General features: G+C 63.8%; 52 protein-coding genes and 1 pseudogene (1 of these 53 cut by a window edge). 17 read left to right on the top strand and 36 right to left on the bottom strand.

Annotated features, from left to right (window positions below; all coding sequences use genetic code 11):
- The 20 genes from tssM to BTN82_RS28610 form a co-directional block, all read right to left on the bottom strand.
- Positions 1-3,138: the 5' portion of a type VI secretion system membrane subunit TssM gene (gene tssM / locus BTN82_RS28710; RefSeq protein WP_075122383.1), read on the bottom strand. The gene continues 390 nt to the left of window position 1, outside the view; the window shows 3,138 of its 3,528 coding nt (coding positions 1-3,138); it begins with the start codon at positions 3,136-3,138; its stop codon lies beyond the left edge, outside the window.
- A 14-nt stretch (positions 3,139-3,152) separates the two neighbouring features.
- On the bottom strand, positions 3,153-4,022 hold the full coding sequence (gene icmH, locus BTN82_RS28705; protein ID WP_075122382.1) for a type IVB secretion system protein IcmH/DotU: 870 nt from the start codon (positions 4,020-4,022) through the stop codon (positions 3,153-3,155).
- 5 nt (positions 4,023-4,027) lie between these two features.
- Positions 4,028-5,359, bottom strand: a complete 1,332-nt coding sequence (tssK, locus tag BTN82_RS28700) for a type VI secretion system baseplate subunit TssK (RefSeq protein WP_075122381.1) — start codon at positions 5,357-5,359, stop codon at positions 4,028-4,030.
- Positions 5,360-5,361: 2 nt separating this feature from the next.
- Complete coding sequence (gene tssJ / locus BTN82_RS28695; protein WP_075122380.1) at positions 5,362-5,862, bottom strand: type VI secretion system lipoprotein TssJ; 501 nt, start codon at positions 5,860-5,862, stop codon at positions 5,362-5,364.
- A gap of 5 nt (positions 5,863-5,867) precedes the next feature.
- The gene (gene tagH, locus BTN82_RS28690) at positions 5,868-7,061 is read right to left on the bottom strand and encodes a type VI secretion system-associated FHA domain protein TagH (protein ID WP_075122379.1); all 1,194 of its coding nucleotides are present in this window, start codon (positions 7,059-7,061) and stop codon (positions 5,868-5,870) included.
- Between the two features lie 17 nt (positions 7,062-7,078).
- Entirely contained in the window at positions 7,079-7,219 is a 141-nt protein-coding gene (locus tag BTN82_RS28685) for a type VI secretion protein (RefSeq protein WP_075122378.1), read from the bottom strand.
- A 95-nt stretch (positions 7,220-7,314) separates the two neighbouring features.
- Positions 7,315-8,832, bottom strand: a complete 1,518-nt coding sequence (locus BTN82_RS28680; RefSeq protein ID WP_075122377.1) for a sigma-54 interaction domain-containing protein — start codon at positions 8,830-8,832, stop codon at positions 7,315-7,317.
- Positions 8,833-8,842: 10 nt separating this feature from the next.
- Positions 8,843-11,503 (bottom strand): type VI secretion system ATPase TssH, encoded by a 2,661-nt coding sequence (gene tssH / locus BTN82_RS28675; protein WP_186828466.1) that lies wholly within the window; start codon positions 11,501-11,503, stop codon positions 8,843-8,845.
- Between the two features lie 6 nt (positions 11,504-11,509).
- Positions 11,510-12,517 carry a type VI secretion system baseplate subunit TssG gene (gene tssG / locus BTN82_RS28670; RefSeq protein ID WP_075122376.1) on the bottom strand — a complete coding sequence of 336 codons (1,008 nt, stop codon included), beginning with the start codon at positions 12,515-12,517 and terminating at the stop codon, positions 11,510-11,512.
- The gene (tssF, locus tag BTN82_RS28665; protein ID WP_075122375.1) at positions 12,481-14,268 is read right to left on the bottom strand and encodes a type VI secretion system baseplate subunit TssF; all 1,788 of its coding nucleotides are present in this window, start codon (positions 14,266-14,268) and stop codon (positions 12,481-12,483) included. Before tssF ends, tssG begins: the two co-directional genes overlap by 37 nt.
- A 416-nt stretch (positions 14,269-14,684) precedes the next feature.
- The gene (locus tag BTN82_RS28655; RefSeq protein WP_075122373.1) at positions 14,685-15,524 is read right to left on the bottom strand and encodes a hypothetical protein; all 840 of its coding nucleotides are present in this window, start codon (positions 15,522-15,524) and stop codon (positions 14,685-14,687) included.
- 3 nt (positions 15,525-15,527) lie between these two features.
- The gene (locus BTN82_RS28650) at positions 15,528-16,034 is read right to left on the bottom strand and encodes a PAAR domain-containing protein (RefSeq protein WP_075122372.1); all 507 of its coding nucleotides are present in this window, start codon (positions 16,032-16,034) and stop codon (positions 15,528-15,530) included.
- A complete protein-coding gene (locus tag BTN82_RS28645; protein ID WP_075122371.1) occupies positions 16,024-16,392 on the bottom strand; it encodes a hypothetical protein in 369 nt (122 codons plus the stop codon). Before BTN82_RS28645 ends, BTN82_RS28650 begins: the two co-directional genes overlap by 11 nt.
- 2 nt (positions 16,393-16,394) lie before the next feature.
- The gene (gene tssE, locus BTN82_RS28640; protein ID WP_016703136.1) at positions 16,395-16,802 is read right to left on the bottom strand and encodes a type VI secretion system baseplate subunit TssE; all 408 of its coding nucleotides are present in this window, start codon (positions 16,800-16,802) and stop codon (positions 16,395-16,397) included.
- Between the two features lie 14 nt (positions 16,803-16,816).
- Positions 16,817-18,292, bottom strand: a complete 1,476-nt coding sequence (tssC, locus tag BTN82_RS28635; RefSeq protein ID WP_007930285.1) for a type VI secretion system contractile sheath large subunit — start codon at positions 18,290-18,292, stop codon at positions 16,817-16,819.
- Between the two features lie 28 nt (positions 18,293-18,320).
- Positions 18,321-18,824 carry a type VI secretion system contractile sheath small subunit gene (gene tssB, locus BTN82_RS28630; RefSeq protein ID WP_075122370.1) on the bottom strand — a complete coding sequence of 168 codons (504 nt, stop codon included), beginning with the start codon at positions 18,822-18,824 and terminating at the stop codon, positions 18,321-18,323.
- Positions 18,825-18,857: 33 nt separating this feature from the next.
- A complete protein-coding gene (gene tssA / locus BTN82_RS28625; RefSeq protein ID WP_075122369.1) occupies positions 18,858-20,414 on the bottom strand; it encodes a type VI secretion system protein TssA in 1,557 nt (518 codons plus the stop codon).
- A gap of 642 nt (positions 20,415-21,056) precedes the next feature.
- On the bottom strand, positions 21,057-21,332 hold the full coding sequence (locus tag BTN82_RS28620) for an HU family DNA-binding protein (RefSeq protein WP_003213368.1): 276 nt from the start codon (positions 21,330-21,332) through the stop codon (positions 21,057-21,059).
- A gap of 188 nt (positions 21,333-21,520) precedes the next feature.
- A complete protein-coding gene (locus BTN82_RS28615) occupies positions 21,521-22,669 on the bottom strand; it encodes an NAD(P)/FAD-dependent oxidoreductase (RefSeq protein WP_075122368.1) in 1,149 nt (382 codons plus the stop codon).
- Positions 22,670-22,705: 36 nt separating this feature from the next.
- Positions 22,706-22,873 (bottom strand): rubredoxin, encoded by a 168-nt coding sequence (locus tag BTN82_RS28610; RefSeq protein ID WP_007930291.1) that lies wholly within the window; start codon positions 22,871-22,873, stop codon positions 22,706-22,708.
- Between the two features lie 217 nt (positions 22,874-23,090).
- On the opposite strand from BTN82_RS28610, the gene BTN82_RS28605 reads away from it, so the two are divergent.
- Both BTN82_RS28605 and ubiA read left to right on the top strand, forming a co-directional pair.
- A complete protein-coding gene (locus BTN82_RS28605; protein WP_075122367.1) occupies positions 23,091-23,654 on the top strand; it encodes a chorismate--pyruvate lyase family protein in 564 nt (187 codons plus the stop codon).
- On the top strand, positions 23,654-24,544 hold the full coding sequence (gene ubiA, locus BTN82_RS28600) for a 4-hydroxybenzoate octaprenyltransferase (RefSeq protein WP_075122366.1): 891 nt from the start codon (positions 23,654-23,656) through the stop codon (positions 24,542-24,544). Before BTN82_RS28605 ends, ubiA begins: the two co-directional genes overlap by 1 nt.
- Before the next feature lie 60 nt (positions 24,545-24,604).
- On the opposite strand, the gene BTN82_RS28595 is transcribed toward ubiA, so the two are convergent.
- Complete coding sequence (locus tag BTN82_RS28595) at positions 24,605-24,988, bottom strand: hypothetical protein (RefSeq protein ID WP_075122365.1); 384 nt, start codon at positions 24,986-24,988, stop codon at positions 24,605-24,607.
- Between the two features lie 151 nt (positions 24,989-25,139).
- On the opposite strand from BTN82_RS28595, the gene phoB reads away from it, so the two are divergent.
- From phoB to BTN82_RS28580, 3 genes are all read left to right on the top strand, one after another.
- A complete protein-coding gene (gene phoB, locus BTN82_RS28590) occupies positions 25,140-25,829 on the top strand; it encodes a phosphate regulon transcriptional regulator PhoB (RefSeq protein WP_007896474.1) in 690 nt (229 codons plus the stop codon).
- Between the two features lie 79 nt (positions 25,830-25,908).
- A complete protein-coding gene (gene phoR / locus BTN82_RS28585) occupies positions 25,909-27,201 on the top strand; it encodes a phosphate regulon sensor histidine kinase PhoR (RefSeq protein ID WP_261793035.1) in 1,293 nt (430 codons plus the stop codon).
- A 117-nt stretch (positions 27,202-27,318) separates the two neighbouring features.
- Positions 27,319-28,659 carry a hemolysin family protein gene (locus BTN82_RS28580; RefSeq protein WP_075122363.1) on the top strand — a complete coding sequence of 447 codons (1,341 nt, stop codon included), beginning with the start codon at positions 27,319-27,321 and terminating at the stop codon, positions 28,657-28,659.
- Positions 28,660-28,839: 180 nt separating this feature from the next.
- Here the strand turns inward: BTN82_RS28580 and BTN82_RS28575 are convergent, their stop codons facing one another.
- From BTN82_RS28575 to BTN82_RS28530, 10 genes and pseudogenes are all read right to left on the bottom strand, one after another.
- Complete coding sequence (locus BTN82_RS28575; RefSeq protein WP_075122362.1) at positions 28,840-29,736, bottom strand: peptidoglycan DD-metalloendopeptidase family protein; 897 nt, start codon at positions 29,734-29,736, stop codon at positions 28,840-28,842.
- A 62-nt stretch (positions 29,737-29,798) separates the two neighbouring features.
- Positions 29,799-30,113 (bottom strand): helix-turn-helix domain-containing protein, encoded by a 315-nt coding sequence (locus BTN82_RS28570; protein ID WP_075122361.1) that lies wholly within the window; start codon positions 30,111-30,113, stop codon positions 29,799-29,801.
- Positions 30,114-30,120: 7 nt separating this feature from the next.
- A pseudogene (locus tag BTN82_RS28565) lies at positions 30,121-30,441 on the bottom strand (type II toxin-antitoxin system RelE/ParE family toxin); the annotation flags it as partial.
- Between the two features lie 1,003 nt (positions 30,442-31,444).
- Positions 31,445-32,407: a response regulator gene (locus BTN82_RS28560; protein WP_075122360.1), complete on the bottom strand. Its 963-nt coding sequence runs from the start codon at positions 32,405-32,407 to the stop codon at positions 31,445-31,447.
- A gap of 167 nt (positions 32,408-32,574) precedes the next feature.
- Entirely contained in the window at positions 32,575-33,336 is a 762-nt protein-coding gene (phoU, locus tag BTN82_RS28555) for a phosphate signaling complex protein PhoU (protein WP_007928528.1), read from the bottom strand.
- Between the two features lie 72 nt (positions 33,337-33,408).
- A complete protein-coding gene (pstB, locus tag BTN82_RS28550; protein WP_075122359.1) occupies positions 33,409-34,242 on the bottom strand; it encodes a phosphate ABC transporter ATP-binding protein PstB in 834 nt (277 codons plus the stop codon).
- Positions 34,243-34,414: 172 nt separating this feature from the next.
- Complete coding sequence (gene pstA / locus BTN82_RS28545) at positions 34,415-36,085, bottom strand: phosphate ABC transporter permease PstA (RefSeq protein WP_075122358.1); 1,671 nt, start codon at positions 36,083-36,085, stop codon at positions 34,415-34,417.
- A 15-nt stretch (positions 36,086-36,100) separates the two neighbouring features.
- A complete protein-coding gene (locus BTN82_RS28540) occupies positions 36,101-38,134 on the bottom strand; it encodes an ABC transporter permease subunit (RefSeq protein WP_186828471.1) in 2,034 nt (677 codons plus the stop codon).
- 473 nt (positions 38,135-38,607) lie between these two features.
- Positions 38,608-39,606, bottom strand: coding sequence for a phosphate ABC transporter substrate-binding protein PstS family protein (locus BTN82_RS28535; RefSeq protein WP_075122356.1), 999 nt, complete (start codon positions 39,604-39,606; stop codon positions 38,608-38,610).
- 274 nt (positions 39,607-39,880) lie between these two features.
- Positions 39,881-41,179: an MFS transporter gene (locus BTN82_RS28530; protein ID WP_075122355.1), complete on the bottom strand. Its 1,299-nt coding sequence runs from the start codon at positions 41,177-41,179 to the stop codon at positions 39,881-39,883.
- Positions 41,180-41,568: 389 nt separating this feature from the next.
- Between BTN82_RS28530 and BTN82_RS28525 the strand changes: the two genes are divergently transcribed.
- Both BTN82_RS28525 and BTN82_RS28520 read left to right on the top strand, forming a co-directional pair.
- Positions 41,569-41,973 carry an acyl-CoA thioesterase gene (locus BTN82_RS28525; protein WP_003229628.1) on the top strand — a complete coding sequence of 135 codons (405 nt, stop codon included), beginning with the start codon at positions 41,569-41,571 and terminating at the stop codon, positions 41,971-41,973.
- A gap of 72 nt (positions 41,974-42,045) precedes the next feature.
- The gene (locus BTN82_RS28520; RefSeq protein ID WP_075122354.1) at positions 42,046-42,945 is read left to right on the top strand and encodes a D-hexose-6-phosphate mutarotase; all 900 of its coding nucleotides are present in this window, start codon (positions 42,046-42,048) and stop codon (positions 42,943-42,945) included.
- 106 nt (positions 42,946-43,051) lie between these two features.
- Here BTN82_RS28520 and BTN82_RS28515 read toward each other — a convergent pair whose 3' ends face one another.
- The 5 genes from BTN82_RS28515 to BTN82_RS28495 form a co-directional block, all read right to left on the bottom strand.
- On the bottom strand, positions 43,052-43,588 hold the full coding sequence (locus BTN82_RS28515) for a DUF3299 domain-containing protein (protein WP_075122353.1): 537 nt from the start codon (positions 43,586-43,588) through the stop codon (positions 43,052-43,054).
- A gap of 86 nt (positions 43,589-43,674) precedes the next feature.
- Entirely contained in the window at positions 43,675-43,920 is a 246-nt protein-coding gene (locus tag BTN82_RS28510) for a GlsB/YeaQ/YmgE family stress response membrane protein (RefSeq protein ID WP_007995826.1), read from the bottom strand.
- Between the two features lie 108 nt (positions 43,921-44,028).
- Positions 44,029-45,111 carry a 5-(carboxyamino)imidazole ribonucleotide synthase gene (locus BTN82_RS28505; RefSeq protein ID WP_075122352.1) on the bottom strand — a complete coding sequence of 361 codons (1,083 nt, stop codon included), beginning with the start codon at positions 45,109-45,111 and terminating at the stop codon, positions 44,029-44,031.
- Between the two features lie 11 nt (positions 45,112-45,122).
- Positions 45,123-45,614 (bottom strand): 5-(carboxyamino)imidazole ribonucleotide mutase, encoded by a 492-nt coding sequence (gene purE, locus BTN82_RS28500; protein WP_075122351.1) that lies wholly within the window; start codon positions 45,612-45,614, stop codon positions 45,123-45,125.
- Positions 45,615-45,925: 311 nt separating this feature from the next.
- The gene (locus tag BTN82_RS28495) at positions 45,926-46,843 is read right to left on the bottom strand and encodes a LysR substrate-binding domain-containing protein (RefSeq protein ID WP_075122350.1); all 918 of its coding nucleotides are present in this window, start codon (positions 46,841-46,843) and stop codon (positions 45,926-45,928) included.
- Positions 46,844-47,023: 180 nt separating this feature from the next.
- Here BTN82_RS28495 and aspA point away from each other — a divergent pair, with 180 nt between their 5' ends.
- The 10 genes from aspA to BTN82_RS28445 all read left to right on the top strand — a co-directional run.
- Entirely contained in the window at positions 47,024-48,448 is a 1,425-nt protein-coding gene (gene aspA, locus BTN82_RS28490) for an aspartate ammonia-lyase (protein WP_075122349.1), read from the top strand.
- A gap of 467 nt (positions 48,449-48,915) precedes the next feature.
- The gene (locus tag BTN82_RS28485; protein ID WP_075122513.1) at positions 48,916-49,752 is read left to right on the top strand and encodes an ABC transporter ATP-binding protein; all 837 of its coding nucleotides are present in this window, start codon (positions 48,916-48,918) and stop codon (positions 49,750-49,752) included.
- Positions 49,753-49,792: 40 nt separating this feature from the next.
- Positions 49,793-50,785 (top strand): ABC transporter substrate-binding protein, encoded by a 993-nt coding sequence (locus BTN82_RS28480; RefSeq protein WP_075122348.1) that lies wholly within the window; start codon positions 49,793-49,795, stop codon positions 50,783-50,785.
- A 28-nt stretch (positions 50,786-50,813) separates the two neighbouring features.
- A complete protein-coding gene (locus BTN82_RS28475) occupies positions 50,814-51,590 on the top strand; it encodes an ABC transporter permease (RefSeq protein ID WP_075122347.1) in 777 nt (258 codons plus the stop codon).
- Positions 51,587-52,354, top strand: a complete 768-nt coding sequence (locus tag BTN82_RS28470) for an SDR family oxidoreductase (protein ID WP_410002847.1) — start codon at positions 51,587-51,589, stop codon at positions 52,352-52,354. The genes BTN82_RS28475 and BTN82_RS28470 overlap by 4 nt, the downstream gene beginning before the upstream one ends.
- Positions 52,355-52,367: 13 nt before the next feature.
- Entirely contained in the window at positions 52,368-52,907 is a 540-nt protein-coding gene (locus BTN82_RS28465) for a cupin domain-containing protein (RefSeq protein WP_075122346.1), read from the top strand.
- Positions 52,908-52,911: 4 nt separating this feature from the next.
- Positions 52,912-53,790, top strand: coding sequence for an alpha/beta fold hydrolase (locus BTN82_RS28460; protein ID WP_075122345.1), 879 nt, complete (start codon positions 52,912-52,914; stop codon positions 53,788-53,790).
- A complete protein-coding gene (locus BTN82_RS28455) occupies positions 53,787-54,620 on the top strand; it encodes an IclR family transcriptional regulator (protein WP_075122344.1) in 834 nt (277 codons plus the stop codon). The genes BTN82_RS28460 and BTN82_RS28455 overlap by 4 nt, the downstream gene beginning before the upstream one ends.
- Before the next feature lies 1 nt (position 54,621).
- Positions 54,622-55,419 (top strand): SDR family oxidoreductase, encoded by a 798-nt coding sequence (locus BTN82_RS28450; RefSeq protein ID WP_075122343.1) that lies wholly within the window; start codon positions 54,622-54,624, stop codon positions 55,417-55,419.
- Positions 55,412-56,512 (top strand): thiamine pyrophosphate-binding protein (locus tag BTN82_RS28445; protein ID WP_148169623.1); only part of this gene is annotated, 1,101 nt, incomplete at its 3' end. The genes BTN82_RS28450 and BTN82_RS28445, both read left to right, overlap by 8 nt.

Raw genomic sequence — 56,512 nt, 5'->3', positions numbered from 1 at the left:
GGGTTCCGCCGGGTTCTCCGAGAAGAAGCTCTGGCGGATCACCTGGGCCGCGGCCATCTGGTCGAGGTAGACCTTGGACATCGGCAGGCTGTGGCCGTCGATGCTGCGCAGGCGGTAGTTGCCCGGATCGCCGCTGACGAAAGGCCGCATGTAGGTGTCGAAGAAGCGATCGGCAATCCCCTGCGCCTTGAAGAACTCGCGGAAATCGCTGATGGCGACGTCGCTGGTGCTGTGGGCGCTGAACGGATAACGCTTGCTGATGGCCTTGCCGTAGAAGCTGTACAGCTCGCTCTGGTAGCGCTGGTTGAGGTACTGGTAGGAATCGTTGAGCACCAGGCGCCAGGTGTCCTCGGCCAGCACGTTGAACCACACGCTGACCGGACGCGGCAGGCGCACCGAGGCGTTGCGCAGGTTGCTCAGCGCATCGCGCTGGCCGCTCATGCGGGTCTTGGCCATCTCGAACGCGGCCTGCTCAGGCGCGCTGGCACGGGCCAGGCCGGCCAATTGCAGTTGCAGTTCGTTGAGCGCTTGCAGCGCCGGCGTCAGGTCGGCGGCCGGACCGTTGTTGTCGTCCAGCAGGCGGTGCAGCGGCTCGAAGCGCCGTTGCAGCGACTTCTTCGCGGTGTCCGGCAGGTTCTTGGCCAGGGCTTCCTGGGCCTTGCCGGCGGCAGCCGCCGCGACCTTGCCCAGCGCCCCGCCCTTCTCGGCGGCCTTGTCCGCCGCGGCGGTGACGTCTTCGGCGCTTTCGGCGATGGCCTGGAAGCGGGTGTTCTCGCGCACTTCCACCAGCAGTTGCAGGACCGGCGAGTTGGCCGAGGTCAGGCCGGCGACTTGATCGGCGCCTTCGCCGGCATCGTTGAACGGTTGCAGGCCGACCTGGCCCACCGCTTCGCTCCAGTAGTTGGCGTAGTCGCGGAAGTACAGTTGCTCCAGCTCCACCATCAGGCGACGCAGGTCCATGCCGCTGATGCCGCTGCCTTCGCCCAGCACCCAGTTGTCACGCAGGATATCGGTGACCAGCGCGGTGCCCTGGACCGAGAAATACTGCTGGTAGCCCTGCTGGGTATAGAACCCCGGGATGGCGTAGTCGGTGCCGACGAACAGGCTGCCCTGCGGCCCCAGGTGCTGGCTCAGGCGGTATTCCGGCAGGCTGCGGGCCTGTTCGCGCAACACGCGATAGACCACGTTGGCCAGCGACTCGCTGCGCAGTACCTGGCGCGCCTGGGCCACCAGCGTGTCGTTGAGCGGGTAGCTGAACGGCAGCTTGAGCAGGCGCTCGAAGTGCCCGTTCAGGCCGTTCTGCACCGCGGTGTTGCCGGCGTAGCGGGTCGACCAGTCGGTGGCCACCCAGTCCTTGAGCCAGGACGGATCGCGGCGGTCCTGCATGTTCAGCATCAGGTAGGCCCGCAGGCTGTTGAGCAGGCGCTCGCGGTCGCGCATGTTGGTGCGGATCTGCCCTTCCAGCATCTGCGCCACCCGCGGCAGCAGCTGCGCTTGCAGCTCGCGCTCGTAGGCGCCGAGCACCACCGGGTTGCTTTCCTCGCCCTGGTACAGGCCGAGCCGCTCGTGCAGCGAGACGTCGCCCTTGGCCGGGAACACCTTGGTCGCGGCGAAGCTGGTGTCGAGGGCCTTGAGCGCCGCCATCGCGTCGTCGCGGGCGGTCAGGGCCGTGCGCTGCTGGCCCCAGTTCTGCGCCAGCGAACGCAGGTTTTCCAGGCGCTCGTAGTTGGCGGAAAAACCGCCGGCCCAGAGCAGGCCGAACACCGCCAGGGCCACCAGCGCGCCGACGTACAACGCACGCTGGCCCCAATGGATGCGGTTGCGCTCGCGCTTGTCCAGGCCGGCGAGGTCGGCCTCGGGGAAAATCACCCGGCTGAGCAGGTGGTGAATGAAGCGCGAGCGACCGCTGCGCAGGGTCGGCAGCACGCCGGCCGCCATGCCCAGGCTGGCGCCGATGCTGGCGGTGTCGCGGTCGAGCTTTTCGGTCAGGTGCGGCGCGCTGGTCAGGTAGAAGCCGCGCAGCTGGCTGGCCCGCTGGTAGCGGTTGCCGGTGAACGCCATGTCGACGAACAGGCACAGGCGCTCGCCGATCTGCCCCAGCTGGTGCGGGAAGTCGAGGATGCGCCCGCGGCGCTGGGTGTCGCGCTCCTGGTGCATGCGCATGATCACCTGGCTGTTGAGGCGGCGCAGCAGCTCTTCGAACTCCTGGCGCAGTACGGCGACGTCGGTGCCGTTCTGTTCCTTGCGGAAGCTGGTGCCAAGCACCTGGTCGCTTTCCTCGCGGCTCAGCTGATCGAAGAATTCGTCGAAGCCCAGCAGTTGGTCGGCCTTGCTCAGCACCAGGTACACCGGCACATCGACGTGCAGTTTCTGGTGCACGTCCTGCAAGCGCGCGCGCACCTGGCGCGCCAGGGTGTCGAGGTCCTGCTCGTTGCCGCTCAGCAGCAGCTCCACCGGAATGGTCACCAGCACGCCATTGAGCGGACGCCCGCGACGGCGCTTGCGCAGCAGGCCGAGCAAGGTGTTCCAGGCGCTGCCGTCGACTTCCGCGTCAGGCTGGGTCAGGTAGCGCCCGGCGGTGTCGATCAGCACGCCGTGGTCGGCGAAGTACCAGTCGCAATGCCGAGTGCCGATGGTGTCGCGGGTCAGCTTGCGGTCGATCTTGTTGATCGGGAATTCCAGGCCCGAGAAGTCCAGCAGGCTGGTCTTGCCGCTGTTCTGCGGCCCCAGCAGCAGGTACCACGGCAGGTCGTTGCGCCAGCGCTCGCTGCGCCCGCGATACAGGCTCGAGGTCTTGAGGGTGCGCATGGCTTCCTTGAAGCGGCTGCGCAGCTCTTTCTGTTCCTCGTCGATCAGCTCTTCGCGGCGCAGCCGTTCCTGGCCGTCTTCGCTGTCTTCCATTTCTTTCTTGCGGATCCCGGCGCGCCAGCTGACGAAGACCATGGTCAGGCCCCAGATCAGGAACAGCACGCTGATGGTCAGCAGGCGCGAGGTCGCGCTTTCCCAGAACTTGTAGTCGTTGACCGCCAGCAGCGGCCCGACGAACCACACCAGCAACGCCACGAACAGCACCAGCAACAGCGTCCAGACCCACGTCTTGCGCAGAAAGGCGCCGACTTTCTTGAAGAAGTTTTTCATCACACGTCCCTGTATTACGGCTGGGGCTGGACCACGGCCGGGTCAAGCTGCTGATAAGGTTGCAGAACGGTCTCGCGCTGCTCGCCCAGAACCCAGGCGAACCCCGAATACATCACCACCAGGCAGACCAGGGTGAACAGCGCGACCATCCACCACGGCACGATGCGCACCAGGCTGCGGCGCTTGTCGTGCAGGCCTTCCCAATGCGGCGACAGCTCGCGCGGCACGTCGCCGCGCAGCTGGCGGATCTGCCGGTACAGCGCATCGCGAATGCCTTCGAGTTCGAGCATGCCGCGGGCCATGACCCGGTACTTGCCCTCGAAGCCCAGCGACAGGCACAGGTACATCAGTTCCAGCATCGGCAGGTGCTTGACCGGGTTCTTCGACAACCGGTCCAGCAGCTGGAAGAACTTCTCGCCGCCGAAGGTCTCGTTGTGGAAGCTGCTGAGCAGGCTCATCTGCGACCACTCGCTTTCGTTGCCCCAGGGGGTGGTGACCACCGCCTCGTCGACCACGGTGCACAGCACGTAGCGGGCAGCCATCACCTGGCTGCTTTCCGCGCCGTTGTGCAGGGCGCGCACCTCGAACAGTTTCAGGCTGGCGGTCAGCCGCTCGTTGAGCGCATACAGGTCTTCGCGGGTGTCGCTGTGCTTGAGGCGCACCACTTCCGACAGCAGGTCCGAAGCCGCCGCCACCAGCGCGTTGAGGCTGATGTTGAAGGCTTCGGCCGGGCGCAGGCGCGCGGCGTAGATCATCCGTTCTTCCAGTTGCTCGAAACGCGGCGGCGCGGCGAAATCGGTCAGCGGACTCTGCGCCGGGCCATGGCCCTGACGATCGAGCAGGACGGTCTTGTCGTCCTGGTTGTGTTCCATGTCCTTGATCATGTCGGTCAGTTCCTGATGGCCCAGAATTTCAGTTCAAGCTCGGCGAATTCGCCGGACACGTGGAAGGCGAAGCCGCCGGAACGCTCCAGTTGCGCCAGGTCTTCGGAACTGAGTTCGAGGATGAAATAGGTTTTGTTGGAGTGGAACGCGATCTGCCGCGGCGCCACCGGCAAGGGTTTGACCTTGATTCCCGGTAGATGCAGGTTGACCAGTTGGCGAATGCGCTCCACCGGGCCGACCTTGAGGTGCGCCGGCAAGCGATGGCGCAGTTCTTCGGAGTCGCAGTTGGCGCTGGCGGCCAGGACGAACGAGGCCGAGCCCAGCAGCTTGTGGTCGTGCAACGGCGACACGATGATCCCGTACTGGCGTGCTTGCAGCACCAGCTCGATGGCGTGCTGCTCGAGCACCATCGACAGCACCTGGCGGATCGCGTCCATCAACTTGCGAAAGCTCGCGCCCTGGTCGCTGTGCTGGTAGCGGCTGTCCAGGCGCGGGCGCTTGCTGTCGCTGGCGAAGGTCGCCAGATCGCCGAGCATGGTCAGCAGCGTGCGGTACAGCTCTTCCGGGTGCACCTGCTCCAGGCCCAGGTAGTGGCGCAGCAGCAGCTCGGTGCGGTTGATCAGTTGCAGCATCATGAAGTCGCCGACTTCCGCCCCGCCGACCTTGCCGTTGGAACGGATGCGGTCGGCGATGGTGTCGCCGCGGTGGCTGAGCATGCTGATCACTTCTTTCAGGCACGACAGCAGGTAGCTCGAGGCGTGGGCATGGATGAAGGTCGGCACGAAGTCCGGGTCGAGGCTGATGACCCCGTCGGGGGTGGTGTCGAGGACTTCACAGAGCTTGAGCTTCACATAGGCCTGGTCGCTCTGTTGCTCGCCGAGCAGCAGGCGGAAGTCCGGCCGGGCGCAGCTGACCTGGCTGCTGGAATCGTCGCCGGCGTTGGAGTCGGCCACTTCCGCCTCGTAGGCGGTGTAGCGCGCCAGCACGTCGGACTGCTCCGGGCGGCGCGACTCGATATGGTTGCCGGTGACCAGCGGCAGGGCCAGGTAGACCGGGGTATTGCCGGTGTTCGGCGGTACGTCCAGGGCCAGCGGCTCGGTGTTGCCGCCCAGTTCGAACAGGCTGCCGTCGGGCAGGATGCCGGAGGCCTGGCTGATCACCAGCTTGCCCATGTTGAGGAACTGCAGGTCGATCTCCAGCCCCAGGAACCCCCAGCAATAGCTGCCCAGCAACTGGGTGCGGGTTTTCATCTGGTAGTCGTAGTAACGATCGTTGTGCTGGAAGTGCTGCGGGCGCAGCAGCATGCCTTCCTGCCAAATGACTTTATGCACGTTCATGATTACTTGTCCGCCTTGGCGAGCGTTGCGTTGCTGGAGCGGATACCGGCCTGGTCGAGGGTCAGGTCGGCGTCGGTCAGCTCCACCGGCGTGAGCTGCACCACATAGCGCCATTGGGCTTCAGAGATGTCGCGGTAGGCCGCCAGCACGCCGACGTAGCGGCTGCCTTCTTCGACGCTGAGCTTGAGCTCCACGGTTTCACCCGGGCGCAGCTCCAGTTCTTCGCTGGCCACCATGTCTGGCGCCAGGGACTCCTTGGCGCGCTCGTAGAGGCTGAAGAAATCGGCGTTCTCGAACGCCACCGGGTGCTTGAGTTCGATCAGGCGGACCACGATCGGCGACGGCCGGCCGTTGAGGTCCGGGTTGAGCTGGTCGCTGGCGGTCAACTTGAGGTTGAGCTTGGTCATGGTCGAATACGGCGACAGCGACGAGCAGCCGGCCAGCAACGCCAGGGCAGTCAGCGCGGCCAGCATCTTGAGGAACAGGGTCGAGCAGCGAGACATGCGGATCATCCTTGATGTTCGGTGTGAAGGGTGGAGATCAGGCGGATCTGTTCTTCGTAGGCCTGGGCGAAGTCGCGGGCCAGCAGGCGCTCGCTCCAGTCGTCGTCCTGGCGCAGGGCCTGGTGGTAGCGGTTGAAGGCTCTCCAGCGGCTGCCGGAGGTGGCCAGCAGCGGCTTGTTGTCGCGCTCGAAACGCAGGGTCAGCTGCTGCGGCGAGAAGTGTTCGAGGGTGCCGCGCACGGCCGCACGGCTGGCGGTCAGCAGCGCCACCTGGTGCGCCTGCAAGTCGCGGAAGGCGCGGGAGATGGCCTGGTCGGCCGGCAGTTGGCCAGGCTTGTTGCCCTGCAACAGGATGCCCAGCGCTTCGCTGGCGTCCACGGCGAACTTGAGCGGGTTCTTGCTGCCGCCCTGGGCGGTGGTCAGGGCCAGGCGCAGTTCGTTTTTCAGCTCGCTGCGGGTGCGCAGGCTCTGCTGCAAACCGCCAATGCTCTGCTTGAGCAGGCGCGCGGCATCGAGCGCCAAGGCTTCGCGCTGCTCGTGGTCGAGGCCCTTGAGGTCGACCCCCAGCGCCGCGCCGAAGCGCTCCCAGAAACCTTCGCTCTGGCGTTCCACCGGGGCCGGCTCGACGGCGACCGGCGCCTCGGGCTGCGCCACCAGTTCCGGCACCAGCAGGCTTTCCATGTCGATGCGCGCATAGTCGGCGCGCTGGCGCGGTTCCTGGCGCGGCGTGTTGAGCGCGGTCAGCTCGTCGATTTCCGAATACACCCGCTCCTGCTGCTCCAGCGCGTTGAGCGGGTCGAGGTCGAGGAACGCGTCATCGGGAATGATGCTGCCGGCCGCTTGCGGACGCCCGACTTCGGTGTCGAAGGTCGCCGGGTCGCGCACCAGCCGCGCACGGATTTCGAAATCCCCCAGCACGTAGACGCTGCCGTGCTCGATCCGCTGCGGCTCGCCCTTGCGCAGACGGGCGCCGCTATCGCTGGCCTGGATCCCGTTGCTGCTGGTGTCGGTGAGGAAAAACACCCCGTCGCGGAAGCTGACGATCGCGTGGTGATTGGACAGGTGGCGCTTGCGATCGGGAATGATCCAGTCGCAATCCTCGCCCCGCCCGATCACCCCGCCGGCCTGCTTGAAGGTTTTGCTGCTCAACTCCGTGGGCACGAACTGCTTGGTGTTCAGCATTTCGAAAACCAGTTCCATGATGATGCTCCTTGCGGTCACTTGCCGCGATTGACCGCCTGCGGATCACCCAAGGGGCGATAGGTGTTGTCGTTGAATTTGTAATTGCCGCTACAGCCGCCGAGGCCGCTGAGAACGAGCAGGGCCAACAGGGCGGCTTGCCAGTGACGAACAGACATCAGAGGGTCTCCATGGATAGACAATGCACAAAGCGCCGACCCTGGCGGGCGACGCTGCGAGAAACGCGAAAGGCGCTGGGGAAAGTCATGTCGCGCTAACCCTCGAAGTCGCCAAGATTGATATTCAGCCGCCCGAGGCGGTACAGCAGCGTGCGCCGCGGCAAGCCCAGCTCGCGGGCCGCCAGGGTCTGGTTGCCGTCGTTCTTGCGCAGGCAATCGAGCAGCAGATGGCGCTCGACTTTCTCCAGGCGCTCGCGCAGGTTCAGCCCCGGTTCTTCCGGCAGCGCCTCGCTGCTCAGGGAGAAATGCTCGGCCAGCAGCTCACCGCCTTCGCAGAGCAACACCGCGCGCTCCACCAGGCCCTTGAGCTCGCGCACGTTGCCCGGAAAGGTGTAGCCCGAGAGGTGATTGAGGGCGGTGTCCGACCAGCTCACCGGGTCGCGTTGCAGGAAGCTGCACGCCTTGTCGGCGAAGTGTCGGGCCAGGTCGAGGATGTCGCCCTCGCGCTGGCGCAACGCCGGCAACTCGATCGGGAACTGCGCCAGGCGGTAGTACAGGTCTTCGCGGAACTTGCCTTCGCTGACCAGCACCGCCAGGTCGCGGTGGGTCGCGGCGATGATCCGCACGTCGATCTTGTGGGTGTCGTTGGAACCCAGCGGACGGATCTCGCCTTCCTGCAAGACGCGCAGCAGCTTGGCTTGCAGCGACAGCGGCATGTCGCCGATCTCGTCGAGCAACAGGGTGCCGCCGTTGGCCGCGTCGAACAGCCCCGGGCGGTCGCGGTCGGCGCCGGTGAAGGCGCCCTTGCGGTAGCCGAACAGTTCGCTCTCCAGCAGGTTCTCCGGGAACGCCGCGCAGTTCTGCACGATGAACGCCTGGGACCGTCGCGGGCCGTAGTCGTGGATGGCCCGCGCCACCACTTCCTTGCCGGTGCCGGTTTCGCCGCGCAGCAGCACGGTATAGGGACTGTGCAGCACCTTGCTGATCAACTGGTAGGTCTGGCGCATGGCCGCGCTGTTGCCGATCAGCCCGTAACCGCTGGCGCTGACCGGGGTGGCGGCCACAGGCGCCGCGTCGCCCACCGGCCGACGCAGACGGTGCAGCAGATGCAACTGGCCGAGCACGAACGAACCCAGCTGCCCCATGGAATCGGCGAACCCCTGGAGGTCGACATGTTCGCGGCTGGCGCACAGCAGCAAGCCTTCGACGGCTTTCTGCGTGTTCACCAGCGGCACGCACAACAGCGACTGCCAGGGGCTGTCCCGGGTCGGCAGGAAGCTGGTTTCGTGCAGGCTGCCGCTCAGGCCCACCAGGCTCACCACGCGGTTCTGGCACAGGGCGAATTGCAGCAGCTGTTCGCCGTTGTAGTCCGCCGGCAGGCTCGCCGCTTCCCGCGGTTGCAGCAGGCCGCCCAGGCATTCGGCGCTCAGGCCCAGGCGGGTGTGGGTGGCGTCCAACAAGTACAGCTGGCTCAGCTCACAGCCGCTGAGCTCGGCCACGCCGCGCACGAAGTCGCCCAGCAGCGCGGCGCCGTCGGCGGCGCGAGACAGGCTGGCGAACTGCGCCAGCAGCGCCTCGGCATAGATCAGCGGTTGCGGTACACGAGTGAACATCACACCCACCTCAGGCGAACTCGCAGGTCACGCCGCCGCTGCTGTCGAGCGTCGCGTGCACGCGTTTGAGGTTCTCGCCGCTGGCCATGGCTTCCAGCAGGCGGTCGGCCACCAGCGGCAGCACGTGCAGGTCGAGCAAGTGGTCGATCAGGCGCGCGCCGCTTTCGCTCTGGGTGCAACGTTCGGCCAGGTGGTCCACCAGGTTCTGGCAGTGGCTGAAATCCAGCTGGCGGCGGTTCAGGCGCTCGCCCAGACGGCCCAGCTTGATCTCGATCAGCTCGCGCAGCACCGGGCCGCCCACCGGGTAGTACGGCACCACGCGCATGCGCGCCAGCAGCGCCGGCTTGAAGTGCTTGCTCAGCACCGGGCGGATGGTTTCTTCCAGGGTCTCGGCGCTCGGCCGCTCGCCGTTCTCGCACAGCGCGGCGATGCGCTCGCTGGCCAGGTTCGAGGTCATCAGGATCAACGTGTTGCGAAAGTCGATTTCACGCCCTTCGCCGTCGTTGGCCACGCCCTTGTCGAAGATCTGATAGAACAGGTTGAGCACGTCCGGGTCGGCCTTCTCGACCTCGTCGAGCAGCACCACCGAATAGGGTTTCTGCCGCACCGCCTCGGTGAGCATGCCGCCTTCGCCGTAGCCGACATAGCCGGGCGGCGCGCCGATCAGGCGCGACACGGTGTGCTTCTCCTGGAACTCGGACATGTTGATGGTGGTGATGAAACGATCGCCGCCGTACAGCAGGTCGGCCAGGGCCAGGGCGGTCTCGGTCTTGCCGACGCCGCTCGGGCCCACCAGCAGGAACACCCCCACCGGCGCGTCCGGTTTGTTCAGGCCGGCGGCGGTGGCGCGCATCGAACGATCCAACGCGTGCACCGCCTGTTCCTGGCCGCGAATGCGCGTGCGCAGGTCAGTGGCGAAGCTCGCCACCTTGGCGTTGTGTTCGCGGGCCAGTTGCGCCAGCGGCACGCCGGTCCAGGCGCTGATCACTTCGGCCACCAGCCGCGGGCAGACTTCGAAGCTGACCAGGCGCTCCTTGCCTTGCGCGGCGCTCAGGGCGCTGTGGGTCTGGTTCAATTCGGCTTCCAGCGCCTCGACGCTCGGGCCTTGCGCAACCTCGGCGGCGAAGGTCTCGATCACGGTGCCTTCGGCGTCTTCCTCGACACTGATGCTCGGCTCGACCGCCGCGGCATCGCGGGCCTTGGCCAGTTGCTGGCGCAGCTCCAGCAGGCGCTCGGCCAACTGCTTCTGCTCGGTCCACTGGGTTTCCAGGGCGGCCATTTCGCTTTGGGCTTCGTCCAGGCGCGCTTCCAGGGCATCCAGCGCCTCATGGTCGATCGGCAAGCCGGCTTCGGCATCGCGGCGCAGGGCCTGGCGCTGGCGGCCGCCTTCGGCCAGTTCGCCACGCAGGCGCTCCAGGCTTTCCGGCGCCGCGGCGAGGCTGATGCGCACCCGGGCGCAGGCGGTGTCGAGCACGTCCACCGCCTTGTCCGGCAGTTGGCGACCAGCCAGGTAACGGGCCGACAGCTCGGCGGCGGCCACCACCGCGTCGTCGCGCAGGTAGATGCCGTGGCTCTTCTCGTAGACCTGGGCCAGGCCACGGAGGATGGTCACCGCTTCGCCAACGGTCGGTTCGTGCAGTTGCACCGGCTGGAAGCGCCGGGCCAGGGCCGGGTCTTTCTCGAAGTACTTCTTGTACTCGGCCCAGGTGGTGGCGGCGATGGTACGCAGCTCGCCGCGGGCCAGGGCCGGCTTGAGCAGGTTGGCCGCGTCGGAGCCGCCCGCGTTGCCGCCGGCGCCGATCAGGGTGTGGGCTTCGTCGATAAACAGAATGATCGGCTTGGGCGAAGCCTTGACCTCGTCGATCACGCCTTTGAGGCGACGCTCGAACTCGCCCTTGACGCTGGCGCCAGCCTGCAACAGGCCCATGTCCAGCGACAGCAGCTCGACGCCCTTGAGCACCTGCGGCACCTCGCCGGCGGCGATGCGCGAGGCCAGGCCTTCGACCACCGCGGTTTTACCGACGCCGGCTTCGCCGACCACGATCGGGTTGTTCTTGCGGCGCCGGGCGAGGATGTCGACCATCTGGCGGATCGCGCCGTCGCGGCACAGCACCGGGTCGAGCTTGCCGTCGCGGGCCTGCTGGGTCAGGTTGTGGGTGAAGCGCTGTAGCAGCGACTCGCCCGGCGCCGCCGGTTTGCCGCTGGCCGGCTCTTCCTTTTGCGATAGGGCGAAATCCTTCAAGCGCTCGATGTTCAGCTTGGCCAGCAACGGCTGGTAGCGGCTGCCGGCGTAGCGCATCGGGTTGCGCAGCAGCGCGAGGATCAGCGCCGCCTGCTCGACCTGGCTCTGGCCCAGTTCGAGGTTGGCCACCAACAAGGCGTCCTGCAGCCACTGCACCAGTTCCGGGGCGAACACCGGGTTGCGCGAAGCGCTGTGCTCGACCCGCGACTGCAACGCCGCGCTCAACTCGCCGGCATCCACTTCGGCGTCCTGCAGGGCGCGAGCGAGCAAGCCCTGGGGGCGCTCCAGCAGGCCCAGCAGCAGGTCTTCCACGAGGATCTTGCTACCGCCCCGGGCCACGCAGCGTTCGGCGGAGCTTTCCAGGTCGCGGCGGGTCTCGGCGTCCAGCGCCTGGATCAATTGCTGCAGGTCTACGTTGATCATGATCATCTGTCCTTAATGAATTTTGCTGCCCAGGGTCACCACGCCGTCCGCGCGTTCGCGGCCGAGCCAACTGGTCCACCCGAGGCGACAGGCGTTCTGCTCACCGATGCGCAGTTCGCGGATTTCTTCCTGGCGCAGGACCAGGCGAATGTCGTAGTCCAGCGGGTCACGCAGGGTGAACCGCACCAGCGCGCACAGCGGCTGGTAGCCGAAACCGATCGGCAGGAATTCGTGGAAACGCTGCCAGTCGAGCTGGCGGATATGGATGCGGAACTTGCCGCTGCGGTCGCGCACCCGCTCGCCCAGCACCAGGTCTTCGCCGAGCTGGCTGTTGGCGCGGCCCAGGCGGTTGCGCTGCTCTTCGAGAATCTCCACCCGACGCTCGATGCACTGCTCGATCACCAGGTCCGCGTGCTTGAAGTAGTAACGCAGCACGGCCTCGATCAGCGCCGCCGAGTGAGCCCGCAGGCTGAGCAGGCCGAGGTACGGCAGCAGGCGCTTCCAGTTCAGTTCCTTGGCCTGGCGGATTTCTTCGCCGCCCAGGCCGATCAGGGCGAACAGCTGGGCGGAAAACGGGTCCAGGGCGCCGCTCTCGAAGCTCGCGCGGTAGCGGTACTTGCGCCAGATCGGCAGCATCAGCCGTTGCAGGCGATGGTGGAACAGGTCGAGGAAGTTGCGCGTCGGGTTGCCGTCTTCGCTGTCGCCCAGGGCTTGCTCGCCGTAGAACGCCGGCAGCGGCGAACCGGAGCCGAACAGCCCGATCAGGTTGAAGCGCAGGCGCGCGCGCATCTGCCCGCGCTCCTCGAAAAACTCCACGCGATCGACGTCGCTGCCGGGGAACCCCAGGCTCGGATTGGCCTGGAATTCCAGCTGGTCGTAGAGATCCTCTTCGCTCAGGCCCGGATGGGAATCGCGCAGCCGGTCCACCACCAGCAGCACGGCCTGGAACAGCGAGTACTCGCGAATGCCCTGGGTCAGCCCGCTTAAAGCAGGGGCTGCAGACCCATACGTGGTGTCCATTGGTACACCTCTCCCTGTGTACTTTTTACCCGCAGCTCGTGGTACGAGTTGAGACTGGCGTAAAGAGCGAAAAACTCGTTGAGAACCGAGGCGAAGACGAACATGTCGCCTTCGCCGATATAGCCTTCCGGATCGATCGTCAGCTCGGTGCGCAAACCGCGCAGCGGCAGGCCCCGGTGCAGGCGGTCGACATGCTCGTGGCGGATCGACTTGAGCCCGCCCAGCAGGCGCTTGCTGACTTTTTCCAGGTGCTGGTCGTAGTAGCGCGGCAGGTCGTAGGTTTCGAGAATCACCTTGAGCGCATCGACGTTGGCCAGCGACAGGTAGTTGAGCGACATGTTGCTGATCAGCTTCCACAGGAAGTCGCGATTCAGCGGCGGCGCGTAACTGGACGTGGCCGGGGTGATGTTGCGGAAACTGAGGAATTCCGGGGTTTCCTCGCACGCCTGGTTGATCTGGCCGAGCTTGAGCCGGCGCGGCAGGTTCTGGTTGGTGCAGGTCAGCTCGATGGACAGGGTTTCATGGGCCTCGGTGTGGCGGATGCCAAAGCTCAGGTAGGTGTCCAGGCCGTCGTGCAGCAACGAGGAACGCTGGCGGATGCTGTAGTGCGGGCGGCTTTGCGGCACGTCGAAACTCGGGTCGTGCTCGAACGACTCGAACGGCACGTAGTCCTGGTAGCCCAGGCCGCCCGGCTTCCAGCCGGTCACGGTTTCCACCGAGAACACGCCGCAGTTTTCCAGGTCGTACTCGGCCGGCAACAGCAGGTACTCGTCCTGCTTGCCGTCGAGGCGGATCGGCAAGGCGTCGTGCTTGAACAGGTTGGCGATCGGCGTGCAATACAGCTTCACGTTGTCCAGGGTCGGCCGCAGGCGCTGGATGCCGCTCTTGCGAATGTCGAAGCGCACTTCCAGGCCGTGCAGCTGCTTGAGGGTGTCCTCCGGCAGCGCCTTGAGCAGGTCCAGGCCATTCAGGTCGACGAACAGGAACTTGTCCTGGAAGGCGAAATACTCTTGCAGGTAGCGATAGCCGCGGAAGGTGTTCAGCGGGTACGGGATCAACGCCTCTTCTTCGGCAAACCCCACCGGCTGCACGCGGTTGCCCGGCATCTTGAACGACATGGGGTCGCCGCTGACGCCGGGGAACGGCCTGCCGTCCATGCCCAGCGGCACCAGCTCGATGCCTTCGAGGTTGCGCAGCAGGCTCAGGTAGAGCATCTGGCTGATGTAGCGCTCGCCCGCCAGGTGCAGGCGCAGGCGGCTCAGGTTCAGCTCGCCGAGGTGGCCGTCGCAACTCATCTCCAGGCGCAGGCTGAGCAGCGCGCCGTCGCCCTTCACCGAGTAGTTCAGCGCCGTCAGGTCCAGCGGCAGGACTTCGGTCGGGTAGCAAGTGCGGAAGCGGCAACGCACGTCGTCGATGGGCTCGCTCTCCACCGGCGTATCGCGCTCCACGCGCAGCGCCGGCCCGGATTGCTTCAGCGGGTCGAACTGCAAGATGCTGAACGCCGGCAACGGCCGCATGTAGTTCGGCCACAACAGGTGCATCAGCGAGTGGCTCAGCTCCGGCAGCTCGTCGTCGAGCTTCTGCCGCAGGCGGCCAGTGAGGAAGGCGAAACCTTCGAGCAGGCGCTCCACATCCGGGTCCCGCCCGGCCTGCCCCAGGAACGGCGCCAGGGCCGGACTACGCTCGGCGAAACGGCGACCCAACTGGCGCAGCGCGGTGAGTTCGCTTTGGTAGTAGTGGTTAAAGGACATTTCTGGCTGCCTGGTATTAAATTCGTTTGAGTTCGCTGTTTTATGGACTTCAGAAAACCGCTACTGGGCCCTGGCCGTATTCGGACTTAGCACTAACTTAGAAAATCTCATAAACAACCCAATCACCGAAGCGGCTCAAACTCACCGCAATGACCGCAAATAAAACAAACGAATCGAGCCCGACCCGGAAGTCTCGAAACCTAACCAAACGAACTATGCTTTTTACAAGATAATAAAAACCGACAACTATCATCGGAAGATAAAGAAAAAGACAAACTACGAAAAAGAACGTATACGCCGACTGAGGAAACGACAATCCCATAAGGTCGATACTGAATCCCCACGGGGCTTTGGGCTCGGTAAAGCTCAAAGACAGCATGACAAGAGAAATGAAGATAACGAAATATCGCATCATTTTAACGAAGCCCTTCGTCATACAGCCGCCTTGCAAGCTCCCGATGTCTTAATTGACCGTCCGCATCATCGCCTGAGTAGTAAAAATGTCCTTGGTTAGTGCCTGACATCTGCCCCGCAAGTTCGGGCGCAACGCTGACTAACTCGGCATCCGTCATCCCGGCATAAATCGGGTCGCCCTTATCCGTCAGGTCAATAATTGTTGTTTTGATTATTTTCGGATGCTCGGTTACCGCATCCTTCAGATCCTGGTTGATCGGCGCACCGATGAGAACCAAGTGATCCACAATAATATCCTTGCGCGCATGATACATAGCGCTACGCGCTGCAATCACCGCTCCCCATGAGTACCCAACAATATTGAACTGTCCGGAAGTCGGTATCTTTTTTGATATGCCAATGGCAGCGAGGGAGAAATCCGCAGGTTGGCTTTCTACAACTGGCATAGTGCTTTTGACAGCGACCAAACCATACAAATCGGTTCTTTCTTTTACAACGCCCAACTGATCATATTCAAACTCTGCTGGCCGACTACTGTCCTGGTTATAAAAAATAACTGCCGATGCGTCAGCGAGCATATCAATCATTGGATGAACATGCTCATCTGCCCCTGTGATCAGGGATGAGTAGTTTCCGTAGACGGCGTTAGCAATACCGACCTCGGTAAATGCATTGATCATATCGGCGTTATAACCACCGATCATCCCAGCGCCACCCAAAAATACGGTCAGCCCCGGCTCAACTACAACCGGCTTGGGGACAAGCTCTTTAGTCGGGGAACTTTGCACTGTAGCAACTTTTTTGAAAGTGCCACTTGAAGTGCTGATGCTATCAGTAGCCATTCGTCAACTTCCCGCTGCTACGTAGACTTCGACTTTCTCTGCTCGCACATGTCGAGCAAGCCGATGAGTAAGCCCGGCATCATTGGTAGTTCCTTCTTCCTGCGTGCCATCTTCGCGGACAAGCAGATACCGGCGATTAGCAATCGGGGCCCCCGACTCATCTGTCAGCGCAAACTGCTCATCAAACCCAGGAATAATCAGCGGCACTGGAGGAACAAACGGCGCCGGCGAATGCGAGTTGCCAATAACCACCGTCGCCGAGCCACCGGTAACGATATTTCCATGCGTCCCAACTGAATCAACCGTGGCCGCCGGCTTGCCATTGATCAGCACAGTAGTCGCCAAGCCGCCAGACATCGCCCCGCCACAGGCCGAGGCATCGCCCTGGCTGGCGGCGGGCAGGCCGTCGAAGAACACGTCACCGGAACCGGCGACGATCGGGTTGGTGCCGTGACCCGGCAATGGGCAAGCGGTCGGGTCTGAAACCCGAGCGGCAGGTTTACCGGACATGCTCACCTCCCATGGGCAGGATGGGCGGCGTGAGCGTTGGCGATGCTGCCAGCTTTGCCGCAGGGACCGGTTGTGCCGGGTCATGCAGCAATACCGCTTGTGTAGTGGCAATAATCGAGAGGCGTGCGCCTTTCACCTCAACGGCTTTGTCATTGGCCTCGATAGTTACGCTGTGGCCACTTTTGAAGGTCAGCCGGTGAACCTGCCGGCCTTCTTCCTGAACGATCTCATGAGTGTCCAGATCCAGCAGGTTGGTCAGCCCTATGGTTGCATCGGGCTTACCAAATGCAACATGGTCGACCGCTTCAACGGTGCGGCTGGCTACCTCGCCCAAACGCGTGAAATTGTCTTCGCTCATCTTCATGTCACCTTGACCTGACCGCTGCCATCCAGGCGCGCGGAAAAACTGACCTGGCGCTTGAACCCGTCCACCTCAAGCAGGCCTTCGATATTGAAAGCCAGCTTGAGCTGGTCGTGATCGCGCGGCAGGGAAACGACACGCACATTGCTCAGGCGCGGTTCGTAGGCTTCGATGAAGCTTTCGATGGCCAGGCGAGCCTGGCTCAAGGCGTCGTGCAAGCTCAGGCGCATGTCGTTGAGATCGGGCAGCCCGTAATCGGACAGCGTCTGCACGCTGCCCGCACGGGTGCTGAGCATCTTGCCCAGATGGGCAGCCACCGACGCCATGGCGGAAACCTCGCGGCTCCAGCCGACACGCTTGTCGGCCTCGCCACTCAGGCGCTCGAAAAGGCTGCCGTATCCGGTCATGACCTTGCTCCTGGTTACTCTTTGTCCAGCTTGCCTACCAGCGACAGGGTGAAATCAGCACCCATGTATTTGAAGTGCGGGCGCACGTTCAGGCTGACGCGATACCAGCCCGGCTCGCCTTCCACATCGCTGACGATGATCTGCGCGGCGCGCAGCGGACGACGGCCACGGACTTCGGCGCTCGGGTTTTCCTGGTCGGCGACGTACTGGCGGATCCACTTGTTGAGTTCCAGCTCGAGGTCGGTACGCTCTTTCCACGAACCGAGTTGCTCGCGCTGCAGCACCTTCAGGTAGTGAGCCAGGCGGTTGACGATCATCATGTACGGCAGCTGGGTGCCGAGCTTGTAGTTCAGCTCCGCGGCCTTGCCTTCGGCGCTGATGCCGAAGAACTTCGGCTTCTGCACCGAGCTCGCGGAGAAGAACGCCGCGTTGTCGCTGCCTTTGCGCATGGTCAGGGAGATGAAACCTTCCTCGGCCAGTTCGTATTCACGACGGTCGCTGACCAGTACTTCGGTCGGGATCTTGGTTTCGATTTCGCCCATGCTTTCGAAGTGGTGCAGCGGCAGGTCTTCCACCGCTCCGCCGCTCTGCGGGCCGATGATGTTCGGGCACCAGCGGAACTTGGCAAAACTGTCGGTCAGCTTGGTGCCGAACGCGTAGGCCGTGTTGCCCCACAGGTAGTGCTCGTGGCTGTTGGCCACGGTTTCCTTGTAGACGAAGGATTTGACCGGGTTCTCTTCCGGATCGTACGGGTTGCGCAGCAGGAAGCGCGGTACGGTCAGGCCGATGTAGCGCGAGTCTTCCGACTGGCGGAAGCTTTGCCATTTGGCGAATTGCGGGCCTTCGAAGTGATCTTTCAGGTCCTTCAGGTCCGGCAGGCCAGTGAAGCTTTCCAGGCCGAAGAACTTCGGACCGGCCGCGGCAATGAACGGCGCGTGGGACATGCAGGCCACGCTGGACACGTATTGCATCAGTTTCACGTCCGGCGAGCTTGGCGACATGAAATAGTTGGCGATGATCGCGCCCACCGGCTGGCCACCGAACTGGCCGTATTCGGCGGTGTAGATGTGCTTGTACAGGCCGGCCTGCATCACTTCCGGCGAATCTTCGAAGTCGTCCAGCAGGTCCTGCTTGGAGACGTTGAGGATTTCGATCTTGATGTTTTCGCGGAAGTTGGTGCGATCGACCAGCAGTTGCAGGCCGCGCCAGGCCGATTCCAGAGACTGGAAATCTTCGTGGTGGAGGATCTCGTCCATCTGGCGGCTGAGCTTGGCATCGATCTCGGCGATCATGCGGTCGACCATGGCCTTCTTGACCGGCTCACCGTCGTTCTGCGGCTTGAGCAGCTCTTCGATGAAGGCCGACACGCCGCGCTTGGCGATGTCGTAGGCTTCGTCGTCCGGGGTCAGGCGGGTTTCGGCGATGATGCTGTCGAGAATGCTGTATTCGCCGTTCTCGTTGCTTTTCTGTTGGGCTGCACTGGTGCTCATGGTGTTGGCTTCCTTGACTGATGGGGGCTCAGGCTTCCGGGGCTGCGGCGTTCAGGCCCAGCTCGCCGAGTACGCGACCGCGGGATTCGTCGTCGGCGAGTACGCCTTCAATGGCTTTGCGGAATGCCGGGGCGTTGCCCAGCGGGCCCTTGAGGGCCACCAGCGCGTCGCGCAGTTCCATCAGTTTTTTCAGCTCAGGCACTTGCTCGACCAGGCTGGCCGGGTTGAAGTCCTTCATCGAGTTGACGCGCAGCTTGACCGCCAGCTCTTCGGTGTCGCCCTCTTCCTGAAGACGGTTAGGCACGCTCAGCGTCAGGCTCAGCTCCTGCTTGGCCAGCACTTCGTCGAAGGTCATTTTGTCGATGCTGATCGGCTTGCGGTCTTCCACTTTGCGCTCGTCCACGCGCTGGGTGTAATCACCGATTGCCAGTAGCTTCAACGGCAGTTCAATCTCTTCCTGAGCACCGCCGGTGGCGGGTTTGAAGGTGACGTTGATGCGTTCCTTGGGGGCTACCGAGCCTTCTTTGGCCATGGCTTTTCTCCTTGCGGTTGTTGGCCCTGGGGCCTATTCGAGTACCACTTCGAGGTCGAGGTGGCACAGCCTGCGATAAATCTCTTCCTTGCGTTCTCGCACGGCGTGGTTCTGCGGCAACAACTCACAGCTGCTATGCAGGAGGTGCAGCACTTCCAACGCCAGATCCGGCTCCCAGGCATGCAAGCCTGAGTTCTGTAATTCTTGATCGAGGGTTTCCAGCTGGGTCTTGGCCAGCTCGTACTTCTTGGCCATGAAGCACAGCCGCGCCAGGCTGAACTGCCAGAAAAACCGCACGCGCCCGCCATGGGCGCTCTGCAGGCCTTGCTTGAGGACCTGCACGGCCGCCTTGAGGCCGTCCTTGCGCAAGATCGGCAACACCTCTTCGAGGGCTTCTTCCCAGGCCGGCTGGCTGGCGCTGGCCTCGACCTTGCGCGGCGCGCTGGCGCTTTGCAGGTGCGGCATGACGTTGGCGCTGATCCAGCTGCGGGTGGCCGGGTCGGCGAACGGCGCGCCGTCGTGGAAGCGCAACTCGACCACGCCCGGCAGGCGTTGCAGCAACAGCGCGAAGTGAAACTCCACCTCGCGCATCGCCTGGTCGGCGTTCAGCCCCTGCAGGCACTCCCACACCATGCGCTGGCCGTCGAACCAGAACGGTGCCCTGGCCAGGCTGGCCTCGAGCTCCACCAAGAGGTCGGCGTATTGCCCGTTGGCGTAACGTTCCTGATAGGTCTTGAGCTTGTCTGGCGGCAGCCCGCGCAGCGCGGTGACCTGCTCGGCATTGCGCTCGGGAACGGCATCGATCGGCAGCCACAGCATGGTGCGGTTCAAGCGCAGGGCGCGCACATCGGTGGCCTTCTGCTTGAGCCACCAGGCGCCCAGCGGGCGGGCGCTTTCCTGCAACGCGCGCAGGGCCTTCTGCGCTTCCTTCTCGTTATCGATAGGCGCGCCAGGGGTGAACAACTGGGTCGCGGCCTGCTTGACCTGCGCCACCACCGTGCCGACGGCACCGGGTTCCGGCTGGTTGTCGGCGGCGCGCTGGACCATGGTCGACAAGCGCCGGCAGATCGGCAGCAGCAAGGGCGCATCGTCGCCCAAGTGCTCGGTGAGCACGGCGTCGAGCCCTTCCAGGTGCTCCACCAGGCGGCGGAACAGCGGCAGTTGCTCCTTGATCGCGACGTTTTCGCTCAGCACTTGTTCGAGACGCGGCACCAGCCAGCCGATGGCGGCGGCCCGGGTACGCAATTTGGCGGGGTGCAGTTGCGCCCAGTGTTGCTCGCACAGGTGCTGCAAAAGACCAAAGCCGGCCAGCAGGCCGGAGAAGGATTCGCGCTGGTACAAGGCCCAGGTGAGCCAGGCCGCTACCCGTAGATCCTTGGATTGGGTACGCAGCAGCGCTTCGCTGTTTTCGAGGATTTTCAGCCAGTCGATCTGACCGCTTTCGTGCATGGATTGGGCTTTGCCCAGCTCGCTTTCCAGCGCCTCGTATTCGCTGGAGAAGCGAACGTCCTCGCCCGCAAAACTCTCTTTGGAAATAGAGACTTTAGCGAGGTCGAGGTAATGGGCAGAAAGTTTGCTTGAGTAGGACATCCATGGCCTTTTTTGAGATTACGGTCTATACGCACGCGAGACTTGCCACGTGCCGGGGACAGTATCAAAGAGCATTTGTTGCTACTCATCCAATTGAGTCTTGCTCTTTCAAGAGCGCGCATCGTAATCAGTATGATGGCCACTAGCAAGCATCGACTCAGACAACAAGACGAACTGTCATCCGTTATTCGTAAGAGATCGCCCTATATATGACAGGGGTTCCCCCTAGATAACCAGTTGAATCCCTAGTTCAACCAGAAACGCCGAAAGCCCTGAGCCAGAGCCTTGCGCGATATAAACCAGAGGTAGCCCCAATGAATAATGGGCAATGTCCCCACAGAGTCGAAAACTGCCGGATACGGCAATAATGATAATTCTGAACTTTTATAAAAATCTCGATCAGAGAAAGCCACATGAAACTTCAGAAAGTGCCACTAATATGATGGCACCACTGATAGTAGTTTGCCACTAACGCAAGTTGTGTGTTTTTTGAACAGCCACGTCGCAGTTCTACGACACGTGTCTTATGCATTCCCGATTTTTATATGCCTAATAGGCATCCATAAAAAATGGGCATCCGAATTATTCGGCCTGCCCATTTTTCAATACGTTTCTCCCCGTTATCCAGGGAGTTCGCAACTGTTATGGATTGACGCTGTCTTTCAGCGATTTGCCTGGCTTGAAGGCTACGGTGTTGCTGGCCTTGATCTTCACCGGCTCGCCGGTTTGCGGATTCTTGCCGGTACGGGCTCCACGGTGGCGCTGCAGGAAGGTTCCGAACCCTACCAGGGTGACACTGTCTTTGCGGTGCAGGGCGCCGGTGATTTCTTCGAGAACGGCGTTGAGAACGCGGTTGGCCTGTTCTTTGGTCAGGTCCGCTTTTTCAGCGATTGCAGCGGCGAGTTCTGGTTTACGCATAGTGAAGCCTCTTTGACGGTTTTTTGTTGTTATGTCCGTGCTGTTCTTCCGGAACAGCGCCCAAGGCGCCGCAGGCTCTACTCTGCGGCAGACGGGTGTGAGGATGGCACGCGGTTTGGAGAGGCGCCAGTCTCCGCGCGACCTTTGTAGTGGCAAACACGCGATTATTCCGACAGAACGACCAGTATTTAAGCCAACAAGCCGGGAAGCTCCTTATTCAGGGCCAATTTCTCCATGACCGCGGTACCGGTCAGGGCGTAACCCAGCAGCCGGCCGCTGGCATCGCGACACAGGGCCTTGATGTCCGCGCCCTGCCCCTCCACCGTCCACGAGCCCTCCAGGCCCCGTGGTGGCGGCGAAACCACCAGTGGGCAGACTGGGGTTTTCACGGTGATCGGCATCGCGCCGTAGCTGACCTCCGTCGGCGTGCCGGCCAGGGTCTGTGCCAGCGCTCGCGCACAGCTCATCAGGGGCATGACGTACAGCAGATTCAGCCCGTCGACTTCGGCGCAGTCGCCCAGGGCGTAGATATTGGCGTGGGACGTCTTGAGATGGCGGTCCACCACCACGCCGCGATTGACCAGCAGCCCCGCGGCCGCGGCCAGGTCGATGCGCGGACGCAGGCCGATCGCCGACACCACCAGATCGCAGGGAATGGTCTGGCCGTCGGACAGATGGGCCTCAAGGCCCTCGGCCGTGCGCTGCAGGCGATTGAGCACCGGCCCCAGGTGGAAACGCGCCCCCAGGCTTTCCAGCCCGGCCTGCACCGCGGCGGCGGCCGCAGGGTGCAGCAGTGTCGGCATGACTTGCTCGCACGGGGCCACCAGGTCCACCTCATAGCCGCCGAGGATCAGGTCGTTGGCGAACTCGCAGCCGATCAGGCCGGCGCCCAGCAGCAGCACCCGACGCTTGCCGGCAGCGGCTGCACGAAAGCGTGCGTAGTCTTCCAGGTCGTTGATCGGGAAAATCAGCTCGCCGGCATCGCCCTGCACCGGCACACGCACGGTTTCCGCGCCCCAGGCCAGGATCAGGTCACGATAATTCAGCGCTTCTTCGCCGATCCACAGCCGTTTGTGGCCCGGGTCGATGCCGCTGATGCGGGTATGGGTACGCACCTCGGCCTTCAGTTGCTCGGCCATGGCCCCCGGCTCGGCCATGCTCAGGCCGTCGGCTTCCTTGTTCTTGCCAAAGCCGGTGGACAGCATCGGCTTGGAGTAGGAACGCCCGTCATCCGCGGTGATCAGCAGCAGGGGCGTTTCGCTATCAAGCTTGCGAAACTCCCGGGCCAGGTTGTAGCCGGCCAGGCCGGTTCCCACGATTACGACAGGCGCACTCATTCATCACTCCTTCACTTTGGGGATCACCGAGGGTGATCAGCCGATTTCGATCATCTCGAAATCCATTTTGCCGACGCCGCAATCCGGGCAGAGCCAGTCTTCAGGCACATCTTCCCAGCGGGTACCCGGCAGGATTCCGTCGTCCGGCCAGCCGTCGGCTTCGTTGTAGATCAGTCCGCAGACCACACATTGCCACTTTTTCATTTACGCATTTCCTCGGATTCTCAGGCTGTTGCCGGCGGGATGGTCGATGAATCGACTCTGCTCGACGCCAGAAAGGCGTGTCCGGCCCAGCGCGTTTTGTACTGATGAGCACCGGCGGATGCAAGCACGTTCGCCGCGGACAGCCGCGGCGTTGCCGCAAAATCGCCTGGCGCCATGGTAAGCTCGCGGCCTCATTTGCTGCCAATAACGACCCACCGTGCCGCACTCAATGCCTCCATTTTCTACCCCGGACTGGCTCTCGCAAAGCCGGCTGATGCCCCTCCCCGCCCCGCAAATCCTCGACTGGCTGTTCGATGAAGGCTCGTTGACCCGGCGCTTGACCCACCTCAGCGACGACAGCTTCAGCATTACCCCGTTGCTCGAAGGCTGGCAGACCTTGCGCGACGACGAATGTGCCGCGCTGGACCTGCCCCCGGCGAGCCAGGGCTGGGTCCGCGAGACCTACCTGCGCGGTCGCGGCCAGGCCTGGGTGTTCGCCCGCAGCGTGGCGGCCCGCAGCGCCCTGGAACACGGCGGGTTGAACCTGGACGAGTTGGGCAGCCGCTCCCTGGGCGAACTGCTGTTCTGCGACCAGGCCTTTGCGCGACGCCCCATCGAGGTCTGCCACTACCCTCGTCACTGGCTACCCGCCGCGGTGCAGGCCGACGACCTCTGGGCCCGACGCTCGCGCTTCGATCGCGGGACGCTGAGCGTGCTGGTCGCCGAAATCTTCCTGCCGACCCTATGGAGCGCCGCCAGCGTCCCGCCGGAGAATCGCTGATGTATCAGAGCCTGCTCAAATCCCTGAACCGCCTGCACCCGCGCGCCTGGGACTTTATCCAGCTGACCCGCATAGACAAGCCGATCGGCATCTACCTGCTGCTCTGGCCGACCCTCTGGGCCTTGTGGATCGCCGGCAAAGGCTCGCCGTCGCTGGCCAATATCGCGATCTTCGTCCTCGGCGTGATCCTCACCCGGGCCGGCGGCTGCGTGATCAACGACTGGGCCGACCGCAAGGTCGACGGCCATGTGAAGCGCACCGAGCATCGTCCGCTGGCCAGCGGCAAGATCACGTCCCGGGAAGCGCTGGTGTTCTTTGTGGCGCTGATGTTCATCAGCTTCCTGCTGGTGCTGTGCACCAACGCGGCCACCATCTGGCTGTCGCTGGGCGGCCTGGCGCTGGCGGCCACCTATCCGTTCATGAAGCGCTACACCTACTACCCGCAAGTGGTGCTGGGGGCCGCGTTCTCCTGGGGCATTCCGATGGCCTTCACCGCCGAAACCGGCGAGTTGCCGGCCGTCGCCTGGCTGCTGTTCATCGCCAACGTGCTGTGGACCGTGGGCTACGACACCTATTACGCGATGACCGACCGCGACGACGACCTGAAGATCGGGGTGAAATCCACCGCGATCCTGTTTGGCGACGCCGACCGGATCATCATTCTGAGCTTGCAGGGGTTGGCGCTGGGCTGCCTGCTGCTGGCGGGCGCGCGCTTCGAGCTGGGCCTGTGGTTCCACCTCAGCCTGGTGGTGGCGGCCGGGTGTTTTGCCTGGGAGTTCCACTACACCCGCGATCGCGACCGGCTGAAGTGCTTCAAGGCCTTCTTGCATAACCACTGGGCGGGGCTGGCGATCTTTATCGGGATTGTCCTGGATTACGCGTTGCGCTGAGGAGCGCTATCGCGAACAAGCTCGCCCCGACAGGGGAGCGAGCTTATTCGCGATCAACGGTCAGTCGGGCTTGGCGACCTTCCAGGCGCCTTCCATCTTGCCGTCGCCGGTCATGTCGCCGGCTTTCTTGTCCATCACGAAGGTGTACAGCGGCTTGCCGTCATAGGCCCATTGCATGGAGCCGTCGTCGCGGGTGACGACCGTCCACTCGCCCATGGATTTGTCGCCGCTGGCGGCCTTCAGCGGCGGCCAGTTGGCGGCACACTTGTCGTTACACATCGACTTGCCGCCGGCATCCTTGGCAAAGGTGTACAAGGTCATGCCCTGGTGATCGACGAACATGCCGTCTTTGGTCATCGCCGGTTCCGCGGCGAACGCCAGCCCCGGCAAAGCCAGCGCGGCGCTCAGCAACAGGGCTTTCCAGGATTGCGTCAGTTGAGTCATGGAAACCTTCTTTGGTGGTTGTCAGGATTCGGACCCAAAGCTTAGTCCACGAATGCGGCACTCGCCGCAGCACCTAAAATACTGTCACACGACTGCAATAATTCCGTTATCTAATGCGGCGCAAGACAGTTAAATGACAAGAGGATTAAGCATGGTTGGCAGGAGCATTCTGATCGTTGACGACGAAGCGCCTATTCGCGAAATGATCGCCGTTGCGTTGGAAATGGCCGGCTACGACTGCCTGGAGGCGGAGAACTCCCAGCAGGCCCATGCCATCATCGTCGACCGCAAGCCGGACCTGATCCTGCTCGACTGGATGCTGCCCGGCACCTCCGGCATCGAGCTGGCCCGCCGCCTGAAACGCGACGAACTGACCGGCGACATCCCGATCATCATGCTCACCGCCAAGGGCGAAGAGGACAACAAGATCCAGGGCCTGGAAGTCGGCGCCGACGACTACATCACCAAGCCGTTCTCCCCTCGCGAACTGGTCGCGCGCCTGAAAGCCGTGCTGCGCCGCGCCGGCCCGACCGACGGCGAAGCGCCGATCGAAGTCGGCGGCCTGCTGCTGGACCCGATCAGCCACCGCGTGACCATCGACGGCAAACCGGCCGAGATGGGCCCGACCGAATACCGCCTGCTGCAATTCTTCATGACCCACCAGGAGCGCGCCTACACCCGCGGCCAGTTGCTGGATCAGGTCTGGGGCGGCAACGTCTATGTCGAAGAGCGTACCGTCGACGTGCACATCCGCCGCCTGCGCAAAGCCTTGGGCGATGCCTACGAGAATCTGGTACAAACCGTGCGCGGCACCGGCTACCGTTTTTCCACCAAGGCCTGAAGCCGGCCCTCATTCGCCAGACGCTTACAAGGACGCGTGTTAAGTGAACCAGAACTGGCATGGCACCCTGATTCGCCACATGCTGCTATTGGTCACCGGCTGCCTGCTGGTGGGCTTGATCAGCGGTTACTACGGCTGGAGCCTGGCCATCGGCCTGGGCATGTACCTGGCCTGGACCCTCAAGCAACTGCTGCGCCTGCACGAATGGCTGCGCCTGCACCAACCCGATGAAGCGCCGCCCGACGGCTACGGCCTGTGGGGCGAGGTGTTCGACAGCATCTATCACCTGCAACGCCGCGACCAGCGGGTGCGCGGGCGCTTGCAAGCGGTGATCGACCGGGTCCAGGAATCCACCGCGGCGTTGAAAGACGCGGTGATCATGCTCGACAGCGACGGCAACCTGGAATGGTGGAACCGCGCCGCGGAAACCCTGCTCGGCCTGAAGACCCCACAGGACAGTGGCCAGCCGGTGAGCAACCTGGTGCGCCACCCGCGCTTCAAGGAATATTTCGAGCAGGACAATTACAACGAGCCGTTGGAAATTCCCTCGCCGACCAACGACCGCGTACGCATCCAGCTGTACATCACCCGCTACGGCAACAACGAACACCTGATGCTGGTGCGCGACGTGACCCGCATCCACCAGCTGGAACAGATGCGCAAGGACTTCATCGCCAACGTCTCCCACGAACTGCGCACGCCGCTGACGGTGATCTGCGGCTACCTGGAAACCCTGCTCGACAACGTCGAGGAAGTGAACCCGCGCTGGAGCCGCGCCCTGCAACAAATGCAGCAACAGGGCGGACGCATGCAGACCCTGCTCAACGACCTGCTGCTGTTGGCCAAGCTGGAAGCCACCGATTACCCGTCGGACAACCAGCCGGTGCCGATCGACGTGCTTCTGAAGTCGATCAAGAGCGATGCCCAGGCCCTGTCCGGGGAACGCAACCAGCGCATCACCCTGGAAGCCGATGGGCAAATCCAGCTCAAGGGCAGCGAGGCGGAACTGCGCAGCGCCTTTTCCAACCTGGTGTTCAACGCCGTCAAATACACCCCGGCCGAGGGCAATATCCGCATCCGCTGGTGGGGCGACGAGCAAGGGGCGCACCTGAGCGTGCAGGACTCGGGGATCGGCATCGACAACAAACACCTGCCGCGCCTGACCGAACGCTTCTACCGGGTGGACTCCAGCCGCAACTCCAACACCGGTGGCACCGGCCTGGGCCTGGCCATCGTCAAGCATGTGCTGCTGCGCCATCGGGCGCGCCTGGAGATCAGCAGCGTGCCGGGCCATGGCAGTACCTTCACCTGCCATTTCGCCCCGGCCCAGGTGAAGAAATTCCGCGCCGACACCCTGACCGACCAGCGGTGACAGCCACGCGCCACTAGGCAATCGCCCTGCCAGCCGCTACATTGGCTGGCTTGCGCCGGCCATTCTGGCCGCGTACTTCTCTCTTTTTCGCATACACGGAACCCGCAAAACTCCATCATGGACCCTTCCCCTGGTATTACCCTCGCGTCTCTTTTCGCCGACTTCGGCATGATTCTTTTTGCACTGATCCTGGTTCTGCTCAACGGCTTCTTCGTTGCCGCCGAGTTCGCCATGGTCAAACTGCGCTCGACCCGGGTCGAGGCCATCGCCCATAAGAACGGCTGGCGCGGGCAGATCCTGCGCACCGTGCACAGCCAGCTGGATGCCTACCTTTCCGCGTGCCAGCTGGGTATCACCCTGGCCTCCCTGGGCCTGGGCTGGGTCGGCGAGCCGGCCTTCGCGCACCTGCTGGCGCCGCTGCTCAGCGCCGTGGGCGTGGACTCCCCGGAAGTGGTCAAGGGCGTGTCGTTCTTTACCGCCTTCTTCATCATTTCCTACCTGCACATCGTGGTCGGCGAGCTGGCACCCAAATCCTGGGCGATTCGCAAGCCCGAGCTGCTGTCGCTGTGGACGGCAGTGCCGCTGTACCTGTTCTACTGGCTGATGTACCCGGCGATCTACCTGCTCAACGCCAGCGCCAACACCATTTTGCGCATCGCCGGCCAGGGCGAGCCCGGCCCACACCACGAACATCACTACAGCCGCGAAGAACTGAAGCTGATCCTGCACTCCAGCCGTGGCCAGGACCCCAGCGACCAGGGCATGCGCGTACTGGCTTCGGCCGTGGAAATGGGCGAGCTGGAAGTCGTCGACTGGGCCAACTCCCGGGAAGACCTGATCAGCGTGGAGTTCAACGCGCCGCTCAAGGAGATCCTCGCCCTGTTCCGCCGCCACAAGTTCAGCCGCTACCCGGTCTACGACAGTGAACGCAACGAGTTCGTCGGCCTGCTGCACATCAAGGATCTGTTGCTGGAACTGGCGGCGCTGGACCACATTCCCGAGTCGTTCAACCTGGCCGAGCTGACCCGTCCGCTGGAGCGCGTTTCCCGGCATATGCCGCTGTCGCAGTTGCTGGAACAGTTCCGTAAAGGCGGCTCGCACTTCGCCCTGGTGGAGGAAGCCGACGGCAAGATCATCGGTTACCTGACCATGGAAGATGTGCTGGAAGTACTGGTCGGCGATATCCAGGACGAACACCGCAAGGCCGAGCGCGGCATCCTCGCCTACCAGCCCGGCAAACTGCTGGTGCGCGGCGATACCCCGCTGTTCAAGGTCGAGCGCCTGCTGGGCATCGACCTGGACCATATCGAGGCCGAAACCCTCGCCGGCCTGGTCTACGAGACCCTCAAGCGGGTGCCGGAAGAAGAAGAGGTCATGGAAGTCGAAGGCCTGCGGATCATCATCAAGAAGATGAAAGGCCCGAAAATCGTCCTGGCCAAGGTGTTGATGCTCGACTGAGCAAGGCCCGACACCGCATCGCGAGCAAGCTCGCTCCTACAGGGATCGCATCGGACGTGTAGGAGCGAGCGTGCTCGCGATCATTTCAACGCCCTCCCTGTAGCCGCCGCAGGCTGCGCAAGGCCGAAGGCCTCGGCGGTCTCAGGCCCCATGCCTGTCATAGCCAACTGGCGCCCACGGCTACTTCTTGCCCAGCGCGAAATTCGGCAGGCTGCCGATGGGCTGGTTGAACTGATAGGGAATCGACACCAGCCCCAGGCCGGTATTGCGCTGCACCACGAAGTGCAGGTGCGGGCCGCTGCTGTTGCCGGTATTGCCCGACAGCGCCAGCGGGCTGCCCACCGCCACCCGCTGGCCTTCGCGCACCGTCACCGATCCGCGCTTGAGGTGCAGGTACACGCCCATGGTGCCGTCGTCGTGGAGCACGCGCACGAAGTTGCCGGAAGGGTCGGTGCCGCGTCCGGTCTGGCTGTTTTCGGTCTTCACCACCACCCCGCCGCGCGCGGCGATGATCGGCGTGCCCTCGGGCATGGCGATGTCCATGGCGTAACGGCTCTTGGGACCGAAATGGCTGTACTGGCCGTTGGCGCCCTGGGTCAGGCGGAACGGCCCGCCACGCCAGGGCAACGGGTAACGATAGGCCTGGGCGGCCCCTGAAGGGTCGCCCAGGGAATAACGGAACTGTGGGGTATAGACCAGCGGCCTGCCGGCCTGCGTGGGCGTGAGCAGCGCCAGGCGCTGCCGGCTGCGTGCCGGCAAGACCCGACGCACCGGCTGCCGGGGCGCGCCGCTGACATTCTTCAAGCCGCTGAAGCCCAGCTCGACCTCCACCGGCGCGTACAGGTCGTTGCGCACGAAGACGCTCTCCACGCCGCGATTTTTCTGGATATCCAGGCGCACCTGGCGTTCCAGGTGCTCGACCATACGATCGCGAAACACGAACACCTGGGAGCCCGGCGACGGTCGGTCGCTATAGGACACTACTCCGTTGGCATCGGTGGACTTGTAGATGGTCATGGCCAGCGTCGAGGTGGCAACCACCCACAGGCCGCAGCAGAACAGCAGGCGTGTGAGCATGGGCAAGATTCTTGGAATAGTCCTTACGTGAGGCTAGCAGCCCGACATGGACTTTGTATGAATCAGCCCGGCACCAGAGGTTCCGTTTCCGACGGGCTGAAACTGATATCGACGCCCAGTTGCGCGGCGTCGGAAAGATTCACCAGCGCATCCAGGGAAAACTTGTTGATCTTGCCGCTGAGCACGTCGTTGAGACGCGGCTGGGTGATGTTGAGCCGCTTGGCGGCCGCCTTCTGCGAAATGCCCCAGGCCTTGACGGTCTTGCCCAGCTCCAGCATGAGCTTGGAGCGCAGGCGCATATTGGCGGCCTCCTGGGGCGAGCCCTCGAGCGCGTCCCAGACGCTGGCGAAACGCTCGGTGTGCATGTGATCGGTCATGGTGTGAACCTATCTCCTGAAGTCTGGCGCGAGCCAGCTCGATGTCTTGCGTTTCGGTTCTGCGGGTGGTCTTGCGCATGGCGTGCAGCACATAAATGGCCGCGGGCCGGCTGGCCACGTAAAACACCCGAAACGCCCCTGATTCCTCGCTGATCCTGATCTCGAACACGCCCGGCCCCACGGTTTTCATCGACCGGCAGTCATAGGGCTGCTCGCCCTGCTGCAAAAGATCCAGCTGAAAACCCGCAGCCCGTCGCGCATCCAGCGGAAAAGCCCGGAGGTCCCTGAGTGCACTCCCGACAAACACCACATCCTTGTGCCTAGGCATCGAACCTCTCCCGTTGCGAACTCAGGAGAGGTTAAACAACCCGAACGCCACAGCGCGCGATCGGGTTGTTTCAAGGCATGGCCGGGTACGAGAAAGCACAGCGACGCCAGCCACAATCTATATCCAAACAGATATAAATCAACCCGAAAACCGATGAATCAGACGCACGGCATCAAACCCCGACGCCCTCCCCCCAATGCCTTGCACTGCGCGGCCTGCAACACATCGCAGCCATCATCCAGCAACAGATACAACGCCTGGGCAACATGCCCCAAATCAGCCTCGTCAGCGTGCAAAAGCCCGCCACAGGAAAGTGTTTGCAGCAGGTTTCGCCCGGCATTCAAACGTAGGTGTAGGGATGTCACCCTGTAGCCGCTGCCGAAGGCTGCGCAAGGACCGAAGGTCCTCCGGCGATCTCAAGACCCTGCGTCCGCTGCGCGGCCGTTCGCAGCCTCACAGGCTCGGCAGCGGCTACAAATGCGCCGACCGGTAGGTCGCGCCAACGCCAGCTTTTGATCTTGATCTACCTGCCCCTTCGGCAGGCCGAGTGGAGGTGTTCATCAGGGGGATGGCGCGCAGCGCCCCTCGACGCAGTCGAGGACATCGCCGGCGGCGATGCCCCCTGAGGGACGCCGGAGGGAGGGAACCCGAGCGCAGCGAGGGCCGTACGCGGGGGCAAGCGTTTTTGCTTACTTTTTACTGGGCCGGCATTCCGGGCGTTTGTAAAAAGTGACCCGCCGTAAGGGCGAAACCCTAAGCAGCCGTTACCGCAGCAATGGATATGTACACCATCAAAAATATGCAGCGCCAGAACGGACGCCATCGCGAGCAAGCTTCGCTCCTACAGACGGTTGTCAAAAGTGACCCGCCGTAAGGGCGGAACCCTAAGTGGCCGTGACCGCAGCAATGGATATGTACACCATCAAAAATATGCAGCGCCAGAACCGACGCCATCGCGAGCAAGCTCGCTCCTACAGGGGGTAGAAGCGAGTCTGAGAAAGGCTCAAGCGCCAGGAACGAAGTGCTTTTGCGCGGTGCCGCGGGCGATCAGGCGGGAGATGTAGTCGAGCTTCTGCGCATCCTGGTCGACGAAACGGAAGGTCAGTTGCAACCACTCGCTATCCGGCTTCGGCTCGTAAGCCACTACCGCATGCAGGTAACCGTTCAGGCGCGCCACCTCGGCATTGTCGCCCTGCTCCAGATCCAGCACGGCGCTGTCCAGCACCTGCGGCAAGGTGTCGGTACGCTTCACTACCAGCAGCGCTTCCTTGATGCTCAGCGCCTTGATCACACACTGCTGGGTACCGTTGGGCAGCCGCAACTGGCCTTGACCACGCCCACCGGACGGTGCAGCCGCTGCCGGCGCCGGTGCCTTGACTGGCGGACTGTTGAGCAAACCGCGGGAAGGCGCAGGGGCCGCAGCGGGAGCCGCGACAACCGGCGGTTTGGCGAACGGGTTGACCGCCGCAGCAGCCGGCGCCGTGCCGACGACCTCCGCCTTGCCGCCGGTCAGGGCGCTCAGGGAATCGTTGCCGAAGGCCGAGTTCATCTTGGCCGGGGCGCTGTTCATCAGGGTGTCGAGCTTGCCGACCTTGTTCAGCGCCTGCTTGACCTTGGTCAGCAACTGCTCGTTGGTGAAAGGCTTGCTGACGTAGCCGGAAACGCCCGCCTGGATCGCCTGTACCACGTTCTCCTTGTCGCCCCGACTGGTGACCATGATGAACGGCATGGCTTTCATGGTTTCCTGGCCGCGGCACCAGGTCAGCAGCTCCAGGCCGGACATTTCCGGCATTTCCCAGTCGCACAGGACCAGGTCGAAGGATTCGCGGGCCAGCAGGGCCTGGGCTTTACGGCCGTTGATGGCGTCCTCGATCTTGATGCCAGGGAAGTAGTTGCGCAGACATTTCTTCACCAGGTCACGAATGAACGAAGCGTCATCCACCACCAACACACTTACCTTACTCATCGACCACCCCTTTAAAAATCCCGGCTAGCATAACGCTTTACTGATGGCACTTTGCCAAAACTCTTCAGTCACGCCGGGACTTTGCGTTCGCGGGCGCTGCTTTTCAAGTTCGATTCCCTAAACAAAAACGCCCGGCCGAAAGGGCCGGGCGCTTCTCTCGGGCAACCTTACTTATCGTCAGCTTCACCTGGAACATTAGCGCTTTCGGCGCTTGTGCCTTCAACTTCTTCCTTCATCCGCTTCAGGCCCAGATGGCGTACATCGGTGCCGCGCACCAGGTAAATCACCAGCTCGGAAATGTTGCGCGCGTGGTCGCCGATCCGCTCCAGGGAGCGCAATACCCAGATAATGCTGAGAACGCGCGAGATCGAGCGCGGATCTTCCATCATGTAGGTGGCCAGCTCGCGCAGCGCGGTCTTGTACTCGCGGTCGATGATCTTGTCGTACTGCGCCACCGACAACGCCAGGTCGGCGTCGAAACGGGCGAAGGCGTCCAGAGCGTCGCGCACCATGTTGCGCACCTGGTCGCCGATATGCCGCACTTCCACGTAACCGCGCGGGGCTTCGCCTTCTTCGCACAACTGGATGGCGCGGCGAGCGATCTTGGTCGATTCGTCGCCGATGCGCTCAAGGTCGATCACCGATTTGGAGATGCTGATGATCAGGCGCAGGTCGGAAGCCGCCGGCTGGCGACGGGCGAGGATGCGCAGGCATTCCTCGTCGATATTGCGTTCCATCTGGTTGATCTGGTCGTCGATCTCGCGCACTTGCTGGGCGAGCCCCGAATCGGCCTCGATCAGCGCGGTGACGGCGTCGTTGACTTGTTTCTCGACCAGCCCGCCCATCGCCAGGAGGTGGCTGCGCACCTCCTCGAGTTCGGCGTTGAACTGCTGGGAGATGTGATGCGTGAGGCCTTCTTTACTAATCATGTTGGCGTCCTTGGAGCGTCCGGTAAGGTGCGGCGGGCCGCAGCGTCAGTTCAGTGAGCAAACAACGGCTTCCTAGCCGTAGCGACCGGTGATGTAGTCTTCGGTCTGCTTCTTCGCCGGATTGGTGAACAGGGTGTCGGTGTCGCCGAATTCCACCAGTTTGCCCATGTACATGAACGCCGTGTAGTCGGAAACGCGCGCGGCCTGCTGCATGTTGTGGGTCACGATAACGATGGTGAACTTGGATTTCAGTTCGTAGATCAGCTCTTCGACTTTCAGGGTGGAGATCGGGTCGAGTGCCGAGCACGGCTCGTCGAGCAGCAACACTTCAGGCTCCACGGCGATGGTGCGAGCGATCACCAGACGTTGTTGCTGGCCGCCGGACAGGCCGAGCGCCGAGTCGTGCAGGCGGTCCTTGACCTCTTCCCACAGCGCCGCGCCCTTGAGCGCCCACTCCACGGCTTCGTCGAGGATGCGCTTCTTGTTGATGCCCTGGATGCGCAGGCCGTAGACCACGTTCTCGTAGATGGTTTTAGGGAACGGGTTGGGCTTCTGGAACACCATGCCCACACGACGGCGCAGCTCGGCCACGTCTTCGCCCTTACGGTAGATGTTGTTGCCGTAGAGGTTGATCTCGCCTTCCACGCGGCAACCGTCCACCAGGTCGTTCATACGGTTGAAGGTGCGCAGCAGTGTGGACTTGCCGCAACCGGACGGCCCGATGAAGGCGGTCACGCGCTGTTTCGGAATGTTCATGCTGACGTCGTAGAGCGCCTGCTTCTCGCCGTAGAACAGGCTCAGGCCCGGGACTTCGATAGCCACGGTTTCCTGGTCCAGGCTCAGGCTCTGCTTGTCGCGGCCCAGGGCCGACATGTTGATGCCGTGGGTATGTGCTTCTTGCTGCATGGGTCACTCCCTACGCTAACAAATTCGTTTCAGTGAACCGCTGGCCTCGCCAGCGGTGACGCCGTTTCCCGTAGGAGCGAGCTTGCTCGCGATGGGATCTTCCAGACACATAGGCTGCGTCGGTCTCACCATCACTTCGCGAGCAAGCTCGCTCCTACCGGTACAGCAGTAATCAGCTATCCAAAGCCTTGTATTTCTCGCGCAGGTGGTTACGGATCGCCACCGCCGACAGGTTGAGCAAGGCGATCACCAGCACCAGCAACAGCGCCGTGGCGTACACCAGCGGCCGCGCGGCCTCGACGTTCGGGCTCTGGAAGCCGACGTCGTAGATGTGGAAGCCCAGGTGCATGATCTTCTGGTCCAGGTGCAGGTACGGGTAGTTGCCGTCCACCGGCAGCGACGGCGCCAGTTTCACCACGCCCACCAGCATCAGCGGCGCCACTTCGCCGGCGGCGCGGGCCACCGCGAGGATCATGCCGGTCATCATCGCCGGGCTGGCCATCGGCAGCACGATTTTCCACAGGGTTTCCGCCTTGGTCGCGCCGAGGGCCAGGGAGCCTTCGCGCACGGTACGGGGAATCCGCGCCAGGCCTTCTTCGGTGGCCACGATCACCACCGGCACCGCCAGCAGCGCCAGGGTCAGGGACGCCCAGAGCAGGCCCGGGGTGCCGAAGGTCGGTGCCGGCAAGGCTTCGGGGAAGAACAGCCGGTCGAGGGAGCCGCCCAGCACGTAGACGAAGAAGCCCAGGCCGAACACGCCGTAGACGATCGCCGGAACGCCCGCCAGGTTGTTCACCGCGATGCGGATGACCCGGGTCAGGGCGTTCTGCTTGGCGTATTCGCGCAGGTACACCGCCGCCAGTACGCCGAACGGGGTGACGATCATCGCCATGATCAGGGTCATCATCACGGTGCCGAAGATCGCCGGGAAGATACCGCCTTCGGTGTTGGCTTCACGCGGGTCGTCGCTGAGGAACTCCCAGACCTTGCTGAAGTAGAAGCCCAGCTTGGTGAAAGTGCCCATGGCGTTCGGCTGGTAGGCGTGCACCACCTTGCCCAGGCTGATTTCCAGCTCTTTGCCGTTGGCGTCGCGCGCGGTCAGGCTGTCGCGGTTGAACTGCGCATGCAGGTCGCTCAGGCGCGCTTCGATGTCCTGGTAGCGGGCGTTCAGCTCGGCGCGCTCGCTTTCCATGTCGGCCTGGGCGGCGGCGTCGAGCTTGCCGTCCAGTTCCAGCTTGCGACTGTGCAGGCGGATGCGCTCGAGGCCGGCGTTGATCGCGCCGATGTCAGTTTTCTCCAGGCTCTTGAGCTGGGCGGCCAGCGCGTTCACCCGGTCGATCCGCGCACGCAGTTCCGGCCAGGCCGCTTCGCCTTCGGCGACCACCTTGCCATCCTGCTTGACGTTGACCAGGTAGCCGTAGAAGTTGCCCCACTCGCGGCGCTCGATGGCCATCAGTTCCGGCGGCGTGGTCTGGTTGGTCAACCAGTCGCCGACGATCCAGGTGAAATCGTTGCCGTTCAGGTCACGGTTGCCGACCTTGATCAGCTCGCGGGTCATGAACTCGGGGCCGACGTCCGGCACCGGCAAGCCAGCGCTCTTCAACCGGGCCCGCGGCACTTCTTCCTTCTGTACCACTTCACCGATGACCAGGTGCTGGGCCTGGCCCGGCACGTCGTAGCTGGCATGCACCAGGTCCGCCGGCCAGAAGTGGCCCAGGCCGCGCACGGCGATCACCGCCAGCAGGCCGATCGTCATGATGACCGCGATGGACACCGCGCCACCGCTGATCCAGACACCTGGGGCGCCGCTCTTGAACCATCCTTTCAGGGAGTTCTGTTTCACAGACTTCTACCTTTCTTAAAGCGACGAGTATTTCTTGCGCAGACGCTGACGGATCAGCTCGGCGAGGGTGTTCATGACGAAGGTGAACAGCAGCAGCACCAGCGCCGAGAGGAACAGCACGCGGTAGTGGCTACCGCCGACTTCCGACTCGGGCATTTCCACCGCGACGTTGGCCGCCAGGGTCCGCAGGCCTTCGAACAGGTTCATTTCCATGACCGGGGTGTTGCCGGTGGCCATCAGCACGATCATGGTTTCGCCGACCGCGCGGCCCATGCCGATCATCAGCGCCGAGAAGATGCCCGGGCTGGCGGTGAGGATCACCACGCGGGTCATGGTCTGCCACGGCGTGGCGCCCAGGGCCAGGGAGCCCAGGGTCAGGCCGCGCGGCACGCTGAACACGGCGTCTTCGGCGATCGAGTAGATGTTCGGGATCACCGCGAAGCCCATGGCCAGGCCCACTACCAGGGCGTTGCGCTGGTCGTAGGTGATGCCCAGGTCGTGGGAGATCCACATGCGCATGTCGCCGCCGAAGAACCAGTTCTCCATGAACGGGCTCATGTACAGCGAGAACCAGCCCACCAGGATGATCACCGGGATCAGGATCGCGCTTTCCCAGCCGTCCGGCACCTTCAGGCGCACCGACTCAGGCAGGCGGCTGAAGACGAAACCGGCCACCAGGATGCCGATCGGCAGCAGCATCAGCAGGCTGAAGATGCCTGGCAGATGGCCTTCGACGTAAGGCGCGAGGAACAGGCCGGCGAAGAAACCGAGGATCACCGTCGGCATCGCTTCCATCAGCTCGATCACCGGCTTGACCTTGCGGCGCATGCCCGGCGCCATGAAGTAGGCGGTGTAGATCGCCGCAGCCACCGCCAGCGGCGCGGCCAGCAGCATGGCGTAGAACGCCGCCTTCAAGGTGCCGAAGGTCAGCGGCGAGAGGCTCAGCTTGGGTTCGAAATCGGTGTTGGCCGCGGTCGACTGCCAGACGTATTTAGGCTCGTCGTAGTTCTCGTACCAGACCTTGCTCCACAACGCACTCCAGGACACTTCCGGGTGCGGGTTGTCGAGCACCAGCGGGTGCAGCTTGCCGCCAGCTTCGACGATCACGCGGTTGGCCCGCGGCGACAGGCCGAACAGGCCTTCGCCGTCGACCACCTGGTCCACCAGCAAGGTGCGATGCGCGGTGCTGTGGAACACGCCGAGCTTGCCCGCCGCGTCCAGCGCGACGAAGCCCTTGCGCCGCTCTTCGGCGGTGATCTCGACGATCGGCGCGGTGCCCATCTGGAAATCGCGGATCTGCTTCAGGCGCAGTTCGCCGTCCGGATCGCGGGCCATGAACCACTGGGCCAGGCCGCCTTTGGAAGTGCCGATGATCAGCGAGATGCCGCCCACCAGTTGGGTGCTGGCCGTCACTTCGGCGTTGGCGTCTTCCAGCAACTTGTAGCGACCGTTGAGGCTCTTGTCGCGCAGGCTGAACACGTCGGCCTGGGCACGCCCGTTGATCACGTACAGCCATTGCTGGCGCGGATCGATGTACATGGCCTTGACCGGCTCGGTCATCTGCGGCAGCTCGATGCGGTTCTGCTCGCTGGTGACTTCGCCGGTCATCATGTTTTCTTCGCGGGTCAACTGCAGTACATGCAGTTGCGAACCGCTGGAACCTGCCAGCACCAACGCCGAATCGCTGGCATTGAGGTTGACGTGCTCCAGTGCGGCGCCCTGTTCGTTCAGCACGATCGGGGTTTCGCCGTAGGGGTACTCGATGGCCGGCGAGATGGTCTTCTTGCCGTCCGGGTAGCTGACCTTGTAGGTGTGGCGGAACACCAGCACCTGGCCGTTGGACAGGCCCACCACCACCAGCGGGCTGCCCGGCTGGTCCTTGCCGATGGACGTTACGCTGGCGCCGGCTGGAACCGGCAGGTCGACGCGACGCAGCTCGGCGCCGTTGTCGATGTCGAAAAACAGCGCCTGCCCCTTGTCGGAAACCCGCATGCCGACCTGGTTCTGCTCTTCCAGGGAGAACATCAGCGGCTTGCCGGCGTCCTGCATCCAGGCGGGGGTCAGCGGGTCCTTGGCGGTCAGGTCGGCGCCCTGGAACAGGGGCATGACCACGTAGGCGAGGAAGAAGAAGATCAGGGTGATCGCCGCCAACACGGCCAGCCCGCCCACGAGGACGTACCAGCGGGTCAGGCGATCTTTAAGCGCGCGGATGCGGCGCTTGCGTTGCAGCTCAGGCGTATTGAAGTCAATGCGCTTGGGGGGAGAAGTCGGAGTCATGGTGGAGTTGGCCAGATCATTCATGCGCACACCCTAGCGATCCTGTATGACAGAAAGATGACAATGCAGTGACGCAACAAATCCGCCGCCTAGCGAGGCTGGCAGCGAATCGGAAATTGGGGGGTGTAGGAGCGAGGCTGCTCGCGAATCGAGGGCGAATCCGACGCAGCGTGTGCGCCTGGGAGATCGCCATCGCGAGCAAGCTCGCTCCTACAAGGGTCCGGGACTAGCCCGGACCCAAGGTGTTACTTCTTGGCGACTGGAGCGCCTTCCTGCAGGCCCAGGTCAGCCAGTGCCTTGGCGGCGACTTTGGCTGGCAGTGGGATGTAGCCGTCTTTCACTACCACTTCCTGGCCCTGTTTCGACAGAACCAGTTTCACGAACTCGGCTTCCAGCGGGGCCAGAGGCTTGTTCGGGGCCTTGTTGATGTAGACGTACAGGAAGCGGGACAGCGGGTACTTGCCGTTCAGGGCGTTTTCTTCGGTGTCTTCGATGAAGTCGCTGCTGCCTTTCTTGGCCAGGGCCACGGTCTTCACGCTAGCGGTCTTGTAACCGATGCCCGAGTAGCCGATGCCGTTCAGCGAGGAGCTGATGGACTGAACCACCGAAGCCGAGCCAGGCTGTTCGTTGACGTTAGGCTTGTAGTCGCCTTTGCACAGGGCTTCTTCCTTGAAGTAGCCGTAGGTGCCGGATACCGAGTTACGACCGAACAGTTGCACTGGCTTGTTGGCCAGGTCGCCTTTCACGCCCAGGTCGCCCCAGGTCTTGACGTCTTCCTTGGCGCCGCACAGACGGGTCGAGGAGAAGATTGCGTCAACCTGTTCCATGGTCAGGTGCTGGATCGGGTTGTCCTTGTGCACGAACACGGCCAGGGCGTCCACGGCCACCGGGATAGCGGTTGGCTTGTAGCCGTACTTCTGCTCGAAGGCAGCCAGTTCGGTGTCCTTCATCTTGCGGCTCATCGGGCCCAGATTGGAGGTGCCTTCGGTCAGCGCAGGTGGCGCGGTGGCGGAGCCAGCGGCCTGAATCTGGATGTTTACGTTCGGGTATTCTTTCTTGTAATGCTCAGCCCACAGGGTCATGAGGTTGGCCAGGGTATCGGAACCGACGCTGGACAGGTTGCCCGACACACCAGTGGTCTTGGTGTAGCTCGGGATAGCAGGGTCAACAGCGGCAACCGCGTGGGCAGTCGCAACGCCAGCAGCGACAAAAGTCATTGCCGCCATCAAACGCTTCAGTTTCATGCCTTACTCCTAGCAGATAGGGTGTGTTAAGTCGGGGCCAAGTATCTGTAGGCCGTGTGAACACTCTATGGCTGAAATATGACAATTAGATGAAAGGCCAGCATCCGCGAAGGAAGGCTGGCCTTTCTTTATAGGAGGGCGAAACACGCTTTTGTAGCCGCTGCCGCAGGCTGCGAAAGGTCCGCAGGACCTCCTGGGCCCTGAAGATCGCCGCGCCCCTTCGGGTCGATCGCAGCCTTCGGCAGCGGCTACAGGATCATGCGCAAGGCCAGGATCAGCGACCTTTCTTCCACAAATACAGGCCGACCAGAATCCCGATGCTGCAAATAATTGCAACATAATAGGCCGGGCCCATCGGGCTCTCCTTGAGCAGCGCCGTCACCACCATCGGCGTCAGGCCGCCGAAAATTGCGTAGGCCAGGTTGTAGGAGAACGACAGCCCGCTAAAACGCACCACCGCCGGGAAGGCCTTGACCATCACATAAGGCACCGCGCCGATGGTGCCCACCAGCAAACCGGTCAGCGCGTACAGCGGGAACAGCCAGTCCGGGTGATCCAGCAGGCTGTGGTAGAAAGTCCAGGACGTGGCCAGCAGCAGCGCGCTGCCGAACACGAACACCCGGCCCGCGCCAAAACGGTCGGCCAGCGCGCCGGACGCCACGCACCCCAGGCTCAGGAACACGATCGCCAGGCTGTTGGCCTGCAACGCCACGGTCGGGGTGAAGTGATAGACCGTCTGCAGCACGGTCGGGGTCATGAGGATCACCACGATGATCCCGGCGGACAGCAGCCAGGTCAGCAGCATCGAGAGAATGATCGCGCTGCGGTGGTCGCGCAGCACCGCCCGCAGCGGCACTTCCTCGGCCAGGGCCTTGCGCAGTTGCAGCTCGGCGAACACCGGGGTTTCGTGCAGCCAGCGGCGCAGGTACACCGAGAACAGACCGAACACGCCGCCCAGCAGGAAAGGAATCCGCCAGGCGTAGTCGGCGACTTCGACCGGGGTGTAGAGGCTGTTGATCGCGGTGGCCACCAGCGAACCCAGGAGAATGCCGGCGGTCAGGCCCGAGGTCAGGGTACCGCAGGCGTAACCGATATGCCGCTGCGGCACATGCTCGGAAACGAACACCCAGGCGCCCGGGACTTCGCCGCCGATGGCCGCGCCCTGGATCACCCGCATCAACAGCAGCAGGATCGGCGCCCACATGCCGATCTGCGCGTAAGTCGGCAGCAGGCCCATGATCAGGGTCGGCACCGCCATCATGAAAATGCTCAGGGTGAACATCTTCTTGCGCCCCAGCAGGTCGCCGAAGTGCGCCATGACGATCCCGCCCAGGGGCCGGGCCAGGTAACCGGCGGCGAAGATGCCGAAGGTCTGCATCAGGCGCAGCCATTCGGGCATGTCCGCGGGGAAGAACAGCTTGCCGACCACGGTGGCGAAGAACACGAAAATGATGAAGTCGTAGAACTCCAGCGCCCCGCCCAGAGCGGACAGCGACAGGGTCTTGTAGTCGTTGCGGGTCAACGGGCGGGCAGGTTGCGCGGGCTGCGCAAGGCTCGAGGGCACAGTGGTCATGGCAAGGGCTTCTCTTATAGTCGGTTCTGGAAGCCGCAACAGCGCTGGTTGTGGCCTGGCAGGTTCGGCACGATAGCAAATTGTTCGAAAAAGCACATAGATGCGCACAATAGCCGGTCAAAATCAGAACCCGATGGTCGTCGCGGAGCCTGTCGACCGATATACTCGCGAGCATTGGAGCAAAGCCGTCCCCGGCAAGGGTTGCTGTGCGAAAACGCCGCTGGGCGTCCCAGGCGCTGACTGGGCCAGCCGGTTTCGCAGAGTTTCCCTTTAGTACGCCTTACGAAGAACGTGACGAACGTAGTATGTTCGGGCTGAATCGTTTTTCCTCAAGACGGCTATTCACCTGAAGTACCAATGAAGAGTCACGGGTCAGAGGCACCCCCGGCATGATAGAGCTCGAACAAGAAGATCCGATCCCGCAAGGCGACCTGGCCTTGCAAATCACCGCGCTTCCCCGTGAAACCAACGGTTTTGGCGATATTTTCGGCGGCTGGCTGGTGGCGCAGATGGACCTGGCGGGCACCGCCATGGCCAGTCGCGTGGCCGGCGGGCGCGTGGCCACGGTCGCCATCGACCGCATGGCGTTCCTGGTGCCGGTGGCGGTGGGCGCGCAACTGTCCTTTTATACCCAGACCCTGGAAATCGGTCGCAGCTCGATCCAGATGATGGTCGAGGTCTGGAGCGACGATCCGTTGTCCAGCGAATGGCGCAAAGTCACCGAGGCGGTGTTCGTGTTCGTTGCCATCGACGGCAGCGGACGTACCCGCTCGGTTCCGCCCAGAGCCCGTTGAATCCGGCGCGGGTTAAACCCGGCGGCTGTCCCGTGGTCCATGGCAGCCCTGCTTTTGAACGAGAACCGCACCATGTCTACCCCTCACGTTGAAACGGTGAAACTGGATGAGCTGAACTGCTGGCGCATCCGCCACGGTCAGGCCGAGTTGCTGGTGGCCCAGCAGGGCGCGCACATCCTCAGCTATCAATTGGCCGGGCAGCCGCCGCTGATCTGGCTCAACGACGAGGCGGTGTTCAAGACCGGCAAGAACATCCGGGCCGGCGTCCCGGTGTGCTGGCCGTGGTTCGGCAACTTCGCGCGCAACCCGCAAAGCGTCCAGGCCATGCGCCAGGGCAGCGAGCCGGCCCCGGCCCACGGCCTGGTCCGCGCCACCGATTGGGAACTGCTGGGCATCGAGAGCGACGGCGAAAGCCTGCTGGTGGAATTGCAACTGCCAATCCCCGAAGGTGGCCTGCCAGGCTGGCCGCATCAGGTCGGGCTGAAACTCGGCATCCGTCTCGACGACCAGCTGCACATCAGCCTCACCAGCCATAACCAGGGCAACGACACCGTCAGCATCAGCCAGGCGCTGCACAGCTACTTCGCGGTCAGCGACGTACGCAAGGTGCATATCGAAGGGCTGGACGGCTTGAACTACATCGAGACGCTGGACGACTGGAAAACTCTGCAGCAAGCCGGCGACCTGCATTTCAACGGCGAGACCGACCGCATCTATCTCGATCCGCCGCCAGAGCTGAGCATCGTCGACCCGGACTGGCAGCGACGCATCCAGCTGACCAGCAGCGGCTCGCGTTCGGCGGTGATCTGGAACCCGTGGATCGCCCGCGCCGAGCAGTTCAGCGACATGGCCAACGACGGCTGGCAGCGCATGCTGTGCATCGAAACCGCCAACGTGATGGACGATGTGGTGACCCTGGCGCCAGGCGCCAGCCACACCCTGGGCGTAAGCGTTACCAGCATCCCCCTCTGACCAACACCCTCCTGTAGGAGCAAGCTTGCTCGCGATGCGTCTGCCTGACGTACCGCGGCGTCTCGATCGCGAGCAAGCTCGCTCCTACAGGGCAAGGCGTCACGTCTTACAGATCCGACTCCTGCACCACCCGCACTTTCTGGGCATCCAGCGCATAGGCCGCATCGGCCAGGTCGTTGCTGACCGTCTCGATTTTCAAATGTCCGGTTACCCACAGCGGCGTGTAGATATCGTCCAGCTTCACACCCTTGGGGAACCGCACCAGGACCAGCTGGTTGGGCGGCGGTGGCGGCACGTGGATGCAGGCACCCGGATACGGCACGAGGAAAAACAGGGTGCTGCGCCCCTTGGCGTCGGCTTCCAGCGGCACCGGGTAGCCGCCGATGCGGATGTCCTTGCCGTTCATGGCCGCCACGGTCTTGGTCGAATACATCACTGCCGGCAACCCTTTGCTCTGCTTCAAGCCACCCTTTTCAGTAAAGGTGCCATTGGCTTCGGGCGAGTTGTGGTCGATTTCCGGCATTTGTTCGAGGGCTTTCTGGTCCGACTTGGGCATCAGTTCGAGCCAGTCGGTTTCCGGCAGGTCGCCGGCGTGGGCCAGGCCTGAGCCCAGCAGAACGAGAGTCAACAGAAGACGGCGCATGGAGGAGCTCGGCAAGAAAGGGACAAGACAACGCCGGGCATTCTAGCCCTCTCTACCTGCGCAGCAGAGAGGGCTTTGTCGCTAAATCAGTTCTTTTTGACCAGGCCGTAGATCACCAGCAGCACGATCGCACCGACCAGCGCGCCGATGAAACCCGCGCCCTGGCCCGCCTGGTAGATGCCCAGGGCCTGACCGCCGTAGGTGGCCGCCAGCGAACCGCCGATACCGAGCAGGATGGTCATGATCCAGCCCATGCTGTCGTCGCCCGGTTTCAGGAAGCGCGCCAGCAGACCAACGATCAAGCCGATAAAGATGGTTCCAATAATTCCCATGGCATTTCCCTCTGTATGAGTGAGATATGCCAAAGCCTAGTCAGAGCTTTGGCATCCTGCCATCAGAGAACGGCGGCCCCGATTGGTTCCACCGCGGCCCCACAGAAGTTACTCGCCGATCAGGGCTTCGACCTTGAGAATCTGCGCTTCGAGGGTCGCCTTGTCCTTGCAGCGCAAGTTGGCGTGGCCGACCTTGCGCCCGACCTTGAAGGCCTTGCCGTAGTGGTGCAGGTGGCAATCGTCGATGGCGATGACTTTTTCCACCGCCGGCACGGCGCCGATGAAGTTGATCATCGCGCTCTCGCCGACCTTGGCGGTCGAACCCAGCGGCAGGCCAGCCACCGCCCGCAGGTGGTTTTCGAACTGGCTGCACTCGGCGCCTTCGGTGGTCCAGTGCCCAGAGTTGTGCACCCGCGGGGCGATTTCGTTGGCCTTGAGGCCGCCGTCGACCTCGAAGAACTCGAACGCCATCACGCCAACGTAGTCCAGTTGCTTGAGCACCCGGCTGGAATAGTCTTCGGCCAGGGCCTGCAGCGGGTGGTCGCTGCTGGCCACGGACAGCTTGAGGATGCCGCTGTCGTGAGTGTTGTGCACCAGCGGGTAGAAGCGGGTTTCGCCATCACGGGCGCGCACGGCGATCAGCGAGACTTCGCCGGTGAACGGCACGAAGCCTTCCAGCAGGCAGGCGACGCTGCCCAGCTCGGCGAACGTGCCGACTACGTCTGCGGGGGTGCGCAGGACCTTCTGGCCCTTGCCGTCGTAACCCAGGGTGCGGGTCTTCAGCACGGCCGGCAGGCCAATGCTGGCCACCGCGGCGTCCAGGTCGGCTTGCGACTGGATGTCGGCGAACGCCGGGGTTGGAATCCCCAGGTCCTTGAACATGCTCTTCTCGAACCAACGATCGCGGGCGATGCGCAGGGCTTCGGCGCTCGGGTAGACCGGGACGAACTGCGACAGGAAGGCCACGGTCTCCGCCGGTACGCTTTCGAACTCGAAGGTCACCAGGTCGACCTCGTCAGCCAGCTGGCGCAGGTGGTCCTGATCGCCGTAATCGGCTCGCAGGTGTTCGCCCAGGGCCGCGGCGCACGCGTCCGGAGCGGGGTCGAGGAAAGCGAAGTTCATCCCCAGCGGGGTGCCCGCCAGCGCCAACATGCGGCCCAGCTGGCCGCCACCGATTACACCGATCTTCATCGTCAAGAACCTCAGGCGACGCGCGGGTCTGGATTGTCCAGGACGCTGTCTGTCTGCTCAGCACGGAATTTTTTCAGCACGCTATGGAATTGCGGGTGCTTGGCGCCAAGGATGCTCGCCGACAGCAACGCGGCGTTGATCGCGCCCGCCTTGCCGATGGCCAGGGTGGCGACCGGGATGCCCGCGGGCATCTGCACGATGGAGAGCAGCGAGTCCACGCCCGAGAGCATCGACGACTGCACCGGAACGCCCAGCACCGGCAGGTGGGTCTTGGCCGCACACATGCCAGGCAAGTGCGCCGCGCCGCCGGCACCGGCGATGATCACCTCGATGCCACGCGACTCGGCTTCTTCGGCGTACTGGAACAGCAGGTCCGGGGTGCGGTGGGCGGAGACCACTTTCACCTCGTAGGGGATGCCGAGCTTTTCCAGCATATCGGCGGTGTGGCTAAGGGTGGACCAATCGGACTTGGAGCCCATGATCACGCCAACCAGTGCACTCATCGTCGTGCCTCTTCTCTCTGGGCGCCCGCGGGCGCGTCAAAAAACAACAAGCCACGCGATAGGCGTGGCTTGATTGTACAAATTATGGCCAGTGGAACCGGCCGGAGGCCGCGCAGTATACCGAAAAAGGTGAGTTAAACGCACTTTTGCCGACCATCTGTCATACAGCGTATTTCAGGCGCAAAGCGGCGGTTTTATTGACTTTGAAGTCAGTCAAACCGGACTGGAAATCCCTTGCGGCCTGACCTGCTCCTTGTAGCCGCTGCCGCAGGCTGCGAACGACGGCGCAGCCGGCGGCAGCGGCTACAGGGTCATGGGTTGCTGGTGCTTTGTGCCGCGCCGCCTTCGAGCTTGCGCCACAACAACCGGACGTTGGCCTTGCGCACCAGGGCGCAGCGGTACAGGCGGATTTCCAGCGGCACATGCCATTGCGCGCCGCCGCAGACCACCAGCTCGCCGCGGGCCAATTCGGCGCGCACGCTCAGGTGCGGCACCCAGGCAATCCCCAGGCCTTCCAGGGCCATGCTCTTGAGGCTGTCGGCCATGGCGGTTTCATACACCGTGGTAAAGCGCAGGTTGCGCTGGCGCAGCAGTTGGTTCACCGAACGCCCGAGAAAGGCCCCGGCGCTGTACGCCAGCAGCGGTACGCTGGCCTCGCCCTCGAGGTCGAACAGCGGTTTGCCGGCGGCGTCCGCCGCGCAGATCGGCAGCATCTCGGTGTGCCCCAGGTGCAGCGAAGGGAAGATCTCCGGGTCCATCTGCATCGCCGAGTCCGGGTCGTAGAAGGCCAGCATCAGGTCGCAGCCGCCTTCGCGCAGGGCGTGCACCGCGTCGCCAACGTTGGTCGCCACCAGCCGCGTGGCGATGTTCAAGCCCTCGTTGCGCAGTTGCGCGATCCAGCGCGGGAAGAAGCCCAGGGCCAGGGAGTGCGCCGCGGCGACCTGCATCACTTCGCCCTGCCCGCCTTCAAGGTGATGCAAATGCCGCAGCACTTCGCCCAACTGCTCGACCACCGTGCGCGCGGTCACCAGGAACAACTGCCCCGCCGCCGTCAGTTCGATCGGCGTGCGCGAACGGTTGACCAGGGTCAGCCCCAACGCCGCTTCCAGGCTGCGGATCCGCCGGCTGAAGGCCGGCTGGGTCACGAAGCGCCGTTCGGCGGCCTGCGAGAAGCTGCGGGTGGCGGCCAGGGCACTGAAGTCCTCGAGCCATTTGCTTTCCAGATTCATCACGTCCTCCAGGGGGCGCACCATTTTAGGTCACACGTTTGCCGCGCAAGCGGCGTCACACGGACATTATGCCGTTTATGCATAGGGCAGTGTTTAACAGCATTGGCCCAAATTTTCCCACAGGCCTAGGATTCGCAGCGTTCCGGCACAGACCGGGTCCATATCGAGATGATTTCTATCATGTCCTCCGCTGCATCTTTCCGCACAGAAAAAGACCTGCTTGGCGTACTCGAAGTACCGGCTCAAGCGTATTACGGCATCCAGACCCTGCGAGCGGTGACCAACTTCCGTCTCTCCGGCGTTCCGATTTCGCATTACCCGAAGCTGGTCGTCGGTCTGGCAATGGTCAAGCAGGCAGCTGCTGACGCCAACCGCGAGCTGGGTCACCTCAGCGAAGCCAAGCACGCTGCCATCAGCGAAGCCTGTGCCCGTCTGATCCGCGGCGATTTCCACGAAGAGTTCGTGGTGGACATGATTCAAGGTGGCGCCGGTACCTCCACCAACATGAATGCCAACGAAGTGATCGCCAACATTGCCCTCGAGGCGATGGGTCACCAGAAAGGCGAATACCAGTACCTGCACCCGAACAACGACGTGAACATGGCGCAGTCGACCAACGACGCCTACCCGACCGCGATCCGCCTGGGTCTGCTGCTGGGCCACGACGCGCTGCTGGCCAGCCTCGACAGCCTGATCCAGTCGTTCGCCGCCAAGGGCGAGGAATTCAGCCACGTCCTGAAGATGGGCCGTACCCAGCTGCAAGACGCCGTGCCGATGACCCTGGGCCAGGAGTTCAAGGCCTTCGCCACCACCCTCGGCGAAGACCTGGCCCGCCTGAAGACCCTGGCGCCGGAAGTGCTGACCGAAGTCAACCTGGGCGGCACCGCCATCGGTACCGGCATCAACGCCGACCCGCGCTACCAGGCCCTGGCCGTACAACGCCTGGCCACCATCAGCGGCCAGCCGCTGGTACCGGCCGCCGACCTGATCGAAGCCACCTCCGACATGGGCGCCTTCGTGCTGTTCTCCGGCATGCTCAAGCGCACCGCGGTCAAGCTGTCGAAGATCTGCAACGACCTGCGCCTGCTGTCCAGCGGCCCGCGCACCGGGATCAACGAGATCAACCTGCCGGCCCGCCAGCCAGGCAGCTCGATCATGCCCGGCAAGGTCAACCCGGTGATCCCGGAAGCGGTCAACCAGGTGGCGTTCCAGATCATCGGCAACGACCTGGCCCTGACCATCGCGGCCGAAGGCGGCCAGCTGCAACTGAACGTGATGGAGCCGCTGATCGCCTTCAAGATCTTCGACTCGATCCGCCTGCTGCAACGCGCCATGGACATGCTGCGCGAGCACTGCATCACCGGCATCACCGCCAACGAGCAGCGCTGCCGCGAACTGGTCGAGCACTCGATCGGCCTGGTCACCGCGCTGAACCCGTACATCGGTTATGAAAACGCCACCCGTATCGCCCGCATCGCGCTGGAAAGCGGCCGCGGCGTGCTGGAGCTGGTGCGCGAAGAAGGCTTGCTCGACGAAGCCATGCTCGCCGACATCCTGCGTCCGGAAAACATGATTGCCCCGCGTCTGGTCCCGCTCAAAGCCTGACCAACGCCCGCCCTGGCGACAGGGCAACGCTCACCAGGTCGAGGGACTAGACACCTCTCACCTTTTGAGGGCTTGGAGATTCGTCTCCAGGCCCTTTTTTTTGCCTGCCGTTCCCAACTCCCCGCCTTGGCCGATTGCTTCTATATAAAGAGCGCCGAAACTTCCGAGCCGCACGTTTTATATATAAAACAAATAAGCCTGTTATCGCCCTTTGGCGTTACCTGAAACAGCCCCAACTTCTTGCAACTTCCCAGGCCATGCCCGGGCAGTGTGCAAATTCGTGCCAGATAAGAAACCGTGTTTCATATATAAAACATTGCATTTTCAACTAACTGCTCTTAACCGATTAATACATAAGGACTTTTTGACAAAAACAACCGTGCTTAAAGCACTGGCATTGTTCATGCACTAAACGGCGTATCACCTATAAAACAGACCAGAGAACCTTCCCAATGGCTGTGAAAGAGATGTACGCCGTCGCCCCGCAATGGAATAAGCCCGCTCCCAAGGAAGATCTGGAGCCGACTGAAATCGAGTTTCGCAATGTCGGCAAATGTTTCCCGGCCAAGGGCCAGTCCTCGGCGCCGTTCGCGATTCGCGAGGTGAATTTCAAGATCCGCCGGGGCGAAGTGGTCTCGATCATCGGCCCCTCCGGTTGCGGCAAGAGCACTATCCTCAATATGGGTTCCGGCCTGTACCGCCCCAGCGAAGGCGAAGTGTTCGTCGGCGGCGAGCCGGTCACCGGGCCGGTGCCGCAGGTCGCCTTCATGCTGCAAAAGGACCTGCTGATGCCCTGGCGCAGCATCCGCCGCAACGTCGAGCTGGGGCTGGAGATCCAGGGCGTGGCCGCCGCGACCCGCCAGGCGGTGGCGAACGACCTGCTCGAACGCTGCCACCTCAAGGGCTTCGCCGATCACTACCCGTTCCAGCTGTCCGGCGGCATGCGCCAACGCGCGGCCCTGGCCCGCACCCTGGCCATCGACCCGCAGGTGCTGTTCCTCGACGAGCCGTTTTCCGCCCTCGACGCCCAGACCAAGATGATCCTGCAACAGGACATGGCGCGGATGCTGTTCGACGAAAAGAAAACCGCCCTGTTCATCACCCACGACCTGATCGAGGGCATCGCCATGTCCGACCGGTTGCTGGTCATGAGCGCCCGCCCCGGCACCATCATCGAAGAAATCAGCATCGACCTGCCGTTTCGCGACAACCCGCTGGAGCGCCGCAAGCTGCCGGAAATCGGCCCGCTGGTGGGCCGCCTGATGGAGTTGCTGCAAGTCGGCGCGGACACCGAACTGCATTGATCACCGCCCTCGCGGCCCCCTAACCGATTCAGGAGTCCCCATGCTCAAGTCTCTGTTCCACCACCTTTGCGCCGTCAGCCTGGGCCTCGGCCTGGCCGGCGTCGCCCAGGCGCAGCCGACCGATGTCACCTACCTGCTGCCGGCGCCGCCCAACTCGCCGGCATTCGCGCCCTGGATCATCGCCAAGGAGAAGGGTTACTACGCCGCCCAGGACCTGAACCTGACCTTTATCGCCGCCAAGGGCGGTGTCGACGTGGCCAAGCAGATCGGTGCCGGCAACGCCCTGCTCGGCGGCGCCATCGGCGACACGCCGATCGTGGTCCGGGCCAATGGCATCCCGGTGCGCGCCGTGGCCGTGCTGGGCGCGGGCGGGGTGACCATGATCGCCACCAATGCCCGCGAGAACATCGGCTCCATCGCCGACCTCAAGGGCAAGACCCTGACGGTGATGTCCTATTCCGACACCACCTACTACGCCCTGCTCGCCTCGCTGCGCAAAGCCGGCCTGGGCAAGAACGACGTGAATATCCAGGCCGCCGGCCCCGCCGGGGTCTGGCAGCTGTTCTCGGCCGACAAGGCCCAGGCCATGGCCGGCGTGCCGGACTGGGTGGTCAACGCCGAAGAGGCCGGGGTGCCGATCAAGCTGATTCCCCAGGCGCAGATTTTCGACAGCATGGCCCAGGCGATCCTCGCCTCCGACGACGCCATCAAGAATCAGCCCAAGGTCGTGCGCGGCGTGGTCCAGGCCACCCTGCAAGGCATGCGCGACATCATCCAGGACCCGCGCGCCGCCGCGGTGACCTTCGCCAAGGCGGTACCGGCCTACGCCGGCAAGGAAGACTCGCTGGAGAAGGTCTTCAAGCTCTACGTCGAGCACGTCTACACCAACCAGGGCGTGCTCGGCCGCATCGACCCGCAGCGCCTGGACAAGGTCCGCCAGTTCTACGTCAGCGAAGGCATCGTCAGCCAGGAGCCCAAGCTCGAAGACCTGTTCACCAACCAGTTCGTCGACAACCCGGTCGCCGCGCAATGAGCCACCGGGACCACAAGGTACGCACACGATGAAAAGCCTGAATCACTCCATGCTCGGCAGCGCCGCGCTGCTGGTCCTGTTCCTGGTGCTCTGGCAATGGGGCCCGGGGCTGCTCGGCATGCCCGAATTCGTCATGCCGCAGCTGAGCCGCGTCGCCCAGGAAAGCCTGGTGATGTGGCACAGCGGCGGCCTGGCGCAGCACACCCTGATCACCGCGCTGGAGATCGTCGTCGGCTTCGGTCTCGGCGCCCTGCTGGGGGTGGCGATCGGGGTCTCGCTGGGCCTGTCGCCCGCCGCCGAAGCCATGTTGTCGCCGTACATCCTGGCCTTGCAGATCGCCCCGAAAGTCGCCTTCGCGCCGCTGTTCGTGATGTGGCTGGGCTACACCATCTACCCGAAGATCCTGATCGCCATCCTGATCGTGTTCTTCCCGGTGATGATCAACGTGCTCTCGGCGATCCGCACCGTCGACCCGGACATGATCAACCTGGTGCGCACCATGAACGCCAGCCGCTGGCAGATCTTCCGCCTGGTGGAGTTTCCCTCGGCCATGGCCGCCCTGTTCTCCGGCTTGCGCATCGCCTCGACCCTGGCGGTGATCGGCGTCACCGTCGGCGAGCTGGTCGGCGGTAACCAGGGCCTGGGCTTCCTGCTGGTGGACGCCGAGGGCCAGGGCAACACCGCCGGGGTGTTCGTCGCCATCGTCATGCTCACCCTGATCGGGGTGATCGCCTACGGCGCCGTGGTCTGGGCGGAAAAACGCGTCCTGCACTACCTGCCCAAAGCCATGTTGAGCACCCAATGATGAACAGCCAGAACCTCTTGCTCGAAGGTCGCCGGGTGCTGGTCACCGGCGGCGCCCGCGGCCTGGGCTACGCCTTCGCCCAGGCCATCGGCCGGGCCGGCGCCCGGGTGGCGATCGCCGACGTGCTCGAAGAGCGCGTGCAGCAGGCCGCCGGCGAACTGCGGGCCCAGGGCCTGGACGTCCAGGCCCTGGGCCTCGACCTCGCCCAGCCGGCCTCCATCGACGCCTGCGTCGCGGGCGCCGTGGGCCTGCTCGGCGGCCTCGACGGCCTGGTGAACAACGCCTCGATCACCAACTCCGGCGGCAAGGGCTGCGAAGAACTGAGCATCGACACCTGGGACCAGGTGATGCAGGTCAACGTGCGCGGCACCTGGCTGATGACCACCGCCTGCCTGCCGGCCCTGCGCGCCAGCGGCCGCGGCGCCATCGTCAACCTGGCCTCCGACACCCCGCTGTGGGGCGCGCCGAACCTGTTGGCCTACGTCGCCAGCAAGGGCGCGATCATCGCCATGACCCGCAGCCTGGCCCGCGAGCTGGGCGCCGACAACATCACGGTCAATGCCATCGCCCCCGGCCTGGTGCTGGTGGAAGCCACCGCCTACGTGCCCGAGGCCCGCCACCGCTTGTACAACGACCAGCGGGCCATCCAGCGCCCGCAACTGCCCGAAGACGTCAGCGGCGCCGTGCTGTTCGCGCTGTCCGACCTTGCCCGCTTCATCACTGGACAAACCCTGCCGGTCAACGGCGGGTTCGTCATGCCTTGATCTGGAGACTGCCATGACCGATCTATCCGCCCAAAACGACGCCCCGAAAAGCTGGGAGCGGCCTGCCGGCGCCAGCCTGGAAAGCTGGATGAACACCCGCATCGCCCGCTACCAGACGCGCAAGTACGACTGGGACGCGCTGAAGTTCCAGGCCGACTACGACCCGAAATTCCGCCGCGCGCAAATGCGCTACATCGGCACCGGCGGCACCGGCGTCAGCAGCGACATGAACACCATCCCGTCGGAGCACTTCACCTTCTCCACCATGGTCATCCCGGCCGGCCACGAAGGCCCGCCGCACCTGCACATCGACGTCGAGGAAGTGTTCTTCGTGCTGCGCGGCAAGCTCAAGGTGGTGCTGGAAAAGGACGGCGAACGCTTCGAGACCGTCCTCACCGACCGCGACGTGATTTCCGTGCCGCCGGGGGTGTACCGCGAAGAGATCAACATCGGCGACGAAGACGCGCTGATGTGCGTGATGCTCGGCGCGAAAAAGCCGATCACCCCGACCTACCCGCCAGAGCACCCTCTGGCCTCGATCAAGCGCGGATAAGCCCATGTTGCCTGGCCTCTCTCACGCCGCGCCGGCGGCGACCCTCGAAGCCCGACTGGACCGCGACTTCGCCCAGCGCCGGGTGCCCGTGGCCGGGGGCCAGCAGGCCCTGCGCGAATGCGGCGCGGGGCCGGCGATCGTGTTGCTGCACGGCATCGGCTCCGGGGCGGCGTCCTGGCTGCAAGTGGCCGGGCAACTGGCCTCGCAGGCGCGGGTCATCGCCTGGGACGCGCCCGGCTACGGCGACTCCAGCCCGCTGGAGTCCCCCGCGCCCAAGGCCGAGCAGTACGCCGCGCGCCTGGTGCAGATGCTCGACGCGCTGGAGGTCGAGCGATGCGTGCTGGTGGGGCATTCCCTCGGTGCGTTGCCGGCGATGGCTTTCGCCCGCAGCGCCCAGGCACACCGCGTGAGCCGCCTGCTGCTGATCAGCCCGGCCCGCGGTTATGGCGCCCCGGAACGCGCCGGGCAACGCCAGCAGGTGCGCCAGCAACGCCTGGAGAACCTCGACCGCCTGGGCATCGCCGGCCTGGCCGAACAGCGCAGCGCCCACATGCTGTCGTCCAACGCCAGCGCGCAGGCCCTGGCCTGGGTGCGCTGGAACATGGCGCGGCTCGACCCCGGCGGCTACCGCCAGGCCATCGAGTTGCTGTGCGGCGACGACCTGCTGCGCCACGGCCGCCCCGCCATGCCCTGCGAAGTGCATTGCGGCGAAGCCGACCGCATCACCCCGGCCGAGGCCTGCCTGACCCTGGCCAAGGCCCTGGGCGCCCGCTTCGACCTGATCGCCGACGCGGGCCACGCCAGCCCCATCGAACAACCGCTGGTGGTCGCGGGCCGCCTGGCCTTTGCCATCAAAGAATCCCTGACAGGTAGAACCCTATGAACGATTCCGATCTGCTGAAGGACGCTCAGGACAAATACATAGTGCCGGGCCTGGAACGCGGCCTGTTGCTGCTCTGCGAGTTCAGCCGGCGCAACCGCACCCTGACCGCGCCGGAACTGGCACGCCGCCTGGCCCTGCCGCGCTCGACTATTTTCCGCCTGCTCACCACCCTGGAAACCATGGGTTTCGTCACCCGCAGCGGCAACGAGTACCGCCTCGGCATGTCGGTGCTGCGCCTGGGCTTCGAGTACCTCGCGTCGCTGGAGTTGACCGAGCTCGGCCAACCGCTGCTGGCACGCTTGTGCGACCGCCTCAACTACCCAAGCAACCTGGTGGTGCGCGACGGCCGCTCGATCGTCTACGTGGCCAAGGTCTCGCCGCCCTCGGTGTTCTCCAACGCGGTCAACGTCGGCACCCGCCTGCCGGCCCACGCCACGGTGCTCGGGCGCATCCTCCTGGAAGACCTGTCGCTGGCCGAACTGCGCGAGCTGTACCCCGAAGAGCACTTGGAACAGCACTCCCACAGCACACCGAAAACCGTGCTGGAGCTGTTCGACATGGTCCAGGCCGACCGCCAGCGCGGGTTCGTCAGCGGCGAAGGTTTCTTCGAGTCGGCGATCTCCACGGTGGCCGCCCCGGTGCGCGACCAGAGCGGGCGCATCGCCGCCGCCCTGGGCGTGACCATCCCCACCACGCAGATCGGCCACGTCAATTTCGAGGAGCTGCTGTCGCAGGTGCGCCGCAGCGCCGACGAGCTGTCGCGCCTGCTCAACTACAACGGCGTGGCCCACGACGGGCAATCCCGCGTCACCGCCTTGATGAGGGATTGAGATGAGCCTTTATCAACTCCAGGGCCGTACCGCGATCGTCACCGGCGGCTCCTCGGGCATCGGCCTGGCCTGCGTCGAGCTGCTGCTGGAAGCCGGCGCCGCCGTGGCCTTCTGCGGACGCGACGGCGAACGCCTGCGCAGCGCCGAAGCCGGGCTGCGCCAACGCTTCCCAGAAGCGCGGCTGCTGGCCCAGGCGTGCGACGTGCTCGACGCCGAATCGGTAAACGCCTTCGCCGCCGCCAGCCAGGCCGCGCTCGGCGCCGCCAGCGTGCTGATCAACAACGCCGGGCAGGGCCGGGTCTCGACCTTCGCCGACACCAGCGACGCGGCCTGGACCGAAGAGCTGAACCTGAAATTCTTCTCGGTGATCAACCCGGTCCGCGCCTTCAAGGCCCAGCTGCAAAGCCAGGCCGAGGCCGCCATCGTCTGCGTCAACTCGCTGCTGGCCAGCCAGCCGGAGCCGCACATGGTCGCCACCTCGGCCGCCCGCGCCGGGATCAAGAACCTGGTGCGCTCGATGGCCACCGAGTTCGCCCCGCAGGGCATCCGGGTCAACGGCATCCTCATCGGCCTGGTGGAGTCCGGGCAATGGCGCCGGCGCTTCGAGGCCCGCGAAGAACGCGACCTCGACTGGGCGCAATGGACCGCCCGCCTGGCCCAACAAAAACACATTCCCCTTGGGCGCCTGGGCCTGCCGCTGGAAGCGGCCCGCGCGATCCTGTTCCTGGCCTCGCCTCTGTCGGCTTACACCACAGGCAGCCATATCGATGTATCCGGAGGCCTGTCCCGCCATGCGTAACGAAAACACTGTCACCGTGGGCGCTGCCATCACCGCCTTTCTCGAACAATGCGAGGTCAAGGCCGCGTTCGGCGTGATCTCGATCCACAACATGCCGATCCTCGATGCCTTCGCCGTACGCGGCAATATCCGCTTCGTCATGGCCCGCGGCGAGGCCGGCGCGGCCAACATGGCCGACGCCTATGCCCGCACCACCGGCGGCCTGGGCGTGTGCCTGACCTCCACCGGCACCGCGGCCGGCAACGCCGCCGGGGCCATGGTCGAGGCGCAGACCGCCGGCACCCCGCTGTTGCACATCACCGGGCAGATCGAAACGCCGTACCTCGACCAGGAACTGGCCTACATCCACGAAGCCCGCGACCAGCTGAACATGCTCAAGGCGGTGTCCAAGGCCGCGTTCCGCGTGCGCAGCGTCGAGACCGCCATCAGCACCCTGAAGCTCGCGGTGCAGACTGCCCTGACCGCGCCGACCGGCCCGGTCAGCGTGGAAATCCCGATCGACATCCAGTCCACATTCATTCCGATGCCCACCGACCTGTCGCCGCTGCCGATCCCGGTCGCGGTGCCGGCGCCAGAGGCCCTGGACCTGGTCGCCGAACGCCTGGCCGGGGCCAAGCGCCCGCTGCTCTGGCTCGGCGGCGGCGCGCGGCACGCCGGGGCGCAGGTCAAGCGCCTGCTGGCCATGGGCGTGGGGGTCATCACCTCGACCCAGGGCCGCGGCGTGGTCAACGAAGACGACGAGCGTTGCCTCGGCGCCTTCTCGCAGAACAAGCGGGTCGAGCAGTTCCTGCAAACCTGCGATGCACTGCTGATCGCCGGCTCGCGCCTGCGCAGCAACGAAACCTTCAAGTACGCCCTGAAGCTGCCGCAGAACACCCTGCGCATCGACGCCAACCCGGCCGTCGAAGGCCGCGGCTACGCCAGCGAACTGTTTATCTGCGGCGACGCCGCGCTGGCCCTGGACGGCCTGGCCGACCGCCTCGAAGGCCGCCTGCGGACCGACCCGGACTTCCTCGCCGAACTCAAGGCGGTCCGCGAACAATCGCGCAGTCAGCTGGTGGCTGACCTGGGGCCGTACTCGGCGATGGTCGAG

Source organism: Pseudomonas chlororaphis (assembly GCF_001921865.1).
GTDB lineage: Bacteria > Pseudomonadota > Gammaproteobacteria > Pseudomonadales > Pseudomonadaceae > Aquipseudomonas > Aquipseudomonas chlororaphis_D.
This window is presented reverse-complemented; position numbering and strand designations above follow the sequence as displayed.

Excerpts from the sequence above, each read along its gene's own strand:
- icmH (WP_075122382.1), bottom strand. The coding sequence starts at position 4,022 with ATGATCAAGGACATGGAACACAACCAGGACGACAAGACCGTCCTGCTC.
- tssK (WP_075122381.1), bottom strand. The coding sequence starts at position 5,359 with ATGAACGTGCATAAAGTCATTTGGCAGGAAGGCATGCTGCTGCGCCCG.
- tssJ (WP_075122380.1), bottom strand. The coding sequence starts at position 5,862 with ATGTCTCGCTGCTCGACCCTGTTCCTCAAGATGCTGGCCGCGCTGACT.
- tagH (WP_075122379.1), bottom strand. The coding sequence starts at position 7,061 with ATGGAACTGGTTTTCGAAATGCTGAACACCAAGCAGTTCGTGCCCACG.
- BTN82_RS28685 (WP_075122378.1), bottom strand. The coding sequence starts at position 7,219 with ATGTCTGTTCGTCACTGGCAAGCCGCCCTGTTGGCCCTGCTCGTTCTC.
- BTN82_RS28680 (WP_075122377.1), bottom strand. The coding sequence starts at position 8,832 with ATGTTCACTCGTGTACCGCAACCGCTGATCTATGCCGAGGCGCTGCTG.
- tssH (WP_186828466.1), bottom strand. The coding sequence starts at position 11,503 with ATGATCATGATCAACGTAGACCTGCAGCAATTGATCCAGGCGCTGGAC.
- tssG (WP_075122376.1), bottom strand. The coding sequence starts at position 12,517 with ATGGACACCACGTATGGGTCTGCAGCCCCTGCTTTAAGCGGGCTGACC.
- tssF (WP_075122375.1), bottom strand. The coding sequence starts at position 14,268 with ATGTCCTTTAACCACTACTACCAAAGCGAACTCACCGCGCTGCGCCAG.
- BTN82_RS28655 (WP_075122373.1), bottom strand. The coding sequence starts at position 15,524 with ATGGCTACTGATAGCATCAGCACTTCAAGTGGCACTTTCAAAAAAGTT.
- BTN82_RS28650 (WP_075122372.1), bottom strand. The coding sequence starts at position 16,034 with ATGTCCGGTAAACCTGCCGCTCGGGTTTCAGACCCGACCGCTTGCCCA.
- BTN82_RS28645 (WP_075122371.1), bottom strand. The coding sequence starts at position 16,392 with ATGAGCGAAGACAATTTCACGCGTTTGGGCGAGGTAGCCAGCCGCACC.
- tssE (WP_016703136.1), bottom strand. The coding sequence starts at position 16,802 with ATGACCGGATACGGCAGCCTTTTCGAGCGCCTGAGTGGCGAGGCCGAC.
- tssC (WP_007930285.1), bottom strand. The coding sequence starts at position 18,292 with ATGAGCACCAGTGCAGCCCAACAGAAAAGCAACGAGAACGGCGAATAC.
- tssB (WP_075122370.1), bottom strand. The coding sequence starts at position 18,824 with ATGGCCAAAGAAGGCTCGGTAGCCCCCAAGGAACGCATCAACGTCACC.
- tssA (WP_075122369.1), bottom strand. The coding sequence starts at position 20,414 with ATGTCCTACTCAAGCAAACTTTCTGCCCATTACCTCGACCTCGCTAAA.
- BTN82_RS28620 (WP_003213368.1), bottom strand. The coding sequence starts at position 21,332 with ATGCGTAAACCAGAACTCGCCGCTGCAATCGCTGAAAAAGCGGACCTG.
- BTN82_RS28615 (WP_075122368.1), bottom strand. The coding sequence starts at position 22,669 with ATGAGTGCGCCTGTCGTAATCGTGGGAACCGGCCTGGCCGGCTACAAC.
- BTN82_RS28610 (WP_007930291.1), bottom strand. The coding sequence starts at position 22,873 with ATGAAAAAGTGGCAATGTGTGGTCTGCGGACTGATCTACAACGAAGCC.
- ubiA (WP_075122366.1), top strand. The coding sequence starts at position 23,654 with ATGTATCAGAGCCTGCTCAAATCCCTGAACCGCCTGCACCCGCGCGCC.
- BTN82_RS28595 (WP_075122365.1), bottom strand. The coding sequence starts at position 24,988 with ATGACTCAACTGACGCAATCCTGGAAAGCCCTGTTGCTGAGCGCCGCG.
- phoB (WP_007896474.1), top strand. The coding sequence starts at position 25,140 with ATGGTTGGCAGGAGCATTCTGATCGTTGACGACGAAGCGCCTATTCGC.
- phoR (WP_261793035.1), top strand. The coding sequence starts at position 25,909 with ATGCTGCTATTGGTCACCGGCTGCCTGCTGGTGGGCTTGATCAGCGGT.
- BTN82_RS28580 (WP_075122363.1), top strand. The coding sequence starts at position 27,319 with ATGGACCCTTCCCCTGGTATTACCCTCGCGTCTCTTTTCGCCGACTTC.
- BTN82_RS28575 (WP_075122362.1), bottom strand. The coding sequence starts at position 29,736 with ATGCTCACACGCCTGCTGTTCTGCTGCGGCCTGTGGGTGGTTGCCACC.
- BTN82_RS28570 (WP_075122361.1), bottom strand. The coding sequence starts at position 30,113 with ATGACCGATCACATGCACACCGAGCGTTTCGCCAGCGTCTGGGACGCG.
- BTN82_RS28560 (WP_075122360.1), bottom strand. The coding sequence starts at position 32,407 with ATGAGTAAGGTAAGTGTGTTGGTGGTGGATGACGCTTCGTTCATTCGT.
- phoU (WP_007928528.1), bottom strand. The coding sequence starts at position 33,336 with ATGATTAGTAAAGAAGGCCTCACGCATCACATCTCCCAGCAGTTCAAC.
- pstB (WP_075122359.1), bottom strand. The coding sequence starts at position 34,242 with ATGCAGCAAGAAGCACATACCCACGGCATCAACATGTCGGCCCTGGGC.
- BTN82_RS28540 (WP_186828471.1), bottom strand. The coding sequence starts at position 38,134 with ATGCAGGACGCCGGCAAGCCGCTGATGTTCTCCCTGGAAGAGCAGAAC.
- BTN82_RS28535 (WP_075122356.1), bottom strand. The coding sequence starts at position 39,606 with ATGAAACTGAAGCGTTTGATGGCGGCAATGACTTTTGTCGCTGCTGGC.
- BTN82_RS28530 (WP_075122355.1), bottom strand. The coding sequence starts at position 41,179 with ATGACCACTGTGCCCTCGAGCCTTGCGCAGCCCGCGCAACCTGCCCGC.
- BTN82_RS28525 (WP_003229628.1), top strand. The coding sequence starts at position 41,569 with ATGATAGAGCTCGAACAAGAAGATCCGATCCCGCAAGGCGACCTGGCC.
- BTN82_RS28520 (WP_075122354.1), top strand. The coding sequence starts at position 42,046 with ATGTCTACCCCTCACGTTGAAACGGTGAAACTGGATGAGCTGAACTGC.
- BTN82_RS28515 (WP_075122353.1), bottom strand. The coding sequence starts at position 43,588 with ATGCGCCGTCTTCTGTTGACTCTCGTTCTGCTGGGCTCAGGCCTGGCC.
- BTN82_RS28510 (WP_007995826.1), bottom strand. The coding sequence starts at position 43,920 with ATGGGAATTATTGGAACCATCTTTATCGGCTTGATCGTTGGTCTGCTG.
- BTN82_RS28505 (WP_075122352.1), bottom strand. The coding sequence starts at position 45,111 with ATGAAGATCGGTGTAATCGGTGGCGGCCAGCTGGGCCGCATGTTGGCG.
- purE (WP_075122351.1), bottom strand. The coding sequence starts at position 45,614 with ATGAGTGCACTGGTTGGCGTGATCATGGGCTCCAAGTCCGATTGGTCC.
- BTN82_RS28495 (WP_075122350.1), bottom strand. The coding sequence starts at position 46,843 with ATGAATCTGGAAAGCAAATGGCTCGAGGACTTCAGTGCCCTGGCCGCC.
- aspA (WP_075122349.1), top strand. The coding sequence starts at position 47,024 with ATGTCCTCCGCTGCATCTTTCCGCACAGAAAAAGACCTGCTTGGCGTA.
- BTN82_RS28485 (WP_075122513.1), top strand. The coding sequence starts at position 48,916 with ATGTACGCCGTCGCCCCGCAATGGAATAAGCCCGCTCCCAAGGAAGAT.
- BTN82_RS28480 (WP_075122348.1), top strand. The coding sequence starts at position 49,793 with ATGCTCAAGTCTCTGTTCCACCACCTTTGCGCCGTCAGCCTGGGCCTC.
- BTN82_RS28475 (WP_075122347.1), top strand. The coding sequence starts at position 50,814 with ATGAAAAGCCTGAATCACTCCATGCTCGGCAGCGCCGCGCTGCTGGTC.
- BTN82_RS28470 (WP_410002847.1), top strand. The coding sequence starts at position 51,587 with ATGATGAACAGCCAGAACCTCTTGCTCGAAGGTCGCCGGGTGCTGGTC.
- BTN82_RS28465 (WP_075122346.1), top strand. The coding sequence starts at position 52,368 with ATGACCGATCTATCCGCCCAAAACGACGCCCCGAAAAGCTGGGAGCGG.
- BTN82_RS28460 (WP_075122345.1), top strand. The coding sequence starts at position 52,912 with ATGTTGCCTGGCCTCTCTCACGCCGCGCCGGCGGCGACCCTCGAAGCC.
- BTN82_RS28455 (WP_075122344.1), top strand. The coding sequence starts at position 53,787 with ATGAACGATTCCGATCTGCTGAAGGACGCTCAGGACAAATACATAGTG.
- BTN82_RS28450 (WP_075122343.1), top strand. The coding sequence starts at position 54,622 with ATGAGCCTTTATCAACTCCAGGGCCGTACCGCGATCGTCACCGGCGGC.